The following is a 53,066-nucleotide window of genomic DNA, read 5'->3' on the forward strand; positions in this document are numbered from 1 at the left end:
ACGGCGAAGTCGCCGACGCCGGCGACCGCGTAGAACGGCTTGGACTCGGTGAGCTTCTTGACCTCGGTGGCGAGCGTCATGGGTTAACCTTCCTTGGTTTCCTGGGTGACGTTGCCGTTGCGTGAGGTCGCCGCGAAGGGCTCAAGAGCGGCGAGAAACTCCTCGGGCAGCGGCTCGTCGTCCGAATCGGAGTCACTCCGGGGGCGGGCATTCTGGGAGGTCTGCTCGTCCTCGGCGTGCTTCTCCTTGCGAAACGACTCGTAGATGTCGATCAGCACCTGGCGTTGCCGTTCGCTGAGCAGCGGGTCGGCCCTGATGGCGGTGATCACGTCGCTGGGCGGCTCGCGGTCCTCGATGAGGCCCGCCTGCACGTAGAGCGCCTGCGAGGAGATGCGCAGACCTTTGGCGATCTGGTTGAGGATCTCCGCGCTCGGCTTGCGCAGGCCGCGCTCGATCTGGCTCAGGTAGGGGTTGGAGACCCCGGCCGCCGCGGCGAGCTGGCGCAGCGAGATCTTCGCCTGCTGCCGCTGCTCGCGGATGTATTCACCGATCGAGCCGACTTTGGGTAGTGCCATGCCTGTAGTCTGCCCCGCGGTGCTTGCAATTGCAAACGGAACGGTTAACAGCTGCAAGCATCAGAGCTGGATAACCCACAGGAAGGGTGCGGCGGTGACCAAGGTCACAGAAAGTGCGACGAACCCGTAGCGCACCGAAGCGGCCAGCTCGGGAGCCGGCTTGATCAGGCGGTCGACCCTGGCCATGACGTTGTGGACGTGCACCCCCAGCATGCCGTGCGGCGTCGGCATGGCACCCGCCGTGCCGAACCTGAGCAGCGCCGTCGCCAGCCGCCGCGGCGAGCAGTAGCGGCGGGCCCGGTCGTCGGCCGCCATCTCGACCAGCAGCTCGACCTGCGCCTGGGCGTCGGCCACCACCTTCGACCAGGGCAGCGCCCTGCGCAGCGCGGCGAACGGCAGCAGCACCAGGTCGTGGCGCTCGCGGACGTGCGCGGCCTCGTGCGCCAGCACGGCGGCCAGCTCGTCCTCCGACAGCAGCTTGAGCGCGCCCTCGCTGACCACGACCTGCGAGCGCAGCCCCGGCACGCAGTAGGCGGCGGCGCTGGGGTGGGCCAGCACCCGCACGCCGGGCACGCCCGGGTCGTCGTGGGAGATCAGCGCCAGCAGCATGCGGTGCCTGCGCCGGGCCCGCAACGCCTGCACGCCCGCGGTGAGCAGCACCGCGACCAGCACGGCCAGCGCGGTGAGCCCCGCGATCAGGGCCAGCACGTGCAGCGCGTCCCACGCCTGCGGCGGCGTCCGGCCCTGCGCGAACGCGAACAGGCCGGGCAGGACCCCCACGTCGTACGGCTGCACGGCGAAGGCGAGCATCGCGCCCGTGGTGGCCAGGCCCCAGCACACGCCGAGGGACTGCCAGAGAATGATGGCCAGCCGGGGAGCGCGCGAGGTCCACCGGGCCGTGGTGAAACGCCAGGAGCCAACCGCGCACGCCGTGGCGAGCGCTGCCAGCGCCGCTGCCGTGATCACTCTTCCTCCAGCTCCGTAAGGGCTCTGCGCAGAATCTCCGCCTCCGTGCCCGACACGGCCTGGGCGAAGCGGGTCAGGGCGGCCGAGCGGTCGCCCGTCAGGTCCAACGCCTCCAGCATAAGCTCAGCGATGTAGGCGTCGCGGCTTTCCGCCGGTTGATAGCGCCAGGCGCGCCCGTCGCGGGTGCGCTCCAGGAAGCCCTTGCGGGTGAGGCGGTCGAGAACGGTCATGACCGTGGTGGGGGCCAGGTCGCGGTCGGCGATCAACCTGCCGACCTCGCGGGCGGTGAGCGCGTTGCTCTCCGCCCAGAGGATGTCCATGATGCTTCGTTCGAGCTCGCCAAGACCCTTCACGTCCTTCAGGGTAGCTCTACAGAGCGTCGAGCTGGCAAACGGGTCCAGGGGATCGCATGGTGTCACCGGGAGGTTGCTGTCCGATTTAGTGAGAATTATCGGGCTTAAGATTTTTTGCGGGATTTTGGGGGGCGGGTAAAGGGGTGCTGCGGTGGCGCTGTATAAAGGCGGCGTTTTCGGGCGTTTCTTGAGTGCTTCTTGAGGCTGGGTCTAGACCGTCGCGGTTGTCCCTCTATGCCGCTGTTGTGAGCATGTTCATCATGGGGATCAACGCGCTGACGCGGGCTCTTGTGCTGTCGGCGGGAATTACCGGAATTCATATAGCTATACCTGTTGTCGCCGTTGATGCGGCGTTGAGACCGGTTGGCTCGGTGTCTTCGGGGCGGACGTCCAGGGGTTACCTTGATGCGCCGTCTCGTCGTGATCCGGGGCGTGCTGTGCCGAAGGGCGGGTTGAGCGGGACCGTCCGCTTGTTGACGCCGCATGATGATCCGGCGCGCTCGTCCGGTACGGCTGCGTCCGGTACGGCGGCTGCGTCCGGTACGGCGGCGGCCACGGTCGGGCAGCCCGCGGAGGGCGGTGCAGCGGCACATCCGCATCCGCATCCGCCGCATCCCGGCAAGCCGGGGCCGAGAGGTGCGCGCGGGCCGGCAGGCCCTCCGGGCAAGGTGGGTCCGCCTGGGAAAACAGGCCCGCCGGGAAAGACCGGTGCGCCCGGGAAGGCCGGGCCGCCTGGAAAGGTCGGCCCGCCCGGCAAGATGGGCCCGCCTGGGAAGGTCGGTCCGCCCGGCAAGGTGGGCCCGCCCGGCAAGGTGGGCCCGCCCGGCAAGGTGGGCCCGCCCGGCAAGATGGGCCCGCCCGGCAAGGTGGGCCCGCCCGGACGGCCGGGTGCGCCCGGCAGAACGGGTCCCCCCGGGCCGAGGGGAGTCACCGGCCCTGCCGGTCAGGCGGGGCCGCCGGGACGGCCTGGCACCCATGGACGTGACGGCGACCGCGGCCCTCAAGGCGCGCCCGGCGCGAAAGGGGACACAGGCGCGCAGGGAGACCCCGGCGTGAAGGGCGATCCGGGGCCGCCCGGCACGCCCGGAGCCAGAGGCGAGCAGGGGCCGGCGGGCCGCAGGGGCGATCCCGGTCCGGTCGGCGCCACGGGGCCGAAAGGCGACCCCGGCCCGCAGGGAGCCACGGGCCTGAAGGGAGACACGGGCGCGACCGGCGCGACCGGCCCGAAGGGCGATCCTGGCGCGAAGGGTGATCCTGGCCCGCGTGGAGCGACGGGCCTGAAGGGGGACACGGGCGCGACCGGCCCCAAGGGCGACCCCGGTGCCAAGGGCGATCCCGGCCCGCCTGGAGCGACCGGCCTGAAGGGCGATCCTGGTGCGACCGGTCCGGCCGGCCCCAAAGGTGATCCTGGCCCGCCCGGTGCGACGGGCCTGAAGGGCGATCCGGGTCCGATCGGTGCCACAGGCCCCAAAGGTGATCCCGGTCCTCCCGGGCTGAAGGGCGACCCGGGCGCGATAGGTGCCGCGGGGCCGAAAGGCGACCCCGGCCCGCCCGGAGCCACAGGTCCGCAGGGACCTCCCGGTCGTGACGGCGCGCAAGGTCTCCAGGGCGTGCCAGGAGCCCAGGGCCCTCCCGGTCCCCAGGGCATCCCCGGCCGTAACGGCTCTGTCGGCGAGAGGGGCCCGACAGGTCCCAGAGGCGTCGCGGGCCCGGCCGGGCCGGTCGGTGTCAGAGGGGCGGTGGGCCCGACGGGCAGGACCGGCGCGACAGGTGCCAGAGGCGTCGCGGGCCCGGCCGGGCCGGTCGGTGTCAGAGGGGCGGTGGGCCCCACGGGCAGGACCGGCCCGGCGGGCCGGCAGGGCGCCACGGGACCGGCCGGACCCATCGGAAGAACAGGTCCCGTAGGCGCCAGGGGCGAGGCGGGGCCGATCGGGCGAACCGGGCCCGCGGGCCCGACAGGGAAGACGGGTGCGACGGGTCCCAGAGGCGTAGCAGGGCCGCATGGCCCCAGGGGAGAGACAGGAGCGGCAGGCCCCATCGGCAAGCAAGGGCCGGCAGGGCCGAAGGGCCCGATGGGTCCGGTGGGGAAGACCGGCCCCATCGGACCCCAAGGAAAGATCGGGCCTCAGGGCCCGAAGGGGGACAAGGGGCCGGTCGGTCCGCAGGGGCCGCTGCCGACACTGAAGACCACGGCCAAGCGGGGCAAGGCGGTGTACGTGCATCCGCACCAGTCCGTCCGGGTGACCGGCGGGGCGTGTCCGGCAGGCAGCGTCCCGATCAGCGGAGGCTACGACTGGCACGGAACGCACGTGCACGCCTCGATCGTCGAGAGCCTCGCCACCGCCAACACCTGGCAGATGATGTTCACCAACCACGGCGCCAAGGGGGACGACGTCTCGGTCATCACCCAATGCCTGACCGGGAAGTGAGGAGCGGCCGCCCATGGCTGGCATGCTGGGTGAGGTGAAGCTGACGCTGGTCCAGGGCGACATCACCGAGCAGCGGGTCGATGCCGTCGTCAACGCCGCCAACTCCTCCCTCATGGGCGGCGGCGGCGTCGACGGCGCCATCCACCGCCGGGGCGGCCCCGAGATCCTGGAGGAGTGCAGGAGGCTGCGCGCGGGCCACTACGGCAAGGGCCTGCCGACCGGTCAGGCCGTGGCCACGACCGCCGGGCGGCTGCCCGCCCGCTGGGTCATCCACACGGTCGGCCCCGTGCACTCCGCCTCGCAGGACCGGTCGGACCTGCTGGCCTCCTGCTACCGCGAGTCGCTGCGTGTGGCCGACACGCTGGGCGCCGCGTCGGTGGCCTTTCCCGCGATCTCCACCGGCATCTACGGCTGGCCCGTGGACGACGCCGCCCGGATCGCCGTGGAGGCGGTCCAGGCGGCGGACACCCGGGTGGACGAGGTGCGGTTCGTCCTGTTCGACGCCCCGGCGTACGCCGCCTTCGAGGCGCGCCTCTAGTCACGACGCCACGACGCCACGACGCCCACGACGCCACGACGCCACGACGGCGGCGACGGCGGCGACGTCACGACGGCCACGATGCCATGTCGACCACGACGGCTACGCGGTCACGGCGCCCAGGGCGGTGCGACGGCCCACGTCACGTCCTGGTCGTAGCTCGCCTGCGCATCAAAGGCATGCCCCCCACCCGCCACCGCGATGTACACCGCCTCCGCGAAGTGCCTGACGTGATGCCCCGCGATGTTGTACGAGGCCAGCGCCACCCCGCTCCCCCCTGCCCCGGCCGGCTGGGCGCAGAACGTGGCGTCCTGGTCGAACAGCGCCGTGCCGTCACGCACGTCGTTGCGTACCCGGAAATCGGCGTGCCGCAGATAACGGCCCGGGAAGTTGCGCGACTCGAAGGAGTAGCAACTCCCCTCCGCCAGCCCCCGCCGCACGTAGAACGTGGCGTCCTGCTTGAGCAGCGGCGTGCTGGCGGCGCTCACCACGTCGGTGCGCGCCAGCGCGTCCTGGTGCCGCAGGTACCGGTCGGTGTAGCCGGGGGTGGTCACCCGCAGCGACTGGGCCGCCCCCACGGTCAGGCTGGCGCCGCTGCGCCACCACGGCGTGACGGGCAGCCAGGTGACGTCGGCGGCGAAGGAGGCGGGGGTGTCCCAGGGGTTGGGGCCGCCGCTGCGGGCGATGTGCACGGCCTCGTTGTAGTGGCGCAGGTAGGAGCCGGGCTGGTTCAGCGACTCCAGCGACACACCGGTCCCCGCCTGGGGCGCGCGGGCGCAGAACGTGGCGTCCTGGTCGAACAGGGCCGTGCCGTCACGCGCGTCCTTGCGTACCCGGGAGCCGGAGTGCCGCAGGTAGTGGCCGGGGAAGTTGCGTGACTCGAAGGAGAAGCAGGTGGCGTTCGCCAGGCCGGGCCGCGCCCAGAACGTGGCGTCCTGCTTCAGGCCGTCCGCGTCTGCGGCGGTGATCACGTCCGTGCGGGCCAGGCCGTCCTGGTGGCGCAGGAAGCGGTCGGTGTGGCCGGCGGTGGTGACGCGCAGCGAGAGGAGGCCGCCCGCCGTCAGGCCGGTCGCGGATTGCAGGACCGAGCGGTTGACGGTGCGTACGCGCTCGGCGTTGACCTTGAGCACCCGGCGGTCGTACGTCCACAGGCCGTTGACCTCGTTCTCGACGTCCGTGGGCTGGGTGTAGATCGACGCGGACAGGCCGTTGTCCCTGATGAGGGGCTTGAGCTGGTCGTTGATCGAGACGTAGCGGTCGGTCAGCGCGGTCGCGTTCGTGGTCATCTCGTACGCGAAGCCGGTGCCGGGCCACTGGTGGCCGGGGCTGAGCAGACCGAGGCCGCCGAACTCGCCGAGCACGGCCACCCTGGTGGCGCTGGGCCGCTGCGGCGTGCCGGGGCCGACGTAGATGTGGTCGTCCACCACGTCGCCGTTGCCGCCGTCGAAGCCGCAGCAGTTGGAGCCGGAGTTGTTGTTGACCAGGCGGCTGGGATCCCAGCTCTTGACCAGGTCGGCGATGCGGGCGGGGTCGTACTCGCCCCAGCCCTCGTTGAACGGCACCCACTGCACGATCGAGGTGATCCCGCGCAGGTGGTCCACCATGCGGCGCAGCTCGCTCTCGAAGTTCGCCCGGTCGGCGGCCGACGGGCTGACGCCGGTGCGCATCGACGGCATGTCCTGCCAGACCATCAGCCCGAGCCGGTCGGCCCAGTAGTACCAGCGGGCGGGCTCGACCTTGACGTGCTTGCGCACGGTGTTGAAGCCGAGTGCCTTCTGCTGCTCCAGGTCGAAGCGCAGGGCCGCGTCGGTGGGGGCGGTGGAGATGCCGTCGGGCCAGTAGCCCTGGTCGAGGGTGCCGAGCTGGTAGACGAACCGGCCGTTCAGCGTCGGGCGCAGCACGCCGCCGGCCATGGCCTTGCCGACCGACCGCATGCCGAAGTAGCCCGTCACGACGTCGCCGCCGCCGGTGCCGGTCAGCGTGACGCGCAGGTCGTACAGGAAGGGGTCGTCAGGGGTCCACAGGCGGGCGTTCGGCACCGGCACCCGCAGGTGCGCGCCGATCACGCCGGTGGCCGTGCCGACCACGGTGCCGCCCGTCATGACCTCGGCCCGTACCTGCTGCCCGGAGGCGCCGGCCGCCTGCACGACCAGGTCGAGCCGGCCGGTGGCGAGGTCGGGGGTGGTGTCGAGGCGGGTGATGCTCGCGGCGTTGACCGGCTCCAGCCACACGGTCTGCCAGATGCCGGAGTGCGCGGTGTAGAAGATGCCGCCGGGTGAGCGGCGCTGCTTGCCGATGGGGGCTCCGGTGGCGTCCACGGGGGCGTACACGCCGACGATCAGCTCGTTGGCGCCGGCGCGCAGCGCGGAGGTGATGTCGAGGCTGAACGGGTCGTAACCGCCGGTGTGGGTGCCGACCGGGGTGCCGTTCACCCAGACCCTGGTCTCCCAGCTCACGGCGCCGAAGTTGAGCCGGACGCGCCGTCCCGACCAGCCGGCGGGCACGGTGAACGTCCTGCGGTACCACATGCGGTCCTCATGCCGCTGGATCCGCGAGAGACCGGATTCGATCGGGTAGGGGACGAGCACCTGCTCGGCGAGGTTCTGGCCGGTCGGAGGCGTGGTGATGGAGCCGGTCGCGGCGAACTGCCACAGGCCGTTGAGGTTCTGCCATTCGGAGCGGACGAGCTGGGGCCGCGGATACTCCGGCAGGGCGTTGTCCGGGGTGACCTCGGCGGTCCACGGGGTGGTGAGCGGGGGCGCGGCCAGCGCCTCCTGCACGGGTAAGGCGACGACTGCTCCTGAGAGGACCAGCACCGCGGTGAGGCGGCGGGCCCAGCCTGAGAATCTGCTCATCTCGGCTCCTTGACGAGGACCGTGCCTGACTTCCCCCGACAGGTTGCGACCGAACTTGAACGACTTGGATCGCACTGTGACCATATAACGCAGATCGACTGTGCGAAATAGACCATTTACTGGGGATCGACGGCAGTCCACGGCAGAGTCAGCTCGCCGAGCCGCCACCGGGCCGGACCGCCCAGCGGCGGACGGGCCGCGACCGGCCAGGACCTGGAGAGCACGTCGATCGCGGCCAGCCAGCGCTGCCGCCGCCCGTGGGCACCGTACGGGGCGCTGACCGCCCAGGCCCGGTCGAAGTCGCTCAGAAAAGCATGGATCCGCTCACCCGGAACGTTCCGGTGGATGAGCGTCTTCGGCAGCCGGTCAGCAAGATCGGACGGCCGCTCGAACGCGTCGAAGCGGGCCGCGAACGTGATCGTGCGCGGGCCGCCGGGGGAGAGCCCCACCCAGACCGCCCGCCGGCCGTTCTCCGAGCAGGTGCCCTCGACCAGGACGCCGTGCGGGGCCAGCTTGCCGGTCAGCACGCCCCAGTACCGCCACGCCTCGTCCTCGCCGTACTGCCGCAGCACGTTGAACGCGCGCACCAGCGTCGGCGGACGCGGGACGGGCAGCTCGAAGCCGCCCAGCCGGAAGCTCAGCCCCTCCCGCTCGTACGGCTTGGCCAGCGCCACCCTGGCCGGGTCGATCTCGACGCCCACCACCTCCACGCCCGGCGCCACCCGGCGCAACCGGGTGAACAGCTCCAGCGTCGTGGTGTGCGAGGCGCCGTACCCGAGGTCCACCACCAGCGGTCGGCCGCCGGCCGCGCCGCGCAGCAGCGGGCCGTGCACCGCCGCGATCCAGCGGTCGCAGCGCCGCAGCCGGTTGTGGCCGGTCGTGCCCCGGGTGATCGTCCCGACCGGTCTAGCCACTGACGCGGTGCACCTTGTGCTGTGCGGCCTGGGCGCGGGGGCGGATGACCAGGCGGTCGATGTTCACGTGCGCGGGGCGGGTCACGGCCCAGGCGATCGCGTCGGCGATGTCGTCGCCGGTGAGCGGGCCCGGCACGCCCTCGTACACGCGGGCCGCGGCCTCCTGGTCACCCCTGAACCGGGTGACCGCGAACCCCTCGGTCTGCACCATCCCGGGTGCGATCTCGACGATCCGCACCGGCTGCCCCACCAGCTCCAGGCGCAGGGTCTCGGCCATGGTCCGCTGGGCGTGCTTGGCCGCGACGTAACCGCCGCCGCCCTCGTACGCGCCGTGCCCGGCCGTGGAGGTGAGCATCACCAGCACGCCGTCGCCCGACTCGACGAGTTTGGGGATCAGCGCCTGGGTCATGCGTAGGGAACCGAGCACATTGACGTCGTACATCCGCTGCCAGTCGTCCAACCGGGCCTCGGCCACCTGCTCCAGGCCGAACGCGCCACCGGCGTTGTTGACCAGCACGTCACAGCGCTCCAGGCCGGCCGCCAGCGCGTCCACCGACTCCTGAGAGGTCACATCCAACGTCACCGGCCTGATCGAGGGCACCTCGGCGGCCAGCTTGTCGAGCCGGTCGCGCCGCCGCGCGCCCGCGACCACGTCGTATCCCTCGGCGGCGAGGCGCCGCGCGGTCGCCTCTCCGATCCCGCTGCTCGCACCGGTCACCACAGCCGTCTTCCGCATGCTCCTCATCCTAGGAGGTCACCTCTGGACGCCTAGTTGTGACCATCTGTCGGGAATGTCGAAAAATTCGGGAGAGTTGTACACCGTCTGGAGGTGGTGTCGAGTGAGGCACTTCGGAGGTGAAGTCGGGTGAGGCGACGACGGGTCAGCCGGGTCGCGACCATCAGCATGCACACATCGCCGCTGGACCAGCCCGGGACGGGCGACGCCGGTGGCATGAACGTGTACATCGTCGAGTCCGCCAGACGACTGGCCCAGCTCGGGGTGGAGGTGGAGATCTTCACCAGGGCCACCGCCCGCGACCTGCCACCCGTGGCCGAGCTCGCCCCCGGCGTCCTCGTCCGGCACCTCACCGCCGGGCCGTACGAGGAGATGGACCGCGCCGACCTGCCCGCCCAGCTCTGCGCGTTCCTGTCCGAGGTGCTGCGCACGGAGGCCATGTACGACCCGGGCCGCTACGACGTCATCCACTCCCACTACTGGCTGTCCGGCCAGGTCGGCTGGCTGGCCAAGGAACGCTGGGGCGTGCCCCTCGTGCACACCATGCACACCATGGCCAAGGTCAAGAACCTCCTGCTCGCCCAGGGCGACAAGCCGGAGCCTCAGGCGCGCGTGGTCGGCGAGCAGCAGGTCGTCGAGATCGCCGACCGCCTCGTCGCCAACACCACCGACGAGGCCCGCGAGCTGATCGACCTCTACGGCGCTCCCCAGCAGCGCGTCGCCGTCGTCAACCCCGGCGTGAACCTCACCCGCTTCCAGCCCGCCTCCCAGGGCGCCGCCCGCCACCGGCTCGGGCTACCCCAGGACGCCCACGTCCTGCTGTTCGTCGGCCGCATCCAGCCGCTCAAGGCCCCCGACGTGCTGCTCCGCGCCGCCTCCAGGATGCTCATCGACGACCCCTCGCTGCGCTCGCGCCTCGTCGTCGCCTGCGTGGGCGGCCCCTCCGGCAACGGCCTGGCGCGCCCCTCCCTGCTCACGGATCTGGCCGCCGAGCTGGGCATCTCGGACGTCGTCCGCCTCGTACCTCCGGCGCCGCAGGAGGAGCTGGCCGACTGGTACCGGGCCGCGGACGTCACCGTCGTCCCCTCCTACAGCGAGTCGTTCGGCCTCGTGGCCCTGGAGTCCCAGGCCTGCGGCACCCCGGTCGCCGCCGCCGCGGTCGGCGGCCTGCGCACCGCCGTCCGCGACGGGATCTCCGGCCTGCTCGTGGACGGCCACGACCCGGCCGCCTGGGCGCAGGCGCTGCGCCGCTTCGTCGCCGCCCCCCGCTGGCGCGACCAGCTCTCCCAGGGCGCCCGCGCCCACGCGGCCGCCTTCGGCTGGCAGGCCACCGCCTCCCGGCTCATGGAGGTGTACGCCGGCGCCCTCGCCCACATGCACCAGATGCCCGTGGCCGTCTCCTGACTTTTATTCTGGACGGCATGCGCGATGTCGTCGAAGCCGCGCTCAAGGCCGCGGACGTCTCCTACGACGAGCCGCGGCCGGGAGCGTTCCTGGCCAAACTGCCCGGACAGCACAAGCTCGCCACCATGACGTGGCTGATCGTGGGGGAGCGGGTGCTGCACATCGAGGCCTTCTTCTGCCGCCAGCCCGACGAGAACCACACCGAGTTCTACCGGTGGCTGCTGGGCAAGAACGGCTCCATGTACGGGGTGCACTTCTCCCTCGACCCCGTGGGCGACGTCTACCTGGTCGGGCGGACGCCGCTGGCCGCGGTGACGGAGGAGGAGGTGGACCGGCTGCTGGGGTGCGTGCTGACGTACTCGGACGAGTGGTTCGACCGGGCCCTGGAGCTGGGCTTCGCTTCCTCGATCCGGCGGGAGTGGGCCTGGCGGGCCAAGCGCGGCGAGTCCCTCGCCAACCTCCAGGCCTTCGCCCGCTTCGCCGACCCGGACCGGTGAGACCGGCGCTCTCCTGACAGTGCGCGGCCCTCAACCCTGCCGCACTTCCGCAAACCATAGGATTGGCCCCATGGCGACTTTGGTGCTGCTAAGGCACGGCGAGAGTGACTGGAACGCGAAGGGCCTGTTCACCGGCTGGGTGGACGTGAGCCTCTCGGCCAAGGGCGAGGACGAAGCCCGCCGCGGCGGCAAGCTCCTCCAGGAAGCCGGGCTGCGCCCGGACGTCGTCCACACCAGCCTCCTGACCAGGGCCATCCAGACGGCCCAGCTGGCGCTGGGAGAGGCCGACCTGCTCTGGCTCCCGGTGAAGCGCAGCTGGCGGCTCAACGAGCGCCACTACGGCGCGCTCCAGGGCAAGAACAAGGCGCAGACGCGGGAGGAGTTCGGCGAGGAGCAGTTCATGCTGTGGCGCCGCTCGTACGACGTCCCGCCGCCCCCCATCGCCGACGACGACGAGTACTCCCAGGCCGGCGACGCCCGCTACGCCCTCCTCCCGCCGGAGCTCATGCCCCGCACGGAGTGCCTCAAGGACGTGGTGGACCGCATGCTCCCGTACTGGTACGACGAGATCGTCCCCGACCTGGCCGCCGGCCGCACCGTCCTCGTCGCCGCCCACGGCAACTCCCTGCGCGCCCTGGTCAAGCACCTGGACGGCATCGGCGAAGAGGAGATCGCCGGCCTCAACATCCCGACGGGCATCCCCCTCCTGTACGACCTCGACGCCGACTACCGCCCGACGGTCCGCGGCGGCAAGTACCTGGACCCGGAGGCCGCCAAGGCCGCCATCGAAGCCGTCGCCAACCAGGGCCGCTGACCGCTTCCCGCCCATGCCGGGGTGGGGCCACCGCCCCCACCCCGCCAGGTCTCAGAGCTGCTCCATCACGATCACCCCGCTCGTGGCGGCTTCGAGCGCGGTGAAGACGTGCGGCGCGTCGCCCGGATACGACAGATAGTCGCCGGGCCCCAGCTCGACCGGCTCGTCCACCGGCCCCGCCAGCGCCCGCCCGGCCCCGATCACGAGATGCTCGACGGTGCCCGCCAGGTGCGGCTCCGAGCGCCGCGACTCGCCCGGCTCCGCCTCGATCCTGTAGAGATCGCGCCGAGCCCCCGGCGGACTGGCGGCGAGCAGCGTCGCGGTGTAGCTGGCCTGCCCGGACCGCGCCGCCGGCCCCTCCCCGGCACGCACCAGCCGCACCGCCGGACGCGGCGGATCGACCAGCCGGCTGAACGGCACGCCGAGCGCGACCCCGAGCGCCCAGAGCGTCTCCAGGCTCGGATTCCCGGTGCCCGCTTCGAGCTGGGACAGCGTGGACTTGGCCAGCCCCGACCGCCTGGCGAGCTCCGTCAGCGACATCCGCGCCCGCTCACGCTCACGCCTGATGTTCGCGGCCACCTGCTCGAAGGGAGGTCTCTCATCCGCCACCGTTCGTTTCACACTCCCACCCGTTCGATTTGACGAACCCCAAAGCCCGTACCACTATAACGGCCAAGCGTTCCGACATGTCGAACGGGGGCCCGATGCACCACCCACCCACCACCAAGGCCGGCCAGGTCACCCCTGACCCCGACAGGCTCCCGATGCGACATCTCGGCATCCTCGCGCACAGCACCGAAGGCGCGGCCCTCAGCTTCCTGTCCTTCTGCCAGGAGGGCTTCCAGCGCCGGGGCGAGCACGACCACCCCGACGTGACCCTCGACTACATCCCCTTCGGCCGCAGCATGCCCGCCTGGGACGCGGGCGACCACGACGCCGTACGCGCGACCCTCGCCACCAGCGTGACCCGGCTGGCCCGAGCGGGCGCCGACTTCTTCATCTGCCCGGACAACACCGCCCACCTGGCCCTCGAACGCCCTGGCCCGCCCCTGGCCCTCCCCGGCCTGCACATCGCCGAGGTGGTCGCCGAGCAGGCCGCCCGCGACGGCCGCACCCGCGTGGGCGTGCTGGGCACCTCCTACACGATGGAGGGCACGGTATACCCGCGCGCACTCGGCTCCCGCGCCATCACCGCCGAAGTCCCGGCCGCCGAGGACCGTGAGGTGATCAACGAGATCATCTTCACCGAGCTGGTCAACGGCGTGTTCACCGACGCCTCACGCGCCGCCTACGTCAAGGTCATCGAGAAGCTGGCGGCCCGGGGGTGCGACGCGGTGGCCTTGGTCTGCACCGAGATCCCCCTCCTGATCAAGCCCGAGCACTCCCCTCTCCCCACCCTCGACTCGACCCGCCTGCTGTCCACCGCCGCCTACGACGCGGCCACCGGCCTGCGACCGTTCCCGTCCTGGCGCGGCGGCCCCGAGGGACTCACGTGACGAGCGGGGCCTCGGACGTCCCGGCCTCCGACGTCACCGGCCGCTCGCGCAGGCGGGTGGCGCCACACCAGCCGATGGCATGGGCGACTGGCGCCTCACCAGCCGATGGCGCGGGCGAGCGGAGTGCCGTCTCCCGGGGCCAGCGGCTTGGTCAGCACGACCGGCATCTGCGCCATGAAGCGCGGCTCGGTCCCGCAGTGCTCCTGAGCGGCGTGCACGGCGAACGGGTGCACCAGGTAGGCGTCCCCCGGGCTGCCCGTGGCCAGCGCCACCGGCCGGTCACGGCCCGCGTCGTCGAAGACGGGGCCCATGCGCATGGGGTCGCGCACCTCCTCGTCCAGCACCTGCGCCATGTCCCGGTGGGAGCCCACCCGGATGCGGGTCGGTGCGTCGTCCTGGCCGACCTCCGAGAACAGCACGAGGAGCAGGAGGGTGACGGGTCGCGAGCTCACTCCCCAGGTGCCGTCGGCACGCATGGTGTTGGAGTCCACGTGCCACCCCCGGTCGTCGGCCGGAGGCACCCGGGGGAAGCGGACCGGGATGTTGCCGACGGCGGCGCGCGGATGCCACCCGCCCTGGCCGGCGACGGCGTCGAGCGCAGCGTGCAGCTTGGGGCTGGCCATGAACTGCCCGAACGGGCCCTCACCGGTCAGGTCGGCCGTCCACACCACCGGCTGCGTCCATCCCGAGGGGTCGTCCGGCGACAGACCGATCCGCTGCCACAGCAGCGCCCTGGCCGCGTCGCCGACTTCGCGCGGCACGAGGCCTTCGAGCTTGGCGAACCCGTCGCCAGCGAACTGTTCGACGTCGATGTTCTCCATGTCAAGCACGCTATCGAGGCTGTCCATCGCTTTTCCGGGGCACGACTCTGCCCCGGAATGGGCGTGTTCTTGGAATGGGATGTCTTTCGGCGTGCGGCGTCTTTCCCCGAGTGCGGCGTCGTGGACCTGCGCCTCGTCAGGCCGTTGTGGGGCCGGCCCCACCCGGACGGGCGCGACCCCACAGGCGCCTACGGAGCCGGATAGTCCGTGATGTACACGGGCGCCCCCACCTTGGTGGTGTCAGCCGCATCACCGACACCGTTCACAACATGATCGATGACCCCGGCACTGAGGTTGACGGTCATGATGTGATGCAGCCGCACCCCAGGAGCCGCCGGCACCTCGAAGCCGTTCTCCGTATGGATCTCCGGATTGTTCTGGTTGAAGACGTACACCCCACCCCCATAAAGGCGATGCCTCCGGACCCGATCGCCCACCTTGTACCCGGCCCACCCCTCCACGGCCCCGTTCATCCAGTCGGCCTGCGTCGGCGGATCGTACGGCAGTTCGTTCTGGTAAAGGATCGTGGTCCCGTCGTCCCCGTTCCAGATCGTGTTGTACTGCTGGAAGTGCTCGACGAACAGCCCCGTCGCGGTCACGTGGTCGCCGTTGATGACGGCGCCGTTGCGGCCCAGGTTGGTGTTCCAGCGTTGGGTGTCGTTGAGGCCCTCGATGCCGTGGTCGGCCCGCCACACCCACGTGTGGTCGATGAGCACGTGATCGCTGTTGACCTCCAGCGCGACGTCGGTCTTGCCGATGTGCGGCCCGCCGACCCGGAAGTACACGTCGGACAGGGTCGTCGGGTTGTCCGGGCGGCTCGGGCGGGCGCCGTGCCGCTTGCCCACGCGCAGCAGCACCGGCGACTGCTCCGTGCCGGCGTCGATGGTGACGCCCGCGACGACCACGCCAGAAACGTCGGCCACGTCGAGCGGGGTCGAGCCGTGGGTGGCGGTGAGCGTGGCGTGCCCGAGGCCGAGGACGACCGTGTCGGGCCGCTTGACCTCGATGCTGCGCGCGATGTCGTACACGCCGGGGGTGAGCAGCAGGTGCTTGCCGCGGGCGAGGTGGCGGTTGATGTCCTGCACGGAGTCCGACGGCTTGGCGACGTAGAAGTCGGTGAGCGGCAGCGTGCGGCCGGGCGTCAGGCCGGCGCCCCACGAGACGCCGCTGGTGTTCCGCCTGGCGGCGGGCACGCGGACGTTGTACCTGCCCCTGGCGTCGGTGTACAGGTAGGGCTTCTCGCGGCTGACGGGGGTGGTGTCGAGCGTGGTGTACGGCGGGTTCGGGAAGCCGGTCTCGGCCGGGGCGCCGACGACGCCCGAGAAGACCTGGTTCCACACGCCGTTCGACCAGCCGGCGACCTCGCTGTTGCGGGTCAGCCACTGCTGCTGGGAGCCGTTCGTGACGGACGGCAGTCTGGAGTCGGCGATGAAGCCGCCGCTGGCGTACTGGGGGCCGGCGGTGCAGTAGTCCATCAGCGAGAAGGTGCCGCCGGTGACGTTGAGCCGGCGCAGGGAGACCGCCTGGGAGACGGCCCAGAAGTTCGCCGAGGACCTGCAGCCGTCCTGGCCGGCGGCGTTGATGTTGATCGACAGGTTGGACAGCGTGCGCCAGAAGTTGACGAGCGCGAGGCAGTTGCTGGTGCCGCCGTCCGCCAGGCAGCGGTTGTAGACCTCGACCTTGCCGTTGATGACGACGTCGGTGGGGGAGGCGCCCAGGCCGGCGATCTCCGTGTAGTAGCCGACCTTGATCTGCAGCGGCTGCTCGGCGGTGCCGTACGTGCCGGGCTTGAAGAGATAGGCGTGGCGGTTGGTACCCATCTCGTCGTTCACCTGGGCGGCGTGGGCGGCGTCGAGGGTGGCCTGGATGTCGCCGACCGGCATGCTCGGGTCGAAGACGGTGACGTTCGGCCCCAGGCTGGGGGTGGCGGTGGCCGGTGTGGACAAGACGGTGGTCGTGGCGGCGGCGGTCAACAGGGCGGTCGTGAGCACGAGGCCGAATCGCGGCGCCCGGCCGCGGGGAGGCTGGGTCGTCGTCATGCGGTCCGTCCCTTCCACTGCGCGGGTACGCAGTGCTCTGGACATCGCCATGGCCCACCGAGAGAGCGCTCTCTCGGTTGGGCCAGGCTTATATCAGGTCCTGAAGAATGGGTTCGGACGTTTCTACCGCGTGACCCGGCCTGTCCACAAGACGGTCATCGCGCCGCGGCCCTGCCGGCGGCGCGGAACTGGGCCGTTCGGGCTGGGCGAAGGGCCCGCCTTCGCCCAGCCCGGCACAACCGGTCTGTCCGAAGGAGATGTTAGGGCCAGGTCCACAGCCTGTGCACAAATTCAGCGAAGCGCGGAGCGCTTTGCGCTGATCAAGAGCGTTGTCCCATGTGGTGGATAGGGCGCGGGAAGGAGAAGGTGCGAGTGAATCGTCCCCGGACGGGTCCTGGGAGATGGCCCGCCTCGTCGTCGCCGCCGGCGGGGGTGCGTCCGCGGGGCGGCGGCACACAGAACACGCCTGATGAAGCGGTCGCTTTCTGATCTGGTCGCGGGCCGGCGTGTGGGCCACAAGGGGGTGATGTCTCATCTGGCGACACCCACGAGGGCGCGCAAGGGAGTCGAGTCCGGCCGGCGGCTGGGAACGCCATCGCTGGGGTGGTGGAGCGCACCGTTCTCCTGGCTGACCGGCTGCCGCCGCTTACCTCGGCGTTACGAACGCCGGGCGGACCACTTCGCATCCTTCGTCGCCATCGGCGCCGCGCTCATCTGCTTCCGCCGACTCACCGAATGAGTCACTGTCTAGATCTCGGGTGGTCGCCAGCTTTCCCAGTGGGGAGGCGGAGGGCTCAGCGCTTCGCTGTATTTCGCCGCCTTCTCCTCGCAGTCCGGGCACACCGGCTGGTCCGTGGATCGGGCCACTGCTTCCGGCGTGGCCGGGCGCAGGGTGCCCAGCACGGTGAATCCCGGCGGGATACCGGTTTCCGGATCGATGAGAATGGTCGTGACCTCTCCCGGATCAAAGGTGAATTCCCGCTTGCAGACGAGACAACGGCCTGCCGCCGTTTCGCGCTTCTCCGACATGAATTCTCCCTGTGACCGCCGCTGCGGACGCGCCCGTCGCTGAGCGTCTCTGTACCATCCTGGACGACGAGGGCCGTCCATCGGTCAGGAATCGAGAAGCGGGGCCCCGAGAACCTCTTTAGCGTGACGGCCATGGACATCTCCATCTCTTCGAGTTTCCTGCCGCACGACGACCCTGACGCCTCCCTTGCCTTCTACCGTGACGTGCTCGGTTTCGAGGTGCGCGACGACGTCGGGTACGACGGGATGCGCTGGATCACGGTCGGCCCCGCCGGGCAGCCCGGCACGTCCATCGTCCTGCAGCCGCCGGCGGTGGATCCCGGCGTCACGGAGGACGAGCGGCGCGTCATCGCCGAAATGATGGCCAAGGGCACGTATGCCGGCATCCTGCTGTCCACTCCCGACGTCGACAGCGTCTTCGACCGGTTGCAGGCCGGCGATGCCGAGATCGTGCAGGAGCCCATCGACCAGCCGTTCGGGGTCAGGGACTGCGCTGTGCGGGATCCCGCCGGGAACCTGATCCGCATTCAGCAAGCCCGCTGAGCCTGCTTTCCACGCAAACACCCGAAATACGGCGACCGCGCCGCCTGTGCGGCGCGGAGCCCGGTCGTCGCCTCGTCCCCGCCCGGCAGTTGCCGGGCTTTGGAGGCGGCCCGTCTTCGAAGGAGGTCCCATGAACTGGAGCAAGTGGATGCGGCAGGGCCACCGCTGGCTGTCCGTCGTCTTCACGGTGACCGTGCTCGGGTGCGTCGTCGCCGTGTCGCAGGAGGAGCCGCCCCTGTGGGTGTTCTACCTGCCGCTGGCCCCGCTCGTGCTGCAGCTGGTCACGGGCCTGTTCCTGTTCGTGCTGCCGTACGTCGTCAAGCGGCGCGCGCGAGAGAGGTGAGGGCCGCGGCCGTTCCCGGGACGCCGGGATGCGGGCCTGTTAGCTTGGGCGAGCGCCGGTGACCAGGTACACCACGTCCTGCGCCACCCGTACCGCATGGTCCGCATACCGCTCGTAGTAACGCCCCACCAACGTGATGTCGATCGCCGGTTCCACCCCGTGCGGCCAGTCCTTGGCCAGGATCTTCCTGAACAGCCTGCGATGCAGGCGGTCCATGGCGTCGTCATCCTGCTCCAGCTCCATCGCCGACTCCACGTCACGCGACGCCACGCAGCTCCCGGCCTTGGTGACCAGGTTCTCGGCGATCTGGCCCATCTCCAGGATGGTGGAGCGCAGCTCCGGCGGGATGGCGGAGTCGGGGTGGCGCAGGCGGGCCACCTTGGCGACGTGCACCGCGAGGTCGCCCATGCGCTCCAGGTCGGTGCCCATGCGCAGCGCGGTGATGACCATCCTCAGGTCCACCGCGACCGGCTGCTGGCGGGCCATCAGCTCGAAGATCGACCCCTCGATGTCGGCGAACACCGCGTTCACCTCCTCGTCGCGGGAGATGACGCTCTCGGCGAGCTGCAGGTCCGCGTCGAGGAGAGAGGTGGTGGCACGGGAGATGGCTGAGCGGACAAGGCGGGTCATCTCGACCAGCTTGTCAGTCAGTGCGTCAAGTTCTTCATGGTACGCGTCGCGCATGTCGTCACCGTACGACCCGGTCGATGAACGAACCCCTACAGCAAGATGAACTTTCCAGGAAAGGGTCGTTCATCCCCTGATGAGGGGGTCTGTCCCTGGGAAAACGCCACCTACCATCGGAGGCATGAGTGAGATGGCCATGAGCTTCGCGGCCCTGGCCGGGTTCGTGGTGGGCGCGCTGGCAGTCCTGTTCTACCGGAATCAGATCGAGGCCCCGAGCCGTGCCGCCGCGGCGGACGGCGTGGAGACAGGCGCCGCCCTGCCCCAGGGGGTCGCGTCGGTGCTGGCCGTGCTGCCGTCGTCCGCCGTGGTCCTCGACGCCCACGACCGCGTCCTGCGCGCCAGCTCGGCCGCACGCGCGTTCGGGCTGGTCAAGGGCGACCGCCTGATGGCCGCGGAGCTGCTCGCCCTGGCGAGGCAGGTACGCCGCGACGGCGAGATCCGCGAGAGCGAGATCGACGTCGCCGGGCACAAGTTCGGCCAGGAGACCACCAACTTCGCCGTCCGCGTGGCACCTCTCGGCTCCTACGGCCAGGTGCTGGTGCTGGCGGAGGATCAGACCGAGCGGCGCCGCGTCGAGGCCGTGCGCCGCGACTTCGTCGCCAACGTCAGCCACGAGCTGAAGACTCCGGTGGGCGCGATGAGCCTGCTGGCCGAGACCATCCAGGACGCCGCCGACGACCCCGAGGCGGTCAGCCGCTTCGCCGGGCGCATGCAGCACGAGGCCGCCCGGCTCAACTACCTCATCCAGGACCTGATCACGCTCAGCCGGATCCAGGGCGCCGAGCCCATTCCGACGCCGGGTCAGGTCTCGATCGACGAGGCCATCCACGACGCCATCGAGTACTGCAACACCAGGGCCTCGGCCAAGGACATCGCACTCGTCACCGGCGGCACCGAGGGCCTGCGCATCTGGGGCGACGACGAGCTGCTCGTCACCGCCCTGCGCAACCTGATCGACAACGCCGTCGCGTACAGTCCCGACCACACGAGGGTGGTCGTCAGCGTGCGGCCCGCGGGCGACTCCGTCGAGATCAGCGTCAGCGACCAGGGCATCGGCATCCCCGAGGAGGCGCTGGAGCGCATCTTCGAACGGTTCTTCCGCGTGGACGCGGCCCGCTCGCGCGCCACCGGCGGCACGGGCCTCGGCCTGGCCATCGTCAAGCACGTCGCCGCCGCGCACGCCGGCGAGGTGTCCGTCTGGAGCAAGGAAGGGTCCGGCTCCACCTTCACCCTCCGCCTGCCCGCCTTCGGCGGCACGGCGGTGGCAGTACCACCCTCGATTCCCCTGGAGGCAGCCAAATGACCCGTGTACTCGTCGTGGAGGACGAGGAGTCCTTCTCGGACGCCCTGTCCTACATGCTGCGCAAGGAGGGCTTCGAGGTGTCCGTCGCGGCGACCGGGCCCGAGGCGCTGGAGACGTTCGACCGCAACGGCGCCGACCTGGTGTTGCTGGACCTGATGCTGCCCGGCCTGCCCGGCACGGAGGTGTGCCGCTCGCTGCGGCAGCGCTCCAAGGTGCCGGTCATCATGCTGACGGCCAAGGACAGCGAGATCGACAAGGTCGTGGGCCTGGAGCTGGGCGCCGACGACTACGTCACCAAGCCGTTCTCCTCGCGCGAGCTGGTCGCCCGCATCCGCGCGGTGCTGCGCCGCCAGGGCGACGTGGTGGAGGAGCTGGATACGGCCGTGCTGGCCGTCGGCCCGGTCCGCATGGACGTGGACCGGCACGTCGTGGCCGTGCGGGGCGAGCAGGTGCAGCTGCCGCTGAAGGAGTTCGAGCTGCTGGAGGTGCTGCTGCGCAACGCGGGGCGGGTGCTGACCAGGGGCCAGCTCATCGACCGGGTCTGGGGCGCCGACTACGTGGGCGACACCAAGACGCTGGACGTGCATGTCAAGCGCCTGCGCGCGAAGATCGAGTCCGACCCGTCGAACCCGCGGTGCATCCTGACCGTGCGCGGCCTGGGCTACAAGTTCGACGCCATCGAGGAGTGAGCCGCAGACGACGAAACCCCGGTACCGATCAGGTGCCGGGGTTTCGCCGTGCTGTCAGTGGCCCTCTTCCTCCGCGGTGGCGGACGGGGTCGGGGTGGGCGTGGGAGCCGCGGTGGCGCCCGGGGCCGGCGGGTACTCCTTGAACTCGCGGCTGCGCGTGACCACAGGCACGTTCATGGACACGACCCCGGCGTTGGCGAACTGGAGGTCCAGCTTGATGCTCTCGCCGCCCCTGAGGCTCTTGGGGATCGCCTCGAGCATGATCTGCGGGGTGGGCTTGCCGGTGTTGACGAGCGTGTTGCTCGGCAGCTGGATCGGCGCCGTGACCTTCACCGTGCCCATGCTGCCGGCCGAGACCGCCTGGAGGGTGTCGGGGGCGCCCGCGGTGTTGAGGATGTTGAGGTAGATCGGGGCGGAGCCGCGCCAGGGAAGCTGGGCTCCGGAGTCGGGCCCGAGGATGAAAGCCTGCGGGATGTGAATGCCGCTCTTGCCGTACGCGCCCTTGTCGATCAGCACTTGTGCTTCGTTGGGGGCGTAGGCCTGGTTGGTGGTGGCGTCGAAACCGGCCGCGCAGCCCGCGAGCGCGGGGGCTGCCAAGAACGCGGCGGCTACGGCAATCCAGCGACGGCTGGTCACGGGCGGGTACTCCTTGGTCTTGCGCAGGTGTCGCGCGTGCGTGATGTGCAGCGCCCACCATATCCACCCCAATGCAAGGTCATATCCACACCCCCGCAGGTCATTCGCTATGTCCGCAAATGCGATTCATAGAGTTGAGCGCTTGTCAAGCCCCAATATGCGGCCTTGACCTGCAGTTATGAGGATTTCACTGTTCCGGGAGGCTGTGGATGCGTGGTACCCTGGAGTACAGCGGAAGGGGTACTTGTCACATGACTTTCCAGGTCGGCGACACTGTCGTCTACCCCCACCATGGGGCTGCTCGGATCGAAGCAATCACGAAGCGATCCATCAAGGGTGAGGAAAAGACCTACCTGGTGCTCAAGGTCGACAAGGGCGACCTTACCGTCCAGGTGCCAGCTGAAAACGCAGAACTCGTCGGCGTGCGCGATGTTGTCGGTCAGGAAGGCCTTGAGCGGGTTTTCGATGTCCTTCGGATGCCGCACACCGAGGAGCCGACCAACTGGTCTCGTCGCTACAAGGCCAATCTGGAGAAGCTCGCCTCCGGCGATGTGAACAAGGTCGCCGAGGTGGTTCGGGACCTGTGGCGGAGGGACCGCGAGCGCGGCCTGTCCGCGGGGGAGAAGCGGATGCTCGCCAAGGCTCGCCAGATTCTGGTCAGCGAGTTGGCTTTGGCCGAGAAGACGAATGAGGACAAGGCTGAGGCCCTGCTCGACGAGGTTCTCAACTCCTGAACACGAATCTTCCACGGGTGGGCGTCGGAGTCGACGTCCACCCGTTCTCGTCGAGCGACTCAGGCCGCGAGCTCAACCTCGCGGGCCTGCACTGGCCGGGTGAGCCCGGCCTAGAAGGCCACTCCGACGGCGACGCCGCGGCGCACGCCGCCTGCGACGCGCTGCTCACGGCGGCCGGGCTGGGCGATCTGGGCCGGCTGTTCGGCACCGCGGACCCACGCTGGGCGGGCGCCTCGGGTGCCGCCCTGCTGGAGGAGACCGCCCGCCAGGTACGCGCGGCGGGCTTCGAGATCGGCAACGTGGCCGTCCAGGTGGTCGGAAACCGGCCGAAGCTGGCCCCGCGCCGGGAAGAGGCCGAGAAGGCGCTCAGCGCCGCTGTGGGGGCTCCTGTGAGCCTGTCCGCCACCACCACCGACGGGCTGGGCCTGACCGGGCGGGGCGAGGGCATCGCGGCCATCGCGACGGCGCTGGTCGTCAACCTTTCCTGAGTTCCCTGCGTCATACGTTGGGACGCGTGAGGGTGTCCTGGCGGGTCGTCGCCTAGCCCGCCCTGTTCGAAGGCGGCGGTTCGTCACTGGCGCGGTACGGGCCGCCGCCTTCCCATGGGTAGTTTGCCTGCTCAGGGGGTATGTGTCCCCAAGACATGTGAACGTCTCGGGGGGAGCTACACATGATCGGCGCGATTGTTTCCGCAGTAGTCATCGGCGCCATCGTCGGTGCGCTGGCCAGACTGCTGGTGCCCGGCAGGCAGAACATGTCCATCGGCCTGACCCTCATCGTCGGCATCGTGGCCGCCCTGGTGGGAACGCTGATCGCCCATGCGCTCGGCTGGGCCGACACCAGAGGCATCGACTGGATCGAGCACATACTGCAGCTCGCTCTGGCCGTCATCGGTGTGCTGCTCGTGACCCGGATGGGCATGGGGCGCGGCGGTGGCCGTACAGGTCGAACCACCACCTGACCTGGGCCTTCGTAACAGCAATGCATAAACCCGGTAGATCGGGTAGCCACCTCCCCGTGAGGATGAACCGCTCACCCTCATGGGGAGGTTTCACATCATGACCATCGAATCCATCCTTGGCGCCATCGTGATCGGCGCCGTGATCGGCGCAATCGGTCGCCTGCTGCTTCCCGGCCGGCAGGCCATCGGGTGGATCCTCACCATCGTCGTCGGCATCGTCGCAGCCCTCGTGGGCACGCTGCTCGCGCAGGTCCTGGGCGTGGAGACGACCCCCGGTATCGACTGGATCGAACTGGTGATGCAGGTGGTGCTCGCCATCGTCGGCGTCGGCCTGGTCGCCGGACTCAAGCGCGGATCCCGCGTCTGACAGCCGGCTGAAGGCGGGATACATCGGCCCGCCCGGGGAGTCACTCCCGGGCGGGCCCGCCCATGCCCGCGGTCAGTCGTCAGGCGGGCGCGGGGTGCTGCGCAGGCGCCCCGACGGGGCCGGGGTGTCGTCGTGGATCACCGGGTGCGGGGCGGTGTCCTCCATGGACTCGTCCCGCCGCTCGCCGTCGTCGGCGGTCTCAGGGCCGTGCACGGGGTCGGGGACGGGCTCGTCCTCGAAGACGGGGTGCGGCTGGGTGTCGGCGTCCTTCTCGTCCGGCTCGTCCTGCTCGTCGCCCGGGCGGGGGTGGACCAGGACGTCGGCGGGCTTGACGCGGTCGCCCCAGCGGACGGGGCGTTCCACCGGCTCAGGCTCGGGCTCCGGCTCGGGTCGGGGCTCGGGTTGAGGCTCCGGCTCGGGGTCCGGCTCCCGTACGGGCTCAGGTTCCCGTACGGGCTCAGGTTCCCGTACGGGCTCAGGCGCTCGTACGGGCTCAGGCCTTTGTACGGGCTCAGAGGCGAGCTCCTCCTCCTGCATTGGCCACTCCGACACCCGGGCTGAGACCGGCGGGGTCTCGGGGGCGGCGGTGGGGCCGACCACCGGCGTGGGCTCCAGGACGGGCGCGGGCGTCTCCGCGGCCAGCGGGGGAGCCGCCTGGGGGCGGTGGAAGGGGACGATGTCCTGCTCGGCCGTACGCTCGTCGGGCTCGGCGCGCTGCGGGCCGCGTACGTGCTTGATCAGCAGCAACCACAGCCACAGCGCCAGGGCGAGCATGACCCACGGCGCCAGCGCCACGCCGATGGCCGTCTCACGCACGCCGAACGGGAAGCGCACCGCCGTGGCGACGTTTACCGCCGCGGCCGCCACGATCAGCAGCACCAGCACCAGCGCTGCCTGCACGCGCACCAGCATCCTGGCGGGGCGCAGCAGCAGCACGCCGATCAGCGCGATCAGCAGGAGCGCGTCGAAGGCGGCGGGATAGAGGAAGGCTAGGTCGGGCCTGGCCTCGCCGGTGAGGGCCAGCGCGCGCAGGTCGTCGAAGGAGAGCGCGCAGGCGGCCCCGGTGAGGGCGGCCACCGCGAGCCCGGCCAGGGCGATGCCCAGGCGGCGGAGCGTAGAGGGGGGAGTCACGTCCATGGCGCTTTCGAGCCTACAGAACAATGATGGTGCAGACCGATCAAGGGAGACGCGCACATGGCAGTACTGACGGAAGATGTCCGCAAACTCCTGGACGCTCCCAATCACGCCACGGTGACAAGCCTGAACCCCGACGGGGGGCCGCAGTCGTCGGTCGTGTGGGTGCGCACGGACGGTGACGACATCCTGTTCTCCACCGTGAAGGGGCGCAGGAAGCCGCGCAACTTCGAGCGGGACCCGCGGGTCAGCCTGCTGGTCATCGACCCGGCCGATCCGTACCGCTACGTGGAGGTCCGCGGGCGGGTGACGATGACGCCCGACCCCGAGGGGGCGCTCATCGAGGAGCTGTCGCAGAAGTACCAAGGCACGTCCTGGGAGGACAAACCGGGCGTCGAGCGACTAATCATCCGGATCACTCCGGAGAAGGTCTACTTGCGGGGCTGATTTATCGGCGTGATAACCGCGCCGAGGCGTTAGCCTTGCCTTCGTGAGCCTGCACATCTACGACACCAGCACGCGCGCCATCCGTGAATTCGTTCCGGTCGAAGCCGGCCGGGCGTCGATTTATCTGTGTGGGGCCACCGTGCAGGCTCCGCCCCACATCGGGCACATCCGCTCAGGTGTGAACTTCGACGTGCTCAGGCGCTGGATGACGCGTTCCGGGTACGACGTGACGTTCTGCCGCAACGTCACCGACATCGACGACAAGATCATCAGGGTGTCGGCCGAGGAGGGCGTGCCCTGGTTCGTCGTGGCCGAGCGCAACCAGCGGGCCTTCACCTGGGCCTACGACACGCTGGGCTGCCTGCCGCCGACCGTCGAGCCGCGCGCCACCGGGCACGTGCCCGAGATGATCACGTTGATGGAGCGGCTGATCGAGCGCGGCCACGCGTACGCGTCGGGCGGTGACGTCTACTTCGACGTGCAGTCGTACGCCGACCGCTACGGCTCGCTGTCCAACCAGAAGCTGGAGAACATGCGGGCGGCGGCCGACACCGATGACGAGTCGTGCAAGCGCGACCCGCGCGACTTCGCGCTGTGGAAGGGCGAGAAGCCCGGCGAGCCGACCTGGCCGACGCCGTGGGGCCCCGGGCGGCCCGGCTGGCACCTGGAGTGCTCGGCGATGGCCACCAAGTACCTGGGGCCGACGTTCGACATTCACGGCGGCGGCATCGACCTGATCTTCCCGCATCACGAGAACGAGATCGCCCAGTCGCAGGCGGCCGGTGACGGGTTCGCCCGCAACTGGATGCACAACGGCATGCTCAAGATCGGCGCCGAGAAGATGAGCAAGTCGCTCGGCAACTCGCTGCTGATCCCCGAGATGGTGCAGAAGGTCCGGCCCGTGGAGCTGCGCTACTACCTGGCGGGCCCGCACTATCGCTCCTCGATCGAGTACTCGGAGGAGGCGCTGCTGGAGGCCGCCGCCGCGTACCAGCGGATCGAGGGCTTCGTGACGCGCGCCGCCGAGGTCATCCACGACGTCGACGCCGACGCGCCGCTGCCGCAGGCGTTCGCCGACGCGCTCGACGACGACCTGGGCACCCCGCAGGCGCTGGCCGTGGTGCACGAGGTGGTGCGCGAGGGCAACGTGGCGCTGTCGCGCGGCGACAAGGAGGCCGTGGCGCGGCTGCTGGCCGAGACCCAGAACATGCTCGACGTGCTGGGCCTCGACCCGCGCTCGCCGCAGTGGCGCGGCGCCGGCTCCGACCTGACGCCCGTCGTCGACGCGCTCGTGGCGGTGGCCCTGGAGCAGCGCAAGGCCGCCAGGGAGCGCAAGGACTACGCGGCGGCCGACGCCATCAGGAACCAGCTCGCCGCCGCCGGCATCACCGTGGAGGACACGCCGCACGGGGCGCGCTGGGAGCTGAGCCGCTAGGACGCGATCCGTACGAGGTCGATGATCGCGGGTTGGCCGGCTCGTAGCCTGGTCAGGCCGAGCGAGGCGTGACTGCGTACCGTCCTCTGGGAGATGCCGAGGACGGCGGTGATCTCCGCGTCGCGTCGGGGAGCCGCTCGTGGAAGCGGAGGACGAGAACGGCGCGAGGCTTGTGCGGCAGCCCCGCGAGGCTTGCCGCAGCTCTGGAGTCGTCATCCACTCGTCGTCGCCTTTCCGCCGTTCGTCACCACAGAGACGGGCTTGTGCTGAATCGTGGGTGGCTCGGGCTCACCGCTGCCCCGAGTACCCTTGGTCACATGGCAGCAGGCGGTAGGGCATCGGGCAGGCCCGCGAAGAAAAAGGGCCCGTCCAAAGGCACCGGAGGTCAGAAGCGCCGGTCGCTCGAGGGCCGGGGCGCGACCCCGCCCGCCGAGATGCGCCACTGGTACAAGGACAAGGCACGCGCCGAGCGCATCGCCCGCGAGGAGCAGGGCGGCACCCGCCGCGCCGCCCCCACCAGGCAGCGCCGCTCCGAAGACGCCCCCGAGCACATCGGCGGCCGCAACCCGGTGCTGGAGGCCCTGCAGGCCGGCGTGCCCGCCGGCGCCCTCTACGTCGCCCAGCGCATCGACAACGACGATCGCGTACGCGACGCCATCAAGATCGCAGCCGAGCGCGGCATCGCCCTCCTGGAGGTCAGCCGCGACAAGCTCGACCGCTTGACCGAGGGCGCCGTCCACCAGGGCATCGCACTCCAGATCCCGCCGTACGACTACGCGCACCCGTCGGAGCTGGTGGAGCTCGCCCAGGACGCCGCCGAGGTGCCCCTCATCGTCGCCCTCGACTCCGTCACCGACCCGCGCAACCTCGGCGCCATCGCCCGCTCCGCCACCGCCTTCGGCGCCCACGGCCTGCTCGTCCCGTCCCGCCGCTCGGCCGGCGTCACGGGCGGCGCCTGGAAGACCTCGGCGGGCACCCTGGCCACCCTCCGCGTCGCCCGCGCCGCCAACCTGACGGCGGCCCTGCGCGAATACCGCGACGCCGGCCTCTTCGTCCTCGGCCTCGACGGCGCCGGCCAGACCGACCTCGGCGACGTCGAGCTGCTCACCGAGCCGCTCGTGGTCGTCATCGGCTCGGAGGGCAAGGGGCTCTCGCGGCTGGTTCGGGAGCAGTGTGACGTGGTGGCGCGGATCCCGATGCAGGCGGCGGCCGAGTCGCTGAACGCGGGGGTGGCGGCTGGGGTGGCGCTGTATGAAGTCGCTCGTCACAGGCGTCTCTAGCGTCTACACTGGTAGGCCGTGCCGACGTAGCTCAATCGGCAGAGCATCTGTCTTGTAAACAGAAGGTCAGGGGTTCGATTCCCCTCGTCGGCTCTGCAGCAGGAAGCCCCTGAACAGGCGGTATGCCGTCAGGGGCTTCGGCGTTCACCCGCATGGTCTTCGCAAGGGAAGCGCTTCGCGCGAGGAAGCTCAGGCTGTGACTTTGGGGGGCGCGGCCCCCCAAACCCCCAGCTCAACCCCGCTTGCGCCGTTTCGTCGGCCGAAGAGGGGTCCGCTCAACAGCCCACTCGATCGGCCAGCCCCCGCAGCTCAGCCGAGGCAGGATCCTGCATCGAGAGCAGGTCGGACATGACTTGCCGCACAACCGGGTGGTCACGGATCAGCTCCGGAGTGATGCTCTCGGCCTCCAGCAGCCGGGCTCTCCAGCAGCCGGGCACCGCCTCGGCCACTTGACGACGTTGTGCATGCGCCCACGCGAGATCCACCGCCGGGTCGTGAATGACGGCCGGACATGCCGTCATGAGCCTTGGCTGAGTGAGGGTCCACGGGGCGTTCGGGGCACTCCAGACTGATGAACAGGTAGAGCGAGCCGGCGTCCTGGATCAGGAGATCGGTGGGGTTCTGCACTTCCGCAGGGGCGTGCGGGGTGAGCAGTGAACGCTCTTCGACGGGCGCCCAGCGGAGCCCGGCTCCGAGGGTGGTGGTGAGAGCCACTCCGATCACCGGAACTCGGAGTCGCGTGAGGGGCCGTCCAGACTCCATGTGGCCCTGGTGAACCGGGGAACATGGTGGGAATGGCGGTGCGCGATCTCGTCGGGTCCTGCGGTGGCGGGTGATGGCGGCGCGGGCACGTACGGTTCCTGGCTCACCCTTTCGGCTGGGCGGAGTTATGTCACGGAATGTGGTGGCCTGTGAGGGGTTGATCGGTCATATGACTACTCCATGGGCGATATGGGAGCATCTACCTTACGGAAAGTAGTTAAGTGTAGGGAAACGGAAATAAAAGGGGTGACCATATCGGCCGACCGAGGAGATGCCTTCCATGGCTCCGCCCAACCCCGTCCACGGCTCCCCGCCCACCGATCAGGAGATCCTGCTCGTCCACCAGGTCACCGGCACGTTCCTGCAGTCGGAGAACCAGACCGACGACACCCTCAACGACGAGGTACAGAACGAGAACCACTGGCCGCTGCCCACCAACAAGTCCCTGGTGTGGCAGCTGCACAAGGTCGACCTGGGCGAGGGGCGTACGACGTACCTGATCGAGAACCGCGCGAAGGGGCACTACTTGACCTTCCGGCCCGGTAACACGCCCGCCGAGATTCCCACGCTCTCGCCCGTTCTGCGGCAGCGCGGTGGCGACACGGGCGGAGCCGACCAGCGGTGGGACTTCCATCCGATCCCCGGCACCGATGCCGCCTACTGGGCGATCATGCCGCACGACTACGACACCTACGCCCTGAGCGTCTACAACAACCACCTGGCCGACGACCAGTGGATCGTCCCCACCCCGACGTGGAACGGGCCGCCGGCGCTGGCGCATGCCTGGGGGGTCGTCCTGCGTTACCGCTCCGGCTCCTAGGCGCGGGCGGCGAGATGATCTGATCAGGTCTTGCTGCAGGATGAGGGCCTGTTGTCCGGTGTGCGCAGGGGTCGAGTCTGCCATGCCGGGGTGGGTGAGGGGCGGGCCTGCCGCGGTGTCCGGGGCGAGCTCGCCGCGGTGTTCGGTGTCCGGTGTCCGGCGGGCGCGAGGGGCGAGGGCGGGCGCGAGGGGCGAGGCTGCCGCGTCCGTCCTCGGCGCCGGTCCTGCTCGCGCTGATCGCGTGGAGAAGATCGGCGAAGCCGCAAGGGGCAGTGTCACCGGTTCGCGCTAGGGTGACGCCGTGATCGATGAGCCGCCTGGGTTACGGTTCCTGGTCGTCTTCTCGGCCGCGGCGGGTGTGCTGCTGATCTGGGCGTACTCGATCGCTCGCTCCTGCCCTGGTACGTCGCCGGTGTCGTCTCGCTGGCGCTCATCACCGAGGCCCCGTCCTGGGTACGCTTCACGATCTCCGAGCCGAGCATGGCGGCCTACGTCGAAGCCGTGGACGAGAACCCCGGCCGCGAAGAACCGTGCCAGTGGGTCGGGCTGTACTACGTGTGCGACGGACAGCGGCACCAGGACGCCGACACGGGAGCAGACCTCCCCGGCAGTGTGGAGTTCGCCGTTCGGGACCTGTTCATGCGGGACGACAAGGGCTTCCTCTGGCTGGCCTCCGGCGAGCCCAGCGAGAGCATCGACGGCGGCAACCGTTACAGCCATCTGAAGGGCCACTGGTACGGCTACCGCTGGGAGCCGGACTGGTAGGCGGCGGCCGTCACCCGGGGAACCGCTCCGGGCGGAAGTCCGCGAGCAGCTCGTCCCTCTTCCCGCTGAGGATCTCCGCGGCGAGCAGCCGGCCGATCACCGGCCCGAGCGTGATGCCGCTGTGGGTGACGGCCTCGTAGTAGCCCGGCACGGACGGCACCGCGCCCACCGAGGGGAACCCGTCGGCCGGGATGGGCCGCTCGGCCACCCGGGTCTCGACGATGCGGGAGTCGGCGAGTTCGGGGATGACGTGGCTCGCCGATGAGTGCAGCAGCCGCCCGAGCTCGGCCGGGTCCGCGCCGGTGTCGATGAGTGCGTCGATCTCGCGGCTGTGGAGGACCATCGAGGCGTCTCCGTCCGGACGGATCTCGATGTGCGGCGCGTGCATGAGGCGGTGGACCGGGACCTGAGCACAGCTGATGCGGGCGACGACGCCGGGCTCGCGGCGCATCGGCAGGTGGCGGGCGACGAGCTGGGCGAGGTGGGCGGCGCTGGGGCCTGCGGCGTTCACGACGACGTCGGCGTCGAGGCGGCTGCCATCGGACAGGGTGACCGACCGGACGTGTCCGTCGGAGTCGGTGGCGATGGCGTGGACGGCGGTGCCGAAGCGGTGCTCGGCGCCGGCTGCGACGGCCTGGTCGACGAGTCGGCCGACGAGGTGGCGTCCGTGCACCCAGGCTTCGTCGGGGTAGAGCACGACCGCGGCCTCGTCCGGGATCGTGAGAGCAGGCTCGAGGTGGCGGGCCTCCGCTCCCGTGCGGACCTCGACCCGGTAGCCCCAGTCGGCCAGCAGTCCGGCTCTTTCCAGGAGCTGCTCCTCCGCTGCGGGGTCGTCCGTCCAGCGCAGGTGGCCGGTGGGGTGCCACCACAGGTCCGGGCCGATGGTTTTGGCCAGTTCGCAGTGCTCCGCCAGGCCTGCGACGTTCAGGTTGAAATAGGACCTGCGTACGGTCTTGTTGCTGGCGTTGACCCAGGAGAAGGACCAGTCGGTGACGCCTTCGCCCGGACGGGCCGCGTCGATGAGGATGACGTGGGCGCCGTGCCGGGACAGGCTCCAGCCCACGGCGGCGCCGACGATGCCCACTCCGATGACGGCGACACGCGTCACGAGCGCCCCTTCCCGGCTCACGGGCTAACTCCTGTCTTCAGTATGGTGTCAGGCGGCTGGAAGCGTGGCGAGGGCCGATGCGATGGCGGGAGCAGGATTCCGGCGTCTGCGCCGAAGATGAGCCGCTCCGCGCACGTCTCGACCTCTTCGGTCCAGGTTGTGCCGTGGGGGATCGGCGAAATCTGCACCGTTCCCGCACGCCGGCTCGGCGGAATCAGCACCGGAGAAAGTTAGGGTCGCGCAGTGGATCCAGCGAATGGCGCTTCCGGGCGCGGTGCTGTGGTGAGCGTCGGTGGCGGGGCGTGGGTGACGGTCGCCGCTCTGTTCGCGGTCGGGACGTTGTACGCGGCGAGTGTGCCGGGGTGGCATTTCACCTGGCTGGTGGCCATCTTCATCGGCTGGTCGTTGTACGGGCTCGGCTGGCTGGTCGAGCTCGGGGCCGGTCTGGTCCGGCGCGAGAGGCGGGATGCGTTACGGCGCGAATGGTCGTTCTGGGCTGTGCCGCCGCTGGTGGTGGTGCTGGTCGGTGCGTTGGTTCATGTGGGTGCGCCGGTCAGGACGCGGTTCGAGCTGTCGCGCGGCAGCCTCGATCACTTCGCGCGGGCCGTGTCGGAGGGGAGGGCGTCCGGCGAGCGGCAGTGGATCGGACATTATCCCGTCGAATATTGGGAGGTCAGCGACTGGTGAACGAATGTCCGCGGGTGTGAGCACGGTGTGGAGGTATCGGGCGGGTACCGTGCAAACGCTCGTACCGGAGGCAATCGGTCTCTACCGTCGCACGGTATGCAGACAGTGGATGTGCTGGTCGTAGGGGCGGGCCTGGCGGGGCTGTGCACCGCCCGCCTGCTCGCCGGGCGGGACCTGAACGTGCTGGTGGTCGATCGCCGCAGGTCGTTGTCGGCGGGCATCCGTACGACGGGCATCTTCGTGCGCCGCACCCTCGACGACTTCGACCTGCCCGGTCACCTGCTCGGGCCCGGCATCCGGGACGTGCTGCTGTACCCGCCGTCGCGGCGATCGCCGGTCCGGCTCACCAGCGACCGGGACGAGTTCCGGGTGGCCGACATGGCCGCCGTGTACGAGCACGCGCGGCGTGCGGCGGAGGCGGCCGGGGCGCGGGTGCTGCTGGGGGCGCGGTACGCGGGGATGTCGAGGGGGACGGTACGGTTCGCGGACGCGGAGCCGGTGGCGGCCCGGTTCGTGGTGGGCGCGGACGGTGCCCGATCACGGGTGGCTCGCGATCTCGGGCTCGACGTCAACCGGCGGTTCCTGGTCGGTGCCGAGGTGGTGCATCCGATGGTGGCTGGCGGGACGGCTCCGGCGTTCCACTGTGTGCTGGATCCGCGGGTCGCGCCCGGGTATCTGGGGTGGGTGGTCGATGACGGCCGGCATGCGCACGTAGGGGTGGCGGGGTATCCGGATGCGATGCGCGGGGGTGTGCGGCGCTCGCTGGAGACGTTCGTGGCGGACGCGCCTGGATGTCCGGTGCCGGCTGGGCCGGTCGAGCGGCGGGGTGGGCCCATTCCGGTCGGTGGGGTGTTGCGGCGGCTGGCGTGTCCGGCCGGGCTGCTCGTGGGGGATGCGGCGGGGGCGGTGTCGCCGCTGACGGCCGGTGGGTTGGATCCGTGCCTGCGGATGGCTGAGCTGGCGGCGGAGGTGGCTGCCGCCTACTTGCGGACGGGGGATCAGGGGGTGCTGAGGCGGTACGACGGGGGTGCGCTGCGGAGCCGGTTCCGGGGGAGGTTGTTGTTGCGGCGTGGGTTCGCGGGGTTGCGGTCGCCGGCTGTGGTGGAGGCTGCGTTCGCCGGGTTGAGGAGCGGGGCAGGGAGGGCGGCGGCGGCGCGGATCCTGTTCGGCGACGGCTCGTTCCCCGACGTGCGGCCGCGGCCCGTGGGTCGGGCGGGGCTCATGCGGGGGTGAGAGTTGCTCATGCGGGGCTGATGGTGGCGGCGAGGGTGGCGCCCAGTTCCCAGCAGGCCGCGAGGTCCTCCTTGCCCGGCGCGCCCGTCACTGTCACCGGCCGGGTGACCCGCTCCCACCCGATCCCCGCGGCGATCGACTCCACCGCCCGGACGGCACCGGTCGTGTCGTTGTTGCCGTGCACGTACAGCCCGTACGGCAGCCGCTGCGTCTCCTCCAGGCACGGATAGTAGACGGTGTCGAAGAAGTGCTTGAGCGCACCGCTCATGTAGCCGATGTTCACCGGAGTGCCGAGGATGACGCCATCGGCCTCGAAGACGTCGGTCGCGGTGGCCCGCAGGGCCGCCCTGGTGACCACCTCCACCCCCTCGACCTCGTCGGTGGTGGCGCCCTGGCGTACCGCCTCGAAGAGCTCCCGCAGCGTCGGCGAGGTGGTCTGGTGCACGATCAGCAGGCGCGACACGATCCGATCCTCTCACGGGCGCGCGCCGGCGCCGGGCAGCGTGGTTGCGGGCAGCGTGCGTTGTCACGTCGGACGGTGACCGCCGTCGCGTCGGGCAGCGGGCGTGCCTGTCGTACGGCTCTGCGATGCCGGCTCGCCCGGACGATGCGCCCCCGCCGGGAACCGGAGCAAGGGCCACTAAGCCGCACCGGAGGCGCGTTTGCCCCAGAATCGACGAGGGGCCCCAACTCGCTCGGGAGAAAGGCCGCTCTCATCGTGATCACGATCGTCGAGTACGACCCCGCGTGGCCCGCCCGGTTCGAGGAGCTGCGCGCCGAGTACGCCGCGGCACTCGCGGAGGCCGGCGTGCCGGTGATCTCCATCGAGCACGTCGGCAGCACGTCGGTCCCCGGGCTGGCCGCCAAGCCGATCATCGACTGCGACATCGTGGTGGCCGGCCAGGAGGTGGAGGCCGCCACGAAGGTGCTGGTCGGTCTGGGGTTCGTGGCGCTGGGCGAGCTGGGGGTGCCGCAGCGGTGGGCGTTCGCGGAGCCGGAACGGCTGGCCGGGACCAACACGTACGTCGTGGTGGACGGCTCGTTGTCGCTGAAGAACCATCGCGCGGTCAGGGACACCCTGCGCGGCGACCCCGAGCTGCGCGACCGGTACGCCGCCGTGAAGCGGCGCGTCGCCGCGACGGCCGCCGACCGGGTCGCCTACGGGCGCGGGAAGAACGCGATCGTGCAGGCGATCCTGACGGCGGCCGGGCTGACGGAGGCCGAGCGGGCGTCGATCGGCGGCAACCCGGTGATGATCCGCCCCGCTTGACGCGATGGGGCCGGCCATGGTCCCGACCGCGCGAGAACGGCCAAAAGTACTGCCGCCGACCCTGCTTACGGCTCATCCCCGGCCACAGGGCCGCGCCCCAGGATGAAGTCCATGCAATCCCGCATCACCGCCCTGGACGCCCTGCGCGGCTTCGCGCTGTGCGGCATCCTCGTGGCCAACGTCAGGCCGATCGCCAACGTCGACGCCGAGCTGCTGAACACGGCGGTCGGCGAGGCCTGGCCGGGCTACCTCGTGGACCAGCGCTTCTTCCCGATCTTCTCCCTGCTCTTCGGCGTCGGCTTCTCCCTCATGCTCAAGACCGCCGCCGCCCGCACCGACCGCCCTCGCCTGGTGCTGCTGCGCCGGCTCCTGGTCCTGCTGGCCATCGGCCTGCTGCACATGATGCTCCTGTGGCGCGGCGACATCCTGACCATCTACGCCGTCGTCGGCCTGGTGGTGCTGCTCCCGTCCACGTGGCTGCCGCGCTGGGCGGTGGTGGTGCTGGCGGGCGTGCTGCTGGTGGCGCCGCTCGCGTTCGACATGAACGGCGTGGTGCTGGTGCCCGCCCTGTTCCTGCTGGGCTCCCTGCTGACCAGGTACGGGGTCACGGAGCGGCTGGACCGGATCACGTGGTGGCCGGCGACGCTGGTCTTCGCGGTCCTGGCGGTGCCGGCGGCGTGGGCGCAGAGCAACCAGGTGCCGGCCGCGTTCGCCGTCGCCGGGCTGCTGACCGCGGGCGCGTACGTGTGCGGGATGCTGGCCCTGCTCAGGACGCCGCTCGGCCGGGCGCTGCAGGCGGTCTTCGCGCCCCTGGGCAGGATGGCGCTGACCAACTACCTGAGCGCCACCGTCCTGGTCCTGCTGATCGGCTGGCTGCTCGGCGGAGCACCGGGGACGTGGTCGGAGACGACCGTGCTGCTGATCGCGGCGGGCATCCTCGTGGTGCAGCGCGGGTTCTCCGGCCTGTGGCTGCGGCACTTCAGGTACGGGCCGGTCGAGTGGCTCTGGCGCTGGGCCACCTGGCTGCGGCGCCCGTCGAACGCCTACAGCTCGCCCAGCTCGCCCAGGGGCTTGGTCCAGTAGTCGCGGTCGAAGGGCCTGCCCTCCGCGATGGCGTCGGTGTCGGAGATGGCGCGGCGGGGGTTGGCGGCGATGTGCACGATGTCGTTGAAGGTCTTGAACGCCTGCTCGTCGCCGGGTTTCATGGCACATGCGTGGATGCGGTCGTACCAGTACTTCTGCTCCGCCTCGATGCGGGGCAGCAGCTCGGCGCGGGTGAGGGTTCTGGCCTCCGCGATCGTCAGCCGCTCGAAGCTCGGCATGGGGCCATTGTCGCGCCCGACGCCGGTGGCGTGAAGAGCGGGGCCAGAACCCGCGCGGGGGCTCAGCCCCGTACGGCGCACAGCAGGCGGTTGTTGCCCCGCTGCCAGAGCGTGCCGATCTCGGTGAAGCCGGCCTCGCGCAGCGCCGTCACGTGGTGCGAGAGCAGGTGCGACTCCGAGCCGCGGTGGGCGGCGCCGGCCGTCGTGCGGGCCGCGTTCAGCTCGGCGAGGTCGGGGTCGGCCTCGACCGCGTCCCACCAGGCCCGCCAGTCCTCCGGCGGGTTCGCGCCGAACACCCGCTCGGTCTCCAGCCGGTGCACCTCGTGCTCCAGCCGCGACAGGGCGGGCGTGGTGTCCTCGGTGTCCATGTGGTCGCCGTTGAGCAGCAGCCCGCCCGGGCGCAGCACGGTGGCCAGCTCGGCGTACACGCCCTTCAGCTCGGGGCCCGAGATCCAGTGCAGCGCCGTGGTGCTGACCGCGGCGTCCACCTGCCTGCCGTCCAGGCCGAGCAGGCCGGTCCATCCGCTCGTACGCAGATCCGCCGAGACGAACGGCAGCTCCGGGTAGGCCGCCCGCCCCAGCCCGAGCAGCAGCGGGTCGGCGTCCACCGGGATCACCGTCGCTCCGGGCAGCCGCTCCAGCAGCCGGGCGGACAACGACCCGGGGCCGCTGCCGAGATCGACCACCACGGGGTCGGGCCGCCCCAGCGCCTGCACCGCGTCGATCAGCGCCGTGAATCTGGCCTCCCGATCGGGCAGGTAACCCTCCTGCTGGCGGTCCCAGCGCGCGATCCACGCCTGCGCGGCCTCGTGAGTGAGCATGAGCGCCCCCTGTAACTGTCATCTATGATTTGGGCAGTCACAACGTAGAACATGAAGGTGTAACCGGTCAATTGGACTACAACAGTCACACGGATCTGGTGGTCAGGGTGGCGGTGTCACTCGTCAACGAGCTGACCCCGGGCGAGCGGCGCGGGCGGCCCTTCCCGATGCCGGCCGGCGCGGGCGCCGCCGCCACCGCGGGCCTGCGCGCCGTCTACCCCTCCTACCGCGAGGTCACCGAGGCGGAGGGCGCCGAGCTGGCGCAGGTCGCCGCCCGGCTGCGCGCGGTCTTCACCGCGGTCGCGGCCGGCGCCATCGACAGCGCGGCGACGCAGGTGAACGCGCTGCTGGAGGAGACGCACGCCAGGCCGATGCTCGAACGGCACGACGGCGAGCCCTGGCACCTGCACTTCCACGGCCGGGGCGGCACGATGTCCGGCGACTGGGCGGCGAGCTGCGCCACGGGGCTGGCGATCGTGCTGGGCAGCGAGTTCCACGACCGCCTGGGGGTGTGCACGGCGCCGCACTGCGACCGCGTCTACGTGGACGTCTCGCGCAACGGCACCCGCCGGTTCTGCTCCACGGCCTGCCAGAGCCGGGTCAAGACGGCCGCCTTCAGGGCGCGGACGAGGTCGGAGTGACCGCAGCGGGCCAGCTCAGGGTGACAACACGCGGATGGGGGAGCCGTCGATGAAGGCGTCGATGTCCTCGACGGCCTCGCGGAAGTACGTGCCGTAGTTCAGCTCCGTCACGTACCCGAGGTGCGGCGTGGCCAGCACGTTCGGCAGCGTGCGGAACTCGTGCCCCTCGGGCAGCGGCTCCAGGCCGAACACGTCCAGCCCGGCCCCCGCGATCCGCCCCGCCCGCAGCGCCGCGGCCAGCGCGTCCTGGTCGACGATCGCCGCGCGGGCCGTGTTGATCAGGTACGCCGTCGGCTTCATCAGCGCCAGCTCCCTCTTGCCCACGAGCCCCCGCGTCCGGTCGCCGAGCACGACGTGCACGGAGACGACGTCGGAGGCGGACAGCAGCGCGTCGAGGTCGGGGGCCAGGCGCGCGCCGCAGGCGGCGGCCCGCTCCTCGGTGAGGTTCGCGCTCCAGGCAACGACGTCCATGCCGAACGCCCGCCCGACCGCCGCCACCCCCGAGCCGATCTTGCCCAGGCCGATCAGCCCGAGCGTGCGGCCGTGCAGGTCGGTGCCGATCGTGTGCTGCCACGGCCCGCCGGCCCGCATGGCGTTCGACTCGGGCACCAGGTGGCGGGTCAGGCCGAGGATGAGCGCCCAGGTCAGCTCGACGGGCGGGGTGGAGATGCTGCCGGTGCCGCAGACCGTGACGCCGTGCTCCCGCGCCGCCGCCAGGTCGATGGAGGCGTTGCGCATGCCGGTGGTGACGAGCAGGCGCAGCTCGGGCAGCCGGTCGAACAGCTCGGCGGGGAACGGCGTGCGCTCCCGCATGGCGACCACGATCTCGCAGTCGCGGATCGCGGCCACGAGGTCGTCCTGGCGGCCGAAGTGCTCGCGGAAGCTCTCCACCCGCACCCTCGACCAGTCGGCCAGACCGAGGGCCACGTCCTGATAGTCGTCCAGCACGGCGCATCGCAGCATGACTCCGGATCTTACGCCCGGGGCCGCGGGCATCCAGAAAGCCCTCTTACCCGAGGGAGGTTTTCCCCTTACCGCGCGAACCGCCCGTCCTTCGCAACCGTGGCGAAGAGTGTCCTGAAGTCCGATGGGAGAGGAACTCATCCCCTGCGCAGACAGCTGGCAGCGGCAACCCTGGCCACCGTTGCCACCCTCACCACCCTGGTCGCGCTCCCCGCCTCGGCCGACGCCGCCTCCAGCGCGGAGCGTGTCAGGATGACCGGCGGTCAGGAGGTGCCGGGGCCGGGCGACCGCAACGGCTTCGGCACGTTCGCCTGCGAGGGGAGCCGCGGACGGCTGTGCTAGGGCTGCGCGCGCGGCTGCGTCAAGGCCGTCCGGCACCAGAACGCCAGGAACGCCGCCACCACGCTCACCTTCAGGGAGCTGCGCGGCATCGTGAAGTGGCCGCACCGGTACTACGTCAACGTGCACGACAAGAGGTTCCCGGCCGGCGCCATCAGGGGCCAGCTCGGATGGGGGCCAACCCCCTGCTCCAGCTCCCCGGTGTGCCCCGGGGAGCTGGAGCCCGTTCAGTCGGCGGCCAGCCGCTCCGCCTCTTCGTGCAGCGCCTCGATCAGGATCAGCTCCAGCCGGAGCTCGGCGAGATCGGGCGCGACGCCGTCCAGGACGTGCATGATCGGGCCTCCCTGAAGTTTAGGACGCCCCATAGGCCACAGAGGTTCACAACGTCTCAGGTTTCGCTTCTGAAACGTTCCCACGCGGACTGCCGGGTCATGCCGAGGGCGGCGCCGATGCGCTCCCAGCTCACGTCCCGGGAGCGGACGTGTGCCACCCAGTCGCGCAGATTGTCGTCCACCTGTGCCTGTACGGCGGCGATTTTCGGGAGATGGTCGAGTATTTGCTCTTCTGACATCGATTCCCAGGCGGGCAGCCGGGGCTCGGTGGAAGCGGCAAGTCGCTCCTGTTCCAGGATTTCGCCGCACAGCCCTACACATTCGTCACAAATGTGTACGCCCGGCCCGGCAATGAGCTTGTTCACGTCTGTGCTCTTCTTATGACAGAAGGAGCAATGGAGGTTCTCTTTCCAGTCAGGCATGACCTGACGATAGTGCCGTCAGGCGACTCCTGACAAGCCTGCGAGCCGATCCCGGTCCATCTGCGCTCGCAGGATGTCCTGCCGCTCCTCGTTGATCCTGCGGGACAACAACAGGTACGCGCTGAGCACCTGCCCGTACCTCTCGCGTGCCTGTTCGAGCTGGCCGCGCAGCAGGCAGGCACGCTCCGTCTCACCGTGTCGCTCGGCCTCGGCCAGCAGTGCGCGCGCCTCGTCCACGATCTCTTCGGCCCGCGCTCTCGTGCGGCGCAGCACCGCGGAGCACTCGTGCAGCTCCGTCAGTCGCGCCGAGGAGACGATGAACTCAGCAGTGTGCACGGCCGAGCCGTCGGCCGTTCCGCTGCGGAGATCAGATCCCATTTCCCGCCACCTCCCGGTCAAGGTTGCCTAACTGTAGACGCGCGACTCCCGCGCCGGGATCACCGGCGATCGCCGGTGGGGGCTTAATGAACCCGGCGGGGAAAAAACAGCTCCCGGGGGGGAAATCCTCATCCCTGAACGCCATTCGGTGCTCGTTCAATGCGGTACTTGGCGGAGATCCCGCTGGTTATCGGTGGAATGCCGTGAAACTCCGTTGTGCTGAAAACGGGAGAGGAGAAGACGCCCGATCCGCCTCCGCGGGCACCCGCGCCGTCACATACTGAGACGGGATGACAACGCGAGGTGACGGTGAAGTGGTGGCCATGCAGGAGGCAGGAGCCGATGACGACGGGCTAGACGTGAGCGTGGTCATCCCCGTTCACAACTGCCGGGCCTTCCTCGACCGGTGCCTCACCTCGGCGCTCGTCCAGCGGGTGAAGAAGGAGCTCGTCGTCGTGGACGACGGCTCCACCGACGGCAGCGGAGAGCTCCTCGACCTCTACGCCGCCTACCACCCGGGCAGCGTCAAGGTGGTGCACATCGAGGCCAGCGGCGGCGCCGGGCGGCCCCGCAACGTCGGCATCGAGCACGCCAGCGGGCGCTACGTCTTCTTCTGCGACGCCGACGACTACCTCGGCCCCGAGGCGCTCGAACGCATGGTCGCGGTGGCCGACCGCAACGACACCGACATCGTCCTCGGCAAGATCGTGGGCCACGGCAGGCGGGCGCCCGCGTCGATGTTCGCGCGCGGGGCCGACCGGGTGGAGCTCGGCGACAGCAACGTCTACAACAGCCTGAGCTGCTTCAAGCTGTTCAGGCGGGAGCTGCTGGTCCGCCATCGCATCCGGTTCGGCGAGGGCATGCTGGTGGGGGAGGACATCCTGTTCACCGTGCACGCCTACTGCCACGCCAGGGCGATCTCGGTGGTGGCCGACCACGACTGCTACCACCTCGTCTCCCGGCCCGACGGCAGCAGCATCATGCAGCAGCCCGGCAGCAGGGACCCGCTGGCCTGGCTGGCCATGATCCGCGAGCCCATCCGGCTGATGGCCCGGCACGTCGAGCCCGGCCCGCTGCGCGACCACCTGCTGCGCAGGCACTTCAGGCTCGACGTGTTCACCCAGCTCGGGGCGGTGTTCCTGGAGAGCGACGACGTGCGGCGCAAGGACATCGCGCGGGAGGTCGCCGCCCTGTGCGAGGAGTGGTACACCCCAGGCGTGCACGAGCGGCTCAACACCATCGACAGGCAGCGGGCCGGCGCCCTGGACGACCTCGACCGCCTCGTGCGCCTGGCCCGCATCGAGAGCGCCACCGTGCGGCGCCGGCTGACCGGGCTGCGCTGGGAGGGCGAGCACCTGGTGGTGACCGGCGCCGCCAGGCTCGACGGCATCACCAGGGACGACGGCCTGGCCGTGGTGCTGCGCTCCAGGCACGACCCGGCCAGGGAGCTGGTGGTGCAGGCGGAGCAGCAGGGCGGCGAGTTCACCGCCAGGGTGGACGTCGGCGCGCTCGACTCCGGCATCTGGGACCTGCGCGTCGCGGTCGAGATCGAGGGCGTGATCCGGCTCGGCAGGCTCGGCGCCGACCGCGACAGCGGCATCGGCAGGCCGCAGCCCCGGCTGATCGGCGGCGTCGTGGCGCTGCCCTACTTCACCAGGGACAACGGGAATCTGAGCATCGACATGGGCGGCCACGTGGTCGCGGTGCCCGGCATGGTGCGGCTGATCAGGATGCGCTGGGCGCTCGGGCACCGGCTGCTGATGGACGGCGAGGTCACCGTGGTGGGCACCACCCCGGCGACCTCGGCGGTCAAGCAGCTCGTGTGGCGCGAGCGGCGCAGCGGGCGCGAGCGCGCCGAGCCCGTGATGGCGCTGCCCGGTGGCGGCTTCGCGGCCAGGCCCGCCGTGGGCAAGCTGGCGGCCGGCACCTGGGACGCCTACCTGGAGCTGGATCTGGGCGGGCCGCCCGCGCGGTTCAGGATCGAGACGGACACGGTGGCGGGGCCGCGCCGCTGGTGGGGGACCACGTTGCTGAGGAGCGTGCGGCCGTACGCGACCTCGGGCAAGGGGCGGCTGAGCGCGGTGGTGCGGCGGCTGACGGCGGAGAGCCTGGTCAAAAGAATTCTGCGGTAATTGCCATCTATGTGCAGCTGCAAGACGATGTCCTAAAGTAGGACCGTTTGTCCCGTCCTCTTCCTGGAGGCAGCCGTGCACGTACCCGATGGCTTCTTCAACGCAGCGACATCCGTCTCGGCCGGGGTCGTCGCGGCCGCCGGCGTCGCCGTCTGCCTGCGAGGGGCACGGCGTGAGCTCGACGACCGCACCGCGCCCATGGCCGGGCTCGTGGCGGCGTTCATCTTCGCCGTGCAGATGCTCAACTTCCCCGTCGCCGCCGGCACCAGCGGCCACCTGCTGGGCGGCGCGCTGGCCGCGATACTCGTCGGCCCCTACACAGGCGTGCTGTGCATGACCGTGGTGCTGCTGGTGCAGGGCGTCTTCTTCGCCGACGGCGGGCTGACGGCGCTCGGCGTCAACGTCACGATCATGGGCATCGTCACGGTGCTCGCCGGCTGGGGCGTCTTCCGGCTGGTCACCGCGCTGGCCAGGGGGAAGGTCGTGGTGGCGGCGTTCCTGGCCGCGCTGATCTCGGTGCCGGCCTCCGCGCTGGTGTTCACGCTGCTGTTCTGGATCGGCGGCACCGCCCCGATCGAGGTCGGCACGGTGGCCGTCGCGATGGGCGGCGTGCACCTGCTGATCGGCATCGGTGAGGCCCTGATCACGGCGGTGACGGTCGGCGCGGTCCTGGCCGTCCGCCCCGACCTCGTGTACGGCGCCCGCGGCCTGGCCAAGCCGCTGGAGCTGCGCGGTGCGGGCGGCACGACGACCACGGTGGCCGGGAGGGAGCCGGTCACCGAGCGGCGCCCGCTCAAGCCGTTCCTGCTCGGCGGCGTCGGCCTGACGCTGGTGCTGGCCGGGGTCGTCTCCTTCTTCGCCTCCTCCTCGCCCGACGGGCTGGAGGCCGTGGCCGAGAACAAGGGCTTCCTGGACCAGGCGGCCGACCACCTGTTCGGCGGATGGGCGCTGGCCGACTACGGTGAGGTGGGCGGGATCCCCGTCGGCGTGGCCGGGGTCCTCGGCGTCGGGCTGGTGCTGCTCATCGCCGGGGCGGTGGCCTTCGCCGCGCGCGGCCGGCACCGGACCGCCGACACGGGCAGGACCACGGACGAGACCAGGGTGTGACACGTGAGCGCTGGGCACCATCACCGGCTCTACCTGCCGGGCGACTCGGTCGTGCACCGGTTGCCCGCGCAGTGCAAGCTGCTGGCGGTGCTCGCCTTCGCGCTCGTGGTGGTGGCGACGCCGCGCGAGCGTTTCTGGGCGTTCGCCGCCTACGCCGTCCTGCTGGGCTGCGTGGCGGTGGCGGCCAGGGTGCCCGTGACCTACGTGCTGCGGCGCATGGCGATCGAGGTGCCGTTCGTGCTGTTCGCCTTCCTCATCCCGGTCGTCGGGCTGGGGGAGCGGACCGAGGTGCTGGGGCTCTCGCTGAGCGTGCCCGGCCTCTGGGCGGCCTGGAACATCCTGGCCAAGGCCTCGCTCGGCGTGGTGGCGTCCATCCTGCTGGCGGCCACCACGCAGCCGCGCGCCATCCTCCTGGGGGCGCAGCGGCTGCGGCTGCCGAGCCTGCTGGTGCAGATCGCCATGTTCATGCTCAGGTACATGGACGTGATCGTGGACGAGATGCGGCGGATGCGGGTGGCCAGGGAGTCGCGCGGGTTCGAGGCCCGCAACCTCCGGCACGTCCCGGTGATCGCGCGCTCGGCGGGGGCGCTGTTCATCCGCTCGTACGAACGGGGTGAACGCGTGCATCTGGCCATGCTCAGCCGCGGCTACACCGGCCGGCTGCCGGTCGTCCAGGAGCTGCCGGCGTCCGCCGCCCACTGGGGCACCGCACTCGCCCTGCCCGCTCTCGCGCTCGCCGTCTGGGGTCTGACGTGGTGAACTCTCTCGAAGTCCGGCAGCTCGCCTACGCCTATCCGGACGGCACGCAGGCCCTGTTCGGGGTGGACCTGACGATCGGCCGCGGCGAGCGCGTGGCCCTGCTCGGCCCGAACGGCGCGGGCAAGACCACCCTGGTGATGCATCTCAACGGCATTCTGACCGCCGGGCACGGGAGTGTCACCGTGGCAGGCACGCCGGTCGGCAAGGGCACGCTGAAGGAGGTCAGGCAGCGCGTCGGCCTGGTCTTCCAGGACCCCGACGACCAGCTCTTCATGCCCACGGTCCGCGACGACGTGGCGTTCGGCCCGGCCAACGCGGGCCTGCGCGGCGCGGAGCTGGACCGGGTGGTCACCGGCGCGCTGGAGCGGGTGGGCATGCTGGAGGCCGCCGACCGGCCGCCGCACCACCTGTCGTTCGGCCAGCGGCGCCGGGTGGCGGTGGCGACGGTGCTGGCCATGGCGCCGGAGATCCTGGTGCTCGACGAGCCGTCGTCCAACCTCGACCCTGCCGCCCGCCGGGAGCTGGCCGAGATCCTGCGCTCCCTCGACGTGACGGTGCTCATGGTCACGCACGATCTGCCGTACGCGCTGGAACTGTGCGAGCGCTCGCTGATCCTGTCCGGCGGCGTGATCGCCGCCGACGGGCCCACCCGCGAGCTGCTCGCCGACACCGATCTGCTGGCCCGGCATCGCCTGGAGCTCCCGTACGGGTTCGCGATTCCCGCCATCTGAGGCAAGCTGGCCTCCCAAGCATGGGCATGGACGGCGAGATGGGTAGAAACCCGGAGCATGGTTCTTGACGGGGCGTTTGGTATGCGTTTAGGCCAGCCTTGTCCTCCTGCATCCGACTTTTCGTAGTTTGTGCATGCCCGGTATCCGGGGATGTCGAAGTACAGTGGCTCATCGAGGAGGGGCCCATGAAGCTGCGGCTTGCGCGACACGCCCTGGGCGACGCCGTGGTGGTGGCCGTCGAGGGGGAGCTTGACCTGTTCACCGCGCCGTTCCTGCGCGACGAGGTGCGTGACGCCATCAAGCAGGACAGCGCCCGCCTCGTGCTCGATCTGCAGCAGCTGTCCTTCATGGACTCCAGCGGCCTGTCGGTGCTGATCGAGGCCTGGCGGCTGGCGACGGGCGAGGGTGGCGGCGTGTCCCTGGCGGCGCCCCAGGCGCCGGTGGCGCGCATCCTGCGCACGACGGGGCTGGACCGCCGGATCAAGGTGTACTCCGACGTCGACACCGCCGTGGGCGAACTTTAACCACCCCCGAGTAGAACTTCATTCGGTTTCCGGGTTAGGGTCCGGTCTATGGACGTGAACGGATCTGCAGCAATCATCTCCGGCGGCGCCAGCGGCCTCGGTGAGGCCACGGCCCGCGAGCTGGCCCGCCTCGGCGCCACCGTGGTCATCGCCGACCTCAACGAGGAGCGCGGCAAGGCCGTCGCCGACGAGATCGGCGGCGTCTTCGCCAAGACGGACGTCTCCGACGACCAGCAGGTGCAGGCGGCCGTGGACGCCGCCGTGGCCACCGGCAAGCCGCTGCGCGTGGTGGTCAACAGCGCCGGCATCGGCTGGGCCGAGCGCACGGTCAACCGCGACGGCAACCCGCACAACCCGGCCTCCTACCGCAAGGTCATCGAGGTCAACCTGATCGGCACGTTCAACCTCATGCGCATCGGCGCGGCCGCCATCGCCAAGACCGAGCCGGCCGACGCCGACGGGCAGCGCGGCGTGGTGATCAACACCGCGTCCGTGGCGGCCCTGGAGGGGCAGACGGGCCAGCTCGCGTACTCGGCCTCCAAGGGCGGCATCGTGGGCATGACCGTGCCGGCCGCCCGCGACCTGGCCGCCATCGGCGTACGGGTGAACACGATCTGCCCCGGCATCATCGACACCCCCATCTACGGCTTCTCCCCCAACTCCGAGGAGTTCAAGGCCAAGCTGGTGGCGCCGGTGGTCTTCCCCAAGCGCATGGGCCGGGCCGACGAGTTCGCCCACCTGGTCAGCTCGCTCGTCGCGAACGACTACATGAACGCAGAAGTCATCCGCTTCGACGGCGGCATCCGCTTCCAGCCCAAGTAAGGCAGGTCCCGTGTCTGACGAAGTGCTCGTCGAGGAGTCCGGCAATGTGGCGATCCTCACCATCAACCGCCCCCAGGCGCGCAACGCCATCAACGGCGCGGTGGCGAGGGGCGTCGCCGAGGCGCTGGACGCGCTGGACGCCCGTCCTGACATCTCCGCTTACGTCCTGACCGGCGCCGGCGGCACGTTCTCCGCCGGCATGGACCTCAAGGGGTTCCTGTCCGGCGACTTCCCCGTCGTCGAGGGCCGCGGGTTCGGCGGGCTGACCGAGGCGCCGCCGAAGAAGCCGCTGGTGGCCGCCGTCGAGGGGTACGCGCTGGCGGGCGGGTTCGAGCTGGCGCTGGCCTGTGACGTCATCGTGGCCTCCTCCGCCTCGAAGTTCGGCCTGCCGGAGCCCAAGCGCGGGCTGGTGGCGGGCGCGGGCGGGATCATGCGGCTGCCGCGGCGGATCCCGTACCACGTGGCCATGGAGATGGCCCTGACCGGCGACCACTACGAGGCCGCCCGCCTGTACGAGCTCGGCCTGGTCAACCGGATCACCGAGCCGGGCGCGGCCCTGGAGGGCGCGCTGGAGCTGGCCAAGAAGATCGCCGCCAACGCCCCGCTGGCACTCGCCGCGACCAAGAAGGTCGTCATCGAGTCCCAGGACTGGTCGCTGGAGGAGATGTTCGAGAAGCAGGGTGCGATCATCAACCCGGTCTTCGGCTCGAAGGACGCCATGGAGGGCGCCGCCGCTTTCGCCGAGAAGCGCGCGCCCCGGTGGAAGGGCGAATGACCGGTCCCCTCCCGTCCGCCAAGGAACGGGAGGGGTCTCCTTTAGCGCGCGCATAGCTCTGCCTGGATACGGTAAAGAAAGAGGAGACAAGTTACCGGGAGAGCGCATGAGCGACTATTCGGGTTCCAGGTTCGAGTCCGCCAGGCGCGGTGCCGGAGCGCTCCTCTCCGGCGCTCTCAGCGCGCTGATCATCGTGGTCGGCATGGTCGCGGTCATGTGGGTGGTCGAGGGGGTCGACTTCTTCGTCGGCGGCGCGCTCGACTACCAGTTCGGCATCGTCGGCTGGGACCCTGACGGCCTGGTGGGCATCCTCTTCGCGCCCTTCCTGCACGGCGGCTTCGGCCACCTGATGGCCAACTCGGTGCCGCTGCTGGTGCTGGGCTTCCTGGCCGGGCTGCGTGACGTGCGCAAGTTCCTCTGGGCCACCGTGCTGATCGTCTTCATCGGCGGCCTGGGCACCTGGGTGACCAGCCCCATGGTGCTGACGATCGGGGCGAGCGGGCTGGTGTTCGGCTACTTCGGCTACATCCTGGCGCGCGGCCTGTTCGACCGCAGGCTCCTCGACATCGTCATCGGCATCGGCGTGGGCATCGCGTACTGGGGGATCCTGGCGGGGCTGCTGCCGAACCAGGAGGGCATCTCCTGGCAGGGGCACCTGTTCGGGCTCATCGGCGGCGTGGTGGCCGCGTGGGTGCTGCGGCGCAAGCGGCGTGAGGTGGCGCCCGCGAACCCGTACTCGTTCTGACAAGAATTGTTCATGTTTCTCCCCATCTCGGGACCTTAGCCCGTACGGGGGCAGGCGTCGGTCAGAGCTGCTGAAGGACGGGAGCGCTGACCATGTCGAACAAGTTGCGCATTGCCTTTGCCCTGCTCGCGGGGTACTTCCTCGGCCGGCGCCGTAAGCTGCGCATGGCCGCGGCACTGGCCGCGGCCGGGATGGCCGGGCGCGCCCGCGGTGGCAAGGGCGGGGGCGGCGGCGGTGGCCTGCTGTCGCAGGGGATCAAGAGCCTCACCTCCTCCGCGGACGTGGCGCCGATCGTGGACCGCCTGCGTGGCGATCTGCTCCAGGTCGGCAAGGCGGCGGCGGTGGCCGCGGCCGGCAGGCAGATCGACTCCCTGAGCGACAAGCTGCACGAGCGCGCGGAGTCGCTGCGGTCGCCGGGGCAGGAGCCCGGTGGCGACGCGGACCAGGCGCAGTCGCGGGACGAGTCCGACGACACCGGCGAGTCCCAGAACACGGGCAAGTCCCAGAACACCGGCGAGTCCGAGGACGCCGACGAGTCCGAGCGTCAGGACACCGGCGAGGACGAGCCCGAGGACTACGGCGAGGACCACGGCGAGGAGCCGGAAGCGGAGGCCCGGGAGCCGGAGGAGAGCGAGAGGACCCAGCGGCGGCCCCGCATGCTGCGACGGACCCGCCGGCCTGTGAGGGGGAGCAGCCATGGCTGAGTCAGAAGTCGGGCGAGCCAGAAGGGCGGCCAGGGCGGCCGGCCGGGCCGGGACGGGGAGCGCCAAAAGGTCCGCGGGCGCGGGCCGGCGCCTGGCCGCCGCGGCGAGGAGCACGGAGGACCAGCCGGACCAGCCGGACCGTGGGGCGAGCGACCCGGACGAGCGGCCGGAGAGCCCGGCAAAGGGCACGAACGATGCCGGGAAGGACACCGGTGGTGGCGTGCTGGGCGCGGCGAAGGGGGCCGCCGGCGGGCTGGCCGGTGCCGCGAAGGGCACCACGCGGGCGGTGGCCGGCGTGGCGAAGGAGGCCGGGCACGAGATCGTCAAGAACCTGCCCACGGACCGCCTCAAGCAGGAGGCGCAGAACCTGCTGCACGCCGCGGCAGGCCGGGTGCTGGCCCGCGCGGAGGACAAGCTCGAAGGGCTGACCGGCCGCCTGTCCGACTACGCCGGGGGCAAGGGCTCCAGCCTCCTCGGCGCGGTGACCGGCTCCGGCGGTGACAGCCCCGGCAGCGGCCTGGTGGGCGGCGCGATCAAGGGCGGCCTCACGGGCGGCCTGACAGGCGGCCTGAAGGGCGGCCTCAAAGGCGGGCTCAAGGGCCTGATGCAGAAGCTCACCGGCAAGGGCGACAAGGGCAACCGGAAGATCACCAACATCATCGAGTCGATCGACGTCGGCGCGCCCCGCCGCCTGGTCTACAACCAGTGGACCAAGTTCGAGGACTTCCCGTCCTTCATGAAGAAGGTCGAGAACGTCAAGCGGGAGTCCGACCAGGACTCCATGTGGAAGGCCCAGGTCTTCTGGTCACACAGGAACTGGAAGGCGCACATCGTCGAGCAGATCCCCGACCAGCGCATCATCTGGCGGTCGGAGGGCCCCAAGGGGTTCGTGGACGGCGCGGTGACCTTCCACGAGCTCACCGACGACCTCACCCGCATCCTGGTGGTGCTGGAGTACCACCCGCAGGGCCTGTTCGAGCGTACCGGCAACATCTGGCGCGCCCAGGGCCGCCGCGCCCGCCTGGAGCTCAAGCACTTCAGGCGGCACGTGATGGCGCACCTCCTCCTGCACCCCGACGACGTGGGTGACGGCTGGCGCGGCGAGATCCGCGACGGCGAGGTGGTCAAGGACCACGAGACGGCGCTGGAGGAGGAGCAGGCCGCCGAGGAGGAGGAGCCCCAGGAAGAAGAGGACTACGAGGAGGAAGAGCCCGAGGAGGAGGAAGAGGAAGGCGAGGAGCCCGAAGGCGAGGAGGACGAGTACGAGGAAGAGGACGAGGAGCCCGAGGAGGACGAGGAGGAAGAGGAGCCTGAGGAGGAGGGCGAGGACGAGGAGGAGCCCGCCCCCCGCTCCAGGACCCGCTAGAGGTGGGACCGCGTGTGCTCGGCCGGCGATGTGGACAGCAGCCGGTCGATGTACGCGAGCCCGACAGCCGAGACCACGAACGCCAGATGCATCAGCGTCTGCCACATGATCTTGTCGTTCGGCGTCGTCGAGGCCCGGATGAACGTCTGCAGCAGGTGCACCGACGAGATCCCGATGATGGCCGTGGCCAGCTTGACCTTCAGCACGTTCGCGTTGACGTGGGAGAGCCACTCGGGCTCGTCGGGATGGTCGTTGAGGTCGATGCGCGAGACGAACGTCTCGTAGCCCCCGATGATCACCATGATCAGCAGGTTCGAGATCATCACCACGTCGATGAGCGCCAGCACCGTGAGCATGACCACGACCTCGCGCGAGGGAGCCCCGGCGACCGGGGCGTCCCCGTGCAGGAACACGGTCTCGATGAGGTGCCACAGCTCCAGGGCGAACTGGTACACGTACACGGCCTGGGCCACGATGAGCCCCAGGTAGAGCGGCACCTGGAGCCAGCGGCTGGCGAACATCAGGTAACCGAGGCTCTTCGGCCGGGCGGTTCCCGGGCCGAATGCGGGCTTGGGGGGCAAGAAGGTTTCCTACGTGTCGAACCGGAGGGGGAAGCACGGCGGCCAGCACCGGCGGGGTAGCCGGTGCTGGCCGGGGTTCGCGTGGCGCGCCGGGGCTGACTAGAGGCGCTCGACCACGTAGTCGACGCAGGTCGTCAGGGCCTCGATGTCGGCCGGGTCGATGGCCGGGAACATCGCGATGCGCAGCTGGTTGCGGCCCAGCTTGCGGTAGGGCTCGGTGTCGACGATGCCGTTGGCGCGCAGCACCTTGGCCACGGCCGCGGCGTCGACGGAGTCGGCGAAGTCGATCGTGCCGACCACCTGGGAGCGGAACTCGGGAGCGGCGAACGGCGTGGCGTAGGCCGACTTCTCCGCCCAGGTGTAGAGGCGCTGGCTGGACTCGGCCGTGCGGGCGGTGGTCCAGGCCAGGCCGCCGTTGCCGTTCATCCAGTCGAGCTGGTCGGCCAGCAGGAACAGCGTGGCGACCGCCGGGGTGTTGTAGGTCTGGTCCTTGGCGGAGTTGTCGATCGCGACCGGCAGGCTGAAGAACTCGGGCACGAACCGGCCGCTCGCGGCGATCTCCTCGACCCTGGCCAGGGCGCGCGGCGACATGATCGCGATCCACAGGCCGCCGTCGGAGGCGAAGCTCTTCTGCGGCGCGAAGTAGTAGACGTCGGTCTCGGCGAGGTCGACGGGCAGGCCGCCGGCGCCGGAGGTGGCGTCCACGAGCACCAGCGAGTCGTCGGAGCCGACCCGCTTGATCGGCATGGCCACGCCGGTCGAGGTCTCGTTGTGGGTGAGCGCGTAGGCGTCGACGCCGTCCTCGGCCACGGCCTCGGGGTAGGTGCCCACCTCGGACTTGATGACGCTCGGCTCGCCCAGCCAGGGCGCCTTCTTGGTGACCGCGGCGAACTTCGAGGAGAACTCGCCGAACGACAGGTGCTGGGACTTCTCGCGGATGAGCCCGAAGGCGGCGATGTCCCAGAACGCGGTGGTGCCGCCGTTGCCCAGCACGACCTGGTAGCCCTCAGGCAGCGAGAACAGGTCGGCCAGACCGGAGCGCACGCGGCCGACCAGGTTCTTGACCGGCTTCTGGCGGTGCGAGGTGCCCATGAGGCTCGCGCCGGAGGCGGCGAGCGCGGCCAGTTGCTCGGTGCGAACCTTCGAGGGCCCGCAGCCGAAGCGGCCGTCGGCGGGCTTGATGTCAGCGGGAATAACGATGTCAGCCACGTAACGGAGCCTACCGACCTGCGGGGAATGGCTGGCACCCGGTCCGGACTTTGAGACCGGTGAAAGTTTCAGCGCACGCGCGAGGTCAGCGTCCCCTGCCTGACCGGAGACTTGACTGAAGGCTCAGGAAATCCCACTTTCCAGGCAAGCCGCAAGAGGCGTTGATGGCCATGGAAGACGCGGACGTCCTTACCGCCAGAGAGCTGGAGATCCTCTCCCTGACCGGTTCAGGCCACAGTGCCCAGGAGATCGCGGACCTGCTGCGGCTCTCCCGGTGCGCGGTGGAGAACCACCGGCGGCGCATCTACCGCAAGCTCGGGGTGGCGGGCCAGGGACAGGCCGTCTTCCGCGGGCTCGGCCTGCTGGAGCCCGCCGGCCCGCCGTCCGTGGCGCGGGAGCGGGGCAGGGAGCTGGTCGTCGTGCACGCCAGGTGCCCGATCGCCGGCGAGGTGGTGACGCGGGCGGTGATCGGGGCGGGGCGGGCGCTGGCGGCCGTGCGCGGGCCGCTGCCGTACGACGAGGAGTTCCAGGCCAGCCGGCTCACGGCGGTGCTGGTGGACCCCGTGACGGCCGACTGGGCGCTGCCCGGGCGGCTCGGGGCGCGCACGGTCGCCGTGCCGTCCGCGCCGCCGGGGCCGTGCATGGTGACCGACGCCGTGGCGCGGGGCGCGTCCGCGGTGTTGTGGCTGGAGGACGTGCCGGACCACCTGTGCGCGGTGCTGGACCTGGTCGCGCGGGAGTACCTGGTGCTGGGCGCGGGCATGGTGCAGCGGCTCGGCCCGGCGCCGCGGCTCACCGAGCGCGAGGCCGAGGTGCTGGCCTCGATCGCGCGCGGCGACAGCATCAAGCAGACAGCGCGCCTGCTCGGCATCGCGGGCAAGACCGTGGAGAGCACCAGGGCCAGGCTGTTCGTGAAGCTGGGAGCCCGCAACCGGTCCGAGGCGCTGACCAACGCCTACCGCGTGGGGCTGCTGCCGCCGGGGCCGCCGGGCGGGCGGCCCCGGCGCAGGATCACTGGCCTCGGCTCGACGGATCGACCCGGGCGAAGGTGAGCAGGTCCACCATCCTGAAGTCACCCGCCGGGCCGGAGCGCCGCGGCAGCGTGGGGCGCCAGGACGGGTTCGTGCGCAGGAACGAGGACGGGTCGAGCTGCAGCAGGCCGACGAAGACCTCGCCGACGATCCGCGCGCCCACCCCGGCCAGCCTGAGCCCGCCGGCCAGGACCTCGGCCTCCTTGAGCACGTAGTACCACAGCGGGGTGCTGGCGGGCAGCCCGTGCCCGATCGCCTGCAGCTCGGGGAAGTGCTGCGCCTCCAGCGACTGCACGCCGATGGCGCGCGCGATGTTCTGCCCGGACGGCATCGACCAGGTGATGTGCCGCAGCAGGTTGCGCTGCGCCAGCGAGGTCGGCGGGTCCGCGGACGGGATCGCGGCCAGCGGCAGGTTGAACAGCGGCGTGGACAGCTTGGTGTCGATGCGCTTGTTCGGCCGCACCTCGCCGTCGCCGAAGTCGAAGAACGTCTGCCAGCCGATGAAGCGCCTGGGCGCCCTGGCCCCGCCGCGCAGGTCCACCGGGTCGGCCTGGCCCTGGCCCGCGGGGTCGAAGATGAAGCCGAAGAACGCCGTGCCGTCGGGGTTGCCCGCCAGGTTCGCCCGGTACGACGGCCGTACCATGCTGTGCCCGAACCGGTAGGCCGCGCCCTGGAACTCGACGGGGATGAAC

Annotated in this window: 61 protein-coding genes, 1 tRNA gene and 2 pseudogenes (2 of these 64 running past the window's edge); 39 read left to right on the plus strand and 25 right to left on the minus strand. The window is 70.7% G+C overall.

What is annotated here, in order from left to right:
* The 4 genes in view from LCN96_RS03975 to LCN96_RS03990 are tightly spaced (at most 60 nt apart) and all read right to left on the minus strand, a layout consistent with a single transcriptional unit that may run on beyond the window.
* Nucleotides 1-80, minus strand: the 5' end (the start) of a protein-coding gene (locus tag LCN96_RS03975) for a hypothetical protein (RefSeq protein ID WP_225271231.1). It extends 337 nt beyond the left edge of the window; only the first 80 of its 417 coding nucleotides appear in the window; the start codon lies at nt 78-80; its stop codon lies off the left edge, out of view.
* Between the two features lie 3 nt (nt 81-83).
* Nucleotides 84-575: a helix-turn-helix domain-containing protein gene (locus LCN96_RS03980; RefSeq protein WP_225271232.1), complete on the minus strand. Its 492-nt coding sequence runs from the start codon at nt 573-575 to the stop codon at nt 84-86.
* A gap of 60 nt (nt 576-635) precedes the next feature.
* Nucleotides 636-1,541, minus strand: a complete 906-nt coding sequence (locus LCN96_RS03985; RefSeq protein ID WP_225271233.1) for a M56 family metallopeptidase — start codon at nt 1,539-1,541, stop codon at nt 636-638.
* Nucleotides 1,538-1,894, minus strand: coding sequence for a BlaI/MecI/CopY family transcriptional regulator (locus LCN96_RS03990; protein ID WP_080043346.1), 357 nt, complete (start codon nt 1,892-1,894; stop codon nt 1,538-1,540). The genes LCN96_RS03985 and LCN96_RS03990 overlap by 4 nt, the downstream gene beginning before the upstream one ends.
* A gap of 2,072 nt (nt 1,895-3,966) precedes the next feature.
* Between LCN96_RS03990 and LCN96_RS04000 the strand changes: the two genes are divergently transcribed.
* A complete protein-coding gene (locus LCN96_RS04000; protein WP_225276301.1) occupies nt 3,967-4,323 on the plus strand; it encodes a collagen-like protein in 357 nt (118 codons plus the stop codon).
* Nucleotides 4,324-4,357: 34 nt separating this feature from the next.
* Nucleotides 4,358-4,861 (plus strand): O-acetyl-ADP-ribose deacetylase, encoded by a 504-nt coding sequence (locus tag LCN96_RS04005; RefSeq protein ID WP_225275918.1) that lies wholly within the window; start codon nt 4,358-4,360, stop codon nt 4,859-4,861.
* A gap of 110 nt (nt 4,862-4,971) precedes the next feature.
* On the opposite strand, the gene LCN96_RS04010 is transcribed toward LCN96_RS04005, so the two are convergent.
* The 3 genes from LCN96_RS04010 to LCN96_RS04020 form a co-directional block, all read right to left on the minus strand.
* A complete protein-coding gene (locus tag LCN96_RS04010) occupies nt 4,972-7,716 on the minus strand; it encodes an AbfB domain-containing protein (protein ID WP_225271234.1) in 2,745 nt (914 codons plus the stop codon).
* A gap of 116 nt (nt 7,717-7,832) precedes the next feature.
* Nucleotides 7,833-8,630, minus strand: a complete 798-nt coding sequence (locus LCN96_RS04015) for a class I SAM-dependent methyltransferase (RefSeq protein ID WP_225271235.1) — start codon at nt 8,628-8,630, stop codon at nt 7,833-7,835.
* Nucleotides 8,623-9,366: an SDR family NAD(P)-dependent oxidoreductase gene (locus LCN96_RS04020; RefSeq protein WP_225271236.1), complete on the minus strand. Its 744-nt coding sequence runs from the start codon at nt 9,364-9,366 to the stop codon at nt 8,623-8,625. Before LCN96_RS04020 ends, LCN96_RS04015 begins: the two co-directional genes overlap by 8 nt.
* A 129-nt stretch (nt 9,367-9,495) precedes the next feature.
* Here LCN96_RS04020 and mshA point away from each other — a divergent pair, with 129 nt between their 5' ends.
* From mshA to LCN96_RS04035, 3 genes are all read left to right on the plus strand, one after another.
* Complete coding sequence (gene mshA, locus LCN96_RS04025) at nt 9,496-10,770, plus strand: D-inositol-3-phosphate glycosyltransferase (RefSeq protein WP_225271237.1); 1,275 nt, start codon at nt 9,496-9,498, stop codon at nt 10,768-10,770.
* A gap of 17 nt (nt 10,771-10,787) precedes the next feature.
* Nucleotides 10,788-11,267, plus strand: coding sequence for a type III secretion system chaperone family protein (locus tag LCN96_RS04030; protein WP_225271238.1), 480 nt, complete (start codon nt 10,788-10,790; stop codon nt 11,265-11,267).
* Between the two features lie 70 nt (nt 11,268-11,337).
* The gene (locus LCN96_RS04035) at nt 11,338-12,081 is read left to right on the plus strand and encodes a phosphoglyceromutase (protein WP_225271239.1); all 744 of its coding nucleotides are present in this window, start codon (nt 11,338-11,340) and stop codon (nt 12,079-12,081) included.
* 51 nt (nt 12,082-12,132) lie between these two features.
* Here the strand turns inward: LCN96_RS04035 and LCN96_RS56420 are convergent, their stop codons facing one another.
* Nucleotides 12,133-12,702, minus strand: a complete 570-nt coding sequence (locus tag LCN96_RS56420; RefSeq protein WP_263657436.1) for a helix-turn-helix domain-containing protein — start codon at nt 12,700-12,702, stop codon at nt 12,133-12,135.
* A 65-nt stretch (nt 12,703-12,767) separates the two neighbouring features.
* Between LCN96_RS56420 and LCN96_RS04045 the strand changes: the two genes are divergently transcribed.
* Nucleotides 12,768-13,577 carry an aspartate/glutamate racemase family protein gene (locus LCN96_RS04045; protein ID WP_225271240.1) on the plus strand — a complete coding sequence of 270 codons (810 nt, stop codon included), beginning with the start codon at nt 12,768-12,770 and terminating at the stop codon, nt 13,575-13,577.
* 95 nt (nt 13,578-13,672) lie between these two features.
* On the opposite strand, the gene LCN96_RS04050 is transcribed toward LCN96_RS04045, so the two are convergent.
* Together LCN96_RS04050 and LCN96_RS04055 are read right to left on the minus strand one after the other, a co-directional pair.
* On the minus strand, nt 13,673-14,398 hold the full coding sequence (locus LCN96_RS04050; protein WP_225271241.1) for a phytanoyl-CoA dioxygenase family protein: 726 nt from the start codon (nt 14,396-14,398) through the stop codon (nt 13,673-13,675).
* Nucleotides 14,399-14,586: 188 nt separating this feature from the next.
* Entirely contained in the window at nt 14,587-16,437 is a 1,851-nt protein-coding gene (locus LCN96_RS04055; protein WP_225271242.1) for an adenylyl cyclase, read from the minus strand.
* 550 nt (nt 16,438-16,987) lie between these two features.
* Here LCN96_RS04055 and LCN96_RS57320 point away from each other — a divergent pair.
* Nucleotides 16,988-17,176: pseudogene (locus LCN96_RS57320) on the plus strand (transposase); the annotation flags it as partial.
* 8 nt (nt 17,177-17,184) lie between these two features.
* On the opposite strand, the gene LCN96_RS04065 reads toward LCN96_RS57320, so the two are convergent.
* A complete protein-coding gene (locus LCN96_RS04065; protein WP_225271243.1) occupies nt 17,185-17,466 on the minus strand; it encodes a hypothetical protein in 282 nt (93 codons plus the stop codon).
* A gap of 132 nt (nt 17,467-17,598) precedes the next feature.
* Here LCN96_RS04065 and LCN96_RS04070 point away from each other — a divergent pair, with 132 nt between their 5' ends.
* Both LCN96_RS04070 and LCN96_RS04075 read left to right on the plus strand, forming a co-directional pair.
* Nucleotides 17,599-18,009 (plus strand): VOC family protein, encoded by a 411-nt coding sequence (locus LCN96_RS04070; RefSeq protein WP_225271244.1) that lies wholly within the window; start codon nt 17,599-17,601, stop codon nt 18,007-18,009.
* 130 nt (nt 18,010-18,139) lie between these two features.
* Nucleotides 18,140-18,352, plus strand: a complete 213-nt coding sequence (locus LCN96_RS04075; protein WP_225271245.1) for a hypothetical protein — start codon at nt 18,140-18,142, stop codon at nt 18,350-18,352.
* A gap of 39 nt (nt 18,353-18,391) precedes the next feature.
* On the opposite strand, the gene phoU is transcribed toward LCN96_RS04075, so the two are convergent.
* Complete coding sequence (gene phoU / locus LCN96_RS04080; protein WP_225271246.1) at nt 18,392-19,036, minus strand: phosphate signaling complex protein PhoU; 645 nt, start codon at nt 19,034-19,036, stop codon at nt 18,392-18,394.
* 133 nt (nt 19,037-19,169) lie between these two features.
* Between phoU and LCN96_RS04085 the strand changes: the two genes are divergently transcribed.
* Nucleotides 19,170-20,342 carry a sensor histidine kinase gene (locus LCN96_RS04085; protein ID WP_185112666.1) on the plus strand — a complete coding sequence of 391 codons (1,173 nt, stop codon included), beginning with the start codon at nt 19,170-19,172 and terminating at the stop codon, nt 20,340-20,342.
* Complete coding sequence (locus tag LCN96_RS04090) at nt 20,339-21,031, plus strand: response regulator transcription factor (protein WP_225271247.1); 693 nt, start codon at nt 20,339-20,341, stop codon at nt 21,029-21,031. The genes LCN96_RS04085 and LCN96_RS04090 overlap by 4 nt, the downstream gene beginning before the upstream one ends.
* 54 nt (nt 21,032-21,085) lie before the next feature.
* On the opposite strand, the gene LCN96_RS04095 is transcribed toward LCN96_RS04090, so the two are convergent.
* The gene (locus LCN96_RS04095; protein ID WP_225271248.1) at nt 21,086-21,667 is read right to left on the minus strand and encodes a copper chaperone PCu(A)C; all 582 of its coding nucleotides are present in this window, start codon (nt 21,665-21,667) and stop codon (nt 21,086-21,088) included.
* 251 nt (nt 21,668-21,918) lie between these two features.
* Between LCN96_RS04095 and LCN96_RS04100 the strand changes: the two genes are divergently transcribed.
* The 4 genes from LCN96_RS04100 (at nt 21,919) to LCN96_RS04115 (ending at nt 23,729) form a co-directional block, all read left to right on the plus strand.
* A complete protein-coding gene (locus tag LCN96_RS04100) occupies nt 21,919-22,401 on the plus strand; it encodes a CarD family transcriptional regulator (RefSeq protein ID WP_043624891.1) in 483 nt (160 codons plus the stop codon).
* Nucleotides 22,402-22,418: 17 nt separating this feature from the next.
* Nucleotides 22,419-22,889: a 2-C-methyl-D-erythritol 2,4-cyclodiphosphate synthase gene (gene ispF, locus LCN96_RS04105; RefSeq protein ID WP_225271249.1), complete on the plus strand. Its 471-nt coding sequence runs from the start codon at nt 22,419-22,421 to the stop codon at nt 22,887-22,889.
* Between the two features lie 182 nt (nt 22,890-23,071).
* Nucleotides 23,072-23,362 carry a GlsB/YeaQ/YmgE family stress response membrane protein gene (locus LCN96_RS04110; RefSeq protein WP_225271250.1) on the plus strand — a complete coding sequence of 97 codons (291 nt, stop codon included), beginning with the start codon at nt 23,072-23,074 and terminating at the stop codon, nt 23,360-23,362.
* 97 nt (nt 23,363-23,459) lie between these two features.
* Nucleotides 23,460-23,729, plus strand: coding sequence for a GlsB/YeaQ/YmgE family stress response membrane protein (locus LCN96_RS04115; protein ID WP_148433499.1), 270 nt, complete (start codon nt 23,460-23,462; stop codon nt 23,727-23,729).
* A gap of 72 nt (nt 23,730-23,801) precedes the next feature.
* On the opposite strand, the gene LCN96_RS04120 is transcribed toward LCN96_RS04115, so the two are convergent.
* Nucleotides 23,802-24,866: a DUF2637 domain-containing protein gene (locus LCN96_RS04120; protein ID WP_225271251.1), complete on the minus strand. Its 1,065-nt coding sequence runs from the start codon at nt 24,864-24,866 to the stop codon at nt 23,802-23,804.
* A gap of 57 nt (nt 24,867-24,923) precedes the next feature.
* Between LCN96_RS04120 and LCN96_RS04125 the strand changes: the two genes are divergently transcribed.
* From LCN96_RS04125 to LCN96_RS04140, 4 genes are all read left to right on the plus strand, one after another.
* Nucleotides 24,924-25,310: a PPOX class F420-dependent oxidoreductase gene (locus tag LCN96_RS04125; RefSeq protein ID WP_225271252.1), complete on the plus strand. Its 387-nt coding sequence runs from the start codon at nt 24,924-24,926 to the stop codon at nt 25,308-25,310.
* Nucleotides 25,311-25,353: 43 nt separating this feature from the next.
* Nucleotides 25,354-26,745 carry a cysteine--tRNA ligase gene (cysS, locus tag LCN96_RS04130; RefSeq protein WP_225271253.1) on the plus strand — a complete coding sequence of 464 codons (1,392 nt, stop codon included), beginning with the start codon at nt 25,354-25,356 and terminating at the stop codon, nt 26,743-26,745.
* A gap of 317 nt (nt 26,746-27,062) precedes the next feature.
* Nucleotides 27,063-28,025: a 23S rRNA (guanosine(2251)-2'-O)-methyltransferase RlmB gene (gene rlmB, locus LCN96_RS04135; RefSeq protein WP_225271254.1), complete on the plus strand. Its 963-nt coding sequence runs from the start codon at nt 27,063-27,065 to the stop codon at nt 28,023-28,025.
* A gap of 20 nt (nt 28,026-28,045) precedes the next feature.
* Nucleotides 28,046-28,118: transfer RNA gene (locus LCN96_RS04140), tRNA-Thr, on the plus strand.
* A gap of 182 nt (nt 28,119-28,300) precedes the next feature.
* Here the strand turns inward: LCN96_RS04140 and LCN96_RS04145 are convergent.
* Nucleotides 28,301-28,474, minus strand: a complete 174-nt coding sequence (locus tag LCN96_RS04145; protein ID WP_225271255.1) for a hypothetical protein — start codon at nt 28,472-28,474, stop codon at nt 28,301-28,303.
* A 593-nt stretch (nt 28,475-29,067) separates the two neighbouring features.
* Between LCN96_RS04145 and LCN96_RS04150 the strand changes: the two genes are divergently transcribed.
* Both LCN96_RS04150 and LCN96_RS04155 read left to right on the plus strand, forming a co-directional pair.
* Nucleotides 29,068-29,607: a hypothetical protein gene (locus LCN96_RS04150; protein ID WP_225271256.1), complete on the plus strand. Its 540-nt coding sequence runs from the start codon at nt 29,068-29,070 to the stop codon at nt 29,605-29,607.
* 480 nt (nt 29,608-30,087) lie between these two features.
* Nucleotides 30,088-30,372 (plus strand): hypothetical protein, encoded by a 285-nt coding sequence (locus tag LCN96_RS04155; RefSeq protein WP_225271257.1) that lies wholly within the window; start codon nt 30,088-30,090, stop codon nt 30,370-30,372.
* 10 nt (nt 30,373-30,382) lie between these two features.
* Here LCN96_RS04155 and LCN96_RS04160 read toward each other — a convergent pair whose 3' ends face one another.
* A complete protein-coding gene (locus LCN96_RS04160) occupies nt 30,383-31,480 on the minus strand; it encodes an NAD(P)/FAD-dependent oxidoreductase (protein ID WP_225271258.1) in 1,098 nt (365 codons plus the stop codon).
* Nucleotides 31,481-31,762: 282 nt separating this feature from the next.
* Here LCN96_RS04160 and LCN96_RS04165 point away from each other — a divergent pair, with 282 nt between their 5' ends.
* Nucleotides 31,763-32,167, plus strand: coding sequence for a hypothetical protein (locus tag LCN96_RS04165; RefSeq protein WP_225271259.1), 405 nt, complete (start codon nt 31,763-31,765; stop codon nt 32,165-32,167).
* Nucleotides 32,168-32,263: 96 nt separating this feature from the next.
* Nucleotides 32,264-33,400, plus strand: a complete 1,137-nt coding sequence (locus tag LCN96_RS04170; protein WP_225271260.1) for an FAD-dependent oxidoreductase — start codon at nt 32,264-32,266, stop codon at nt 33,398-33,400.
* A 7-nt stretch (nt 33,401-33,407) separates the two neighbouring features.
* Here LCN96_RS04170 and LCN96_RS04175 read toward each other — a convergent pair whose 3' ends face one another.
* Nucleotides 33,408-33,863 (minus strand): flavodoxin family protein, encoded by a 456-nt coding sequence (locus tag LCN96_RS04175; protein WP_225271261.1) that lies wholly within the window; start codon nt 33,861-33,863, stop codon nt 33,408-33,410.
* 255 nt (nt 33,864-34,118) lie between these two features.
* Between LCN96_RS04175 and LCN96_RS04180 the strand changes: the two genes are divergently transcribed.
* Both LCN96_RS04180 and LCN96_RS04185 read left to right on the plus strand, forming a co-directional pair.
* On the plus strand, nt 34,119-34,670 hold the full coding sequence (locus LCN96_RS04180) for a GrpB family protein (protein WP_225271262.1): 552 nt from the start codon (nt 34,119-34,121) through the stop codon (nt 34,668-34,670).
* A 111-nt stretch (nt 34,671-34,781) separates the two neighbouring features.
* Nucleotides 34,782-35,753: a DUF418 domain-containing protein gene (locus LCN96_RS04185; protein ID WP_225271263.1), complete on the plus strand. Its 972-nt coding sequence runs from the start codon at nt 34,782-34,784 to the stop codon at nt 35,751-35,753.
* Here LCN96_RS04185 and LCN96_RS04190 read toward each other — a convergent pair.
* Together LCN96_RS04190 and LCN96_RS04195 are read right to left on the minus strand one after the other, a co-directional pair.
* Nucleotides 35,714-35,992: a hypothetical protein gene (locus LCN96_RS04190; RefSeq protein ID WP_225271264.1), complete on the minus strand. Its 279-nt coding sequence runs from the start codon at nt 35,990-35,992 to the stop codon at nt 35,714-35,716. The genes LCN96_RS04185 and LCN96_RS04190 overlap by 40 nt on opposite strands.
* A gap of 62 nt (nt 35,993-36,054) precedes the next feature.
* Nucleotides 36,055-36,813, minus strand: coding sequence for a class I SAM-dependent methyltransferase (locus LCN96_RS04195; protein ID WP_225271265.1), 759 nt, complete (start codon nt 36,811-36,813; stop codon nt 36,055-36,057).
* Nucleotides 36,814-36,884: 71 nt separating this feature from the next.
* Here LCN96_RS04195 and LCN96_RS04200 point away from each other — a divergent pair, with 71 nt between their 5' ends.
* On the plus strand, nt 36,885-37,454 hold the full coding sequence (locus LCN96_RS04200; protein WP_225271266.1) for a CGNR zinc finger domain-containing protein: 570 nt from the start codon (nt 36,885-36,887) through the stop codon (nt 37,452-37,454).
* A gap of 15 nt (nt 37,455-37,469) precedes the next feature.
* Here LCN96_RS04200 and LCN96_RS04205 read toward each other — a convergent pair whose 3' ends face one another.
* On the minus strand, nt 37,470-38,417 hold the full coding sequence (locus LCN96_RS04205; protein WP_225271267.1) for a D-2-hydroxyacid dehydrogenase family protein: 948 nt from the start codon (nt 38,415-38,417) through the stop codon (nt 37,470-37,472).
* A gap of 99 nt (nt 38,418-38,516) precedes the next feature.
* On the opposite strand from LCN96_RS04205, the gene LCN96_RS04210 reads away from it, so the two are divergent.
* Nucleotides 38,517-38,759 (plus strand): hypothetical protein, encoded by a 243-nt coding sequence (locus LCN96_RS04210; RefSeq protein WP_225271268.1) that lies wholly within the window; start codon nt 38,517-38,519, stop codon nt 38,757-38,759.
* Nucleotides 38,760-38,822: 63 nt separating this feature from the next.
* Nucleotides 38,823-38,912: pseudogene (locus LCN96_RS57325) on the plus strand (hypothetical protein); the annotation flags it as partial.
* A 232-nt stretch (nt 38,913-39,144) separates the two neighbouring features.
* Here LCN96_RS57325 and LCN96_RS57330 read toward each other — a convergent pair.
* Both LCN96_RS57330 and LCN96_RS04225 read right to left on the minus strand, forming a co-directional pair.
* The gene (locus tag LCN96_RS57330) at nt 39,145-39,510 is read right to left on the minus strand and encodes a ClpX C4-type zinc finger protein (RefSeq protein ID WP_311132209.1); all 366 of its coding nucleotides are present in this window, start codon (nt 39,508-39,510) and stop codon (nt 39,145-39,147) included.
* An 18-nt stretch (nt 39,511-39,528) separates the two neighbouring features.
* Entirely contained in the window at nt 39,529-39,888 is a 360-nt protein-coding gene (locus LCN96_RS04225) for a hypothetical protein (protein ID WP_225271269.1), read from the minus strand.
* 290 nt (nt 39,889-40,178) lie between these two features.
* On the opposite strand from LCN96_RS04225, the gene LCN96_RS04230 reads away from it, so the two are divergent.
* The 10 genes from LCN96_RS04230 to LCN96_RS04275 all read left to right on the plus strand — a co-directional run bounded on the left by LCN96_RS04230 (nt 40,179) and on the right by LCN96_RS04275 (nt 49,553).
* The gene (locus LCN96_RS04230) at nt 40,179-42,020 is read left to right on the plus strand and encodes a glycosyltransferase family 2 protein (RefSeq protein WP_225271270.1); all 1,842 of its coding nucleotides are present in this window, start codon (nt 40,179-40,181) and stop codon (nt 42,018-42,020) included.
* Nucleotides 42,021-42,095: 75 nt separating this feature from the next.
* Entirely contained in the window at nt 42,096-43,127 is a 1,032-nt protein-coding gene (locus LCN96_RS04235; RefSeq protein WP_225271271.1) for an energy-coupling factor ABC transporter permease, read from the plus strand.
* A 3-nt stretch (nt 43,128-43,130) separates the two neighbouring features.
* Entirely contained in the window at nt 43,131-43,886 is a 756-nt protein-coding gene (cbiQ, locus tag LCN96_RS04240; protein WP_225271272.1) for a cobalt ECF transporter T component CbiQ, read from the plus strand.
* Nucleotides 43,880-44,617, plus strand: a complete 738-nt coding sequence (locus tag LCN96_RS04245) for an energy-coupling factor ABC transporter ATP-binding protein (RefSeq protein ID WP_404823939.1) — start codon at nt 43,880-43,882, stop codon at nt 44,615-44,617. Before cbiQ ends, LCN96_RS04245 begins: the two co-directional genes overlap by 7 nt.
* 185 nt (nt 44,618-44,802) lie before the next feature.
* A complete protein-coding gene (locus LCN96_RS04250) occupies nt 44,803-45,141 on the plus strand; it encodes an STAS domain-containing protein (protein ID WP_225271274.1) in 339 nt (112 codons plus the stop codon).
* Between the two features lie 48 nt (nt 45,142-45,189).
* Entirely contained in the window at nt 45,190-45,963 is a 774-nt protein-coding gene (locus tag LCN96_RS04255) for an SDR family NAD(P)-dependent oxidoreductase (RefSeq protein ID WP_225271275.1), read from the plus strand.
* Nucleotides 45,964-45,973: 10 nt separating this feature from the next.
* Complete coding sequence (locus LCN96_RS04260) at nt 45,974-46,738, plus strand: crotonase/enoyl-CoA hydratase family protein (protein WP_225271276.1); 765 nt, start codon at nt 45,974-45,976, stop codon at nt 46,736-46,738.
* Nucleotides 46,739-46,844: 106 nt separating this feature from the next.
* Entirely contained in the window at nt 46,845-47,483 is a 639-nt protein-coding gene (locus LCN96_RS04265) for a rhomboid family intramembrane serine protease (RefSeq protein ID WP_225271277.1), read from the plus strand.
* Between the two features lie 92 nt (nt 47,484-47,575).
* Complete coding sequence (locus tag LCN96_RS04270) at nt 47,576-48,187, plus strand: hypothetical protein (protein ID WP_225271278.1); 612 nt, start codon at nt 47,576-47,578, stop codon at nt 48,185-48,187.
* Nucleotides 48,180-49,553 (plus strand): SRPBCC family protein, encoded by a 1,374-nt coding sequence (locus tag LCN96_RS04275; protein ID WP_225271279.1) that lies wholly within the window; start codon nt 48,180-48,182, stop codon nt 49,551-49,553. Before LCN96_RS04270 ends, LCN96_RS04275 begins: the two co-directional genes overlap by 8 nt.
* On the opposite strand, the gene LCN96_RS04280 is transcribed toward LCN96_RS04275, so the two are convergent.
* Nucleotides 49,550-50,134: a TIGR00645 family protein gene (locus LCN96_RS04280; protein ID WP_225271280.1), complete on the minus strand. Its 585-nt coding sequence runs from the start codon at nt 50,132-50,134 to the stop codon at nt 49,550-49,552. The two genes, LCN96_RS04275 and LCN96_RS04280, sit on opposite strands and share 4 nt — an antisense overlap.
* A gap of 99 nt (nt 50,135-50,233) precedes the next feature.
* The gene (serC, locus tag LCN96_RS04285; protein ID WP_225271281.1) at nt 50,234-51,343 is read right to left on the minus strand and encodes a phosphoserine transaminase; all 1,110 of its coding nucleotides are present in this window, start codon (nt 51,341-51,343) and stop codon (nt 50,234-50,236) included.
* Nucleotides 51,344-51,507: 164 nt separating this feature from the next.
* Between serC and LCN96_RS04290 the strand changes: the two genes are divergently transcribed.
* Nucleotides 51,508-52,395 carry a helix-turn-helix domain-containing protein gene (locus tag LCN96_RS04290; protein WP_225271282.1) on the plus strand — a complete coding sequence of 296 codons (888 nt, stop codon included), beginning with the start codon at nt 51,508-51,510 and terminating at the stop codon, nt 52,393-52,395.
* Here LCN96_RS04290 and LCN96_RS04295 read toward each other — a convergent pair.
* Nucleotides 52,355-53,066: the 3' portion of a peroxidase family protein gene (locus tag LCN96_RS04295; RefSeq protein WP_225275919.1), read on the minus strand. Its footprint extends 632 nt past the window's final position; 712 of the gene's 1,344 nt are visible here — the last part of the coding sequence; the start codon falls outside the window, past its right edge; the stop codon is at nt 52,355-52,357. The two genes, LCN96_RS04290 and LCN96_RS04295, sit on opposite strands and share 41 nt — an antisense overlap.

The sequence above is a fragment of the Nonomuraea gerenzanensis genome, from assembly GCF_020215645.1.
GTDB lineage: Bacteria > Actinomycetota > Actinomycetes > Streptosporangiales > Streptosporangiaceae > Nonomuraea > Nonomuraea gerenzanensis.

What these genes read in the sequence shown, in the direction of transcription:
- rlmB (WP_225271254.1), top strand. Translation starts at nt 27,063, where the DNA reads ATGGCAGCAGGCGGTAGGGCATCGGGCAGGCCCGCGAAGAAAAAGGGC.
- LCN96_RS04290 (WP_225271282.1), top strand. Translation starts at nt 51,508, where the DNA reads ATGGCCATGGAAGACGCGGACGTCCTTACCGCCAGAGAGCTGGAGATC.
- LCN96_RS04170 (WP_225271260.1), top strand. Translation starts at nt 32,264, where the DNA reads ATGCAGACAGTGGATGTGCTGGTCGTAGGGGCGGGCCTGGCGGGGCTG.
- LCN96_RS04065 (WP_225271243.1), bottom strand. Translation starts at nt 17,466, where the DNA reads ATGTCGGAGAAGCGCGAAACGGCGGCAGGCCGTTGTCTCGTCTGCAAG.
- LCN96_RS04100 (WP_043624891.1), top strand. Translation starts at nt 21,919, where the DNA reads ATGACTTTCCAGGTCGGCGACACTGTCGTCTACCCCCACCATGGGGCT.
- LCN96_RS04030 (WP_225271238.1), top strand. Translation starts at nt 10,788, where the DNA reads ATGCGCGATGTCGTCGAAGCCGCGCTCAAGGCCGCGGACGTCTCCTAC.
- LCN96_RS04265 (WP_225271277.1), top strand. Translation starts at nt 46,845, where the DNA reads ATGAGCGACTATTCGGGTTCCAGGTTCGAGTCCGCCAGGCGCGGTGCC.
- LCN96_RS04090 (WP_225271247.1), top strand. Translation starts at nt 20,339, where the DNA reads ATGACCCGTGTACTCGTCGTGGAGGACGAGGAGTCCTTCTCGGACGCC.
- LCN96_RS04230 (WP_225271270.1), top strand. Translation starts at nt 40,179, where the DNA reads ATGACAACGCGAGGTGACGGTGAAGTGGTGGCCATGCAGGAGGCAGGA.
- LCN96_RS04115 (WP_148433499.1), top strand. Translation starts at nt 23,460, where the DNA reads ATGACCATCGAATCCATCCTTGGCGCCATCGTGATCGGCGCCGTGATC.
- LCN96_RS04035 (WP_225271239.1), top strand. Translation starts at nt 11,338, where the DNA reads ATGGCGACTTTGGTGCTGCTAAGGCACGGCGAGAGTGACTGGAACGCG.
- LCN96_RS04150 (WP_225271256.1), top strand. Translation starts at nt 29,068, where the DNA reads ATGGCTCCGCCCAACCCCGTCCACGGCTCCCCGCCCACCGATCAGGAG.
- phoU (WP_225271246.1), bottom strand. Translation starts at nt 19,036, where the DNA reads ATGCGCGACGCGTACCATGAAGAACTTGACGCACTGACTGACAAGCTG.
- LCN96_RS04020 (WP_225271236.1), bottom strand. Translation starts at nt 9,366, where the DNA reads ATGCGGAAGACGGCTGTGGTGACCGGTGCGAGCAGCGGGATCGGAGAG.
- LCN96_RS04000 (WP_225276301.1), top strand. Translation starts at nt 3,967, where the DNA reads ATGGGTCCGGTGGGGAAGACCGGCCCCATCGGACCCCAAGGAAAGATC.
- LCN96_RS04070 (WP_225271244.1), top strand. Translation starts at nt 17,599, where the DNA reads ATGGACATCTCCATCTCTTCGAGTTTCCTGCCGCACGACGACCCTGAC.
- LCN96_RS04110 (WP_225271250.1), top strand. Translation starts at nt 23,072, where the DNA reads ATGATCGGCGCGATTGTTTCCGCAGTAGTCATCGGCGCCATCGTCGGT.
- LCN96_RS04045 (WP_225271240.1), top strand. Translation starts at nt 12,768, where the DNA reads ATGTCGAACGGGGGCCCGATGCACCACCCACCCACCACCAAGGCCGGC.
- LCN96_RS04195 (WP_225271265.1), bottom strand. Translation starts at nt 36,813, where the DNA reads ATGCTCACTCACGAGGCCGCGCAGGCGTGGATCGCGCGCTGGGACCGC.
- LCN96_RS04255 (WP_225271275.1), top strand. Translation starts at nt 45,190, where the DNA reads ATGGACGTGAACGGATCTGCAGCAATCATCTCCGGCGGCGCCAGCGGC.
- LCN96_RS04275 (WP_225271279.1), top strand. Translation starts at nt 48,180, where the DNA reads ATGGCTGAGTCAGAAGTCGGGCGAGCCAGAAGGGCGGCCAGGGCGGCC.
- LCN96_RS04010 (WP_225271234.1), bottom strand. Translation starts at nt 7,716, where the DNA reads ATGAGCAGATTCTCAGGCTGGGCCCGCCGCCTCACCGCGGTGCTGGTC.
- LCN96_RS04085 (WP_185112666.1), top strand. Translation starts at nt 19,170, where the DNA reads ATGGCCATGAGCTTCGCGGCCCTGGCCGGGTTCGTGGTGGGCGCGCTG.
- LCN96_RS04050 (WP_225271241.1), bottom strand. Translation starts at nt 14,398, where the DNA reads ATGGAGAACATCGACGTCGAACAGTTCGCTGGCGACGGGTTCGCCAAG.
- LCN96_RS57330 (WP_311132209.1), bottom strand. Translation starts at nt 39,510, where the DNA reads ATGCCTGACTGGAAAGAGAACCTCCATTGCTCCTTCTGTCATAAGAAG.
- LCN96_RS04125 (WP_225271252.1), top strand. Translation starts at nt 24,924, where the DNA reads ATGGCAGTACTGACGGAAGATGTCCGCAAACTCCTGGACGCTCCCAAT.
- LCN96_RS04075 (WP_225271245.1), top strand. Translation starts at nt 18,140, where the DNA reads ATGAACTGGAGCAAGTGGATGCGGCAGGGCCACCGCTGGCTGTCCGTC.
- LCN96_RS04250 (WP_225271274.1), top strand. Translation starts at nt 44,803, where the DNA reads ATGAAGCTGCGGCTTGCGCGACACGCCCTGGGCGACGCCGTGGTGGTG.
- LCN96_RS04225 (WP_225271269.1), bottom strand. Translation starts at nt 39,888, where the DNA reads ATGGGATCTGATCTCCGCAGCGGAACGGCCGACGGCTCGGCCGTGCAC.
- LCN96_RS04055 (WP_225271242.1), bottom strand. Translation starts at nt 16,437, where the DNA reads ATGACGACGACCCAGCCTCCCCGCGGCCGGGCGCCGCGATTCGGCCTC.
- LCN96_RS03980 (WP_225271232.1), bottom strand. Translation starts at nt 575, where the DNA reads ATGGCACTACCCAAAGTCGGCTCGATCGGTGAATACATCCGCGAGCAG.
- LCN96_RS04155 (WP_225271257.1), top strand. Translation starts at nt 30,088, where the DNA reads ATGGCGGCCTACGTCGAAGCCGTGGACGAGAACCCCGGCCGCGAAGAA.
- LCN96_RS04185 (WP_225271263.1), top strand. Translation starts at nt 34,782, where the DNA reads ATGCAATCCCGCATCACCGCCCTGGACGCCCTGCGCGGCTTCGCGCTG.
- LCN96_RS04205 (WP_225271267.1), bottom strand. Translation starts at nt 38,417, where the DNA reads ATGCTGCGATGCGCCGTGCTGGACGACTATCAGGACGTGGCCCTCGGT.
- LCN96_RS04120 (WP_225271251.1), bottom strand. Translation starts at nt 24,866, where the DNA reads ATGGACGTGACTCCCCCCTCTACGCTCCGCCGCCTGGGCATCGCCCTG.
- LCN96_RS04270 (WP_225271278.1), top strand. Translation starts at nt 47,576, where the DNA reads ATGTCGAACAAGTTGCGCATTGCCTTTGCCCTGCTCGCGGGGTACTTC.
- LCN96_RS04190 (WP_225271264.1), bottom strand. Translation starts at nt 35,992, where the DNA reads ATGCCGAGCTTCGAGCGGCTGACGATCGCGGAGGCCAGAACCCTCACC.